Annotated in this window: 46 protein-coding genes, 1 tRNA gene and 1 other RNA gene; 23 read left to right on the top strand and 25 right to left on the bottom strand. The window is 67.8% G+C overall.

Annotation, left to right across the window (positions count from 1 at the left end; genetic code table 11):
• A partial coding sequence (locus tag FVP33_RS16045; protein WP_147784687.1) for a DUF222 domain-containing protein occupies positions 1-670 on the bottom strand: 670 nt, incomplete at its 3' end.
• 239 nt (positions 671-909) lie between these two features.
• Positions 910-1305, bottom strand: an RNA gene (gene rnpB / locus FVP33_RS16040) — RNase P RNA component class A.
• A 53-nt stretch (positions 1306-1358) separates the two neighbouring features.
• On the opposite strand from rnpB, the gene FVP33_RS16035 reads away from it, so the two are divergent.
• From FVP33_RS16035 to FVP33_RS16015, 5 genes are all read left to right on the top strand, one after another.
• Positions 1359-2042, top strand: a complete 684-nt coding sequence (locus FVP33_RS16035; protein ID WP_246142380.1) for a response regulator transcription factor — start codon at positions 1359-1361, stop codon at positions 2040-2042.
• Positions 2039-3397: a sensor histidine kinase gene (locus FVP33_RS16030; RefSeq protein ID WP_246142379.1), complete on the top strand. Its 1359-nt coding sequence runs from the start codon at positions 2039-2041 to the stop codon at positions 3395-3397. Before FVP33_RS16035 ends, FVP33_RS16030 begins: the two co-directional genes overlap by 4 nt.
• Positions 3398-3501: 104 nt before the next feature.
• Positions 3502-4929, top strand: coding sequence for a ferredoxin reductase family protein (locus tag FVP33_RS16025; protein ID WP_147784685.1), 1428 nt, complete (start codon positions 3502-3504; stop codon positions 4927-4929).
• The gene (locus FVP33_RS16020; RefSeq protein ID WP_187270762.1) at positions 4926-5417 is read left to right on the top strand and encodes an FMN-binding protein; all 492 of its coding nucleotides are present in this window, start codon (positions 4926-4928) and stop codon (positions 5415-5417) included. The genes FVP33_RS16025 and FVP33_RS16020 overlap by 4 nt, the downstream gene beginning before the upstream one ends.
• A 7-nt stretch (positions 5418-5424) precedes the next feature.
• The gene (locus FVP33_RS16015; protein WP_246142378.1) at positions 5425-6195 is read left to right on the top strand and encodes an FAD:protein FMN transferase; all 771 of its coding nucleotides are present in this window, start codon (positions 5425-5427) and stop codon (positions 6193-6195) included.
• Here FVP33_RS16015 and FVP33_RS16010 read toward each other — a convergent pair.
• The 6 genes from FVP33_RS16010 to ku form a co-directional block, all read right to left on the bottom strand.
• Positions 6192-6932, bottom strand: a complete 741-nt coding sequence (locus FVP33_RS16010; RefSeq protein WP_246142377.1) for a zinc ribbon domain-containing protein — start codon at positions 6930-6932, stop codon at positions 6192-6194. The genes FVP33_RS16015 and FVP33_RS16010 overlap by 4 nt on opposite strands.
• Positions 6933-6950: 18 nt before the next feature.
• Entirely contained in the window at positions 6951-7769 is an 819-nt protein-coding gene (locus FVP33_RS16005; protein ID WP_147784684.1) for a Nif3-like dinuclear metal center hexameric protein, read from the bottom strand.
• A 51-nt stretch (positions 7770-7820) separates the two neighbouring features.
• On the bottom strand, positions 7821-10361 hold the full coding sequence (locus FVP33_RS16000; RefSeq protein ID WP_147784683.1) for a purine-cytosine permease family protein: 2541 nt from the start codon (positions 10359-10361) through the stop codon (positions 7821-7823).
• Positions 10362-10379: 18 nt separating this feature from the next.
• The gene (locus FVP33_RS15995; RefSeq protein ID WP_147784682.1) at positions 10380-11276 is read right to left on the bottom strand and encodes a DMT family transporter; all 897 of its coding nucleotides are present in this window, start codon (positions 11274-11276) and stop codon (positions 10380-10382) included.
• 150 nt (positions 11277-11426) lie between these two features.
• The gene (locus tag FVP33_RS19590; RefSeq protein ID WP_187270761.1) at positions 11427-11591 is read right to left on the bottom strand and encodes a hypothetical protein; all 165 of its coding nucleotides are present in this window, start codon (positions 11589-11591) and stop codon (positions 11427-11429) included.
• 131 nt (positions 11592-11722) lie between these two features.
• A complete protein-coding gene (ku, locus tag FVP33_RS15990; RefSeq protein ID WP_147784681.1) occupies positions 11723-12589 on the bottom strand; it encodes a non-homologous end joining protein Ku in 867 nt (288 codons plus the stop codon).
• Positions 12590-12695: 106 nt separating this feature from the next.
• On the opposite strand from ku, the gene FVP33_RS15985 reads away from it, so the two are divergent.
• Positions 12696-15164 (top strand): ATP-dependent DNA ligase, encoded by a 2469-nt coding sequence (locus FVP33_RS15985; RefSeq protein ID WP_147784680.1) that lies wholly within the window; start codon positions 12696-12698, stop codon positions 15162-15164.
• A 152-nt stretch (positions 15165-15316) separates the two neighbouring features.
• On the opposite strand, the gene FVP33_RS15980 is transcribed toward FVP33_RS15985, so the two are convergent.
• Both FVP33_RS15980 and FVP33_RS15975 read right to left on the bottom strand, forming a co-directional pair.
• Positions 15317-16276: a sigma-70 family RNA polymerase sigma factor gene (locus FVP33_RS15980; protein ID WP_147784679.1), complete on the bottom strand. Its 960-nt coding sequence runs from the start codon at positions 16274-16276 to the stop codon at positions 15317-15319.
• Positions 16277-16386: 110 nt separating this feature from the next.
• Complete coding sequence (locus tag FVP33_RS15975) at positions 16387-16641, bottom strand: hypothetical protein (protein ID WP_147784678.1); 255 nt, start codon at positions 16639-16641, stop codon at positions 16387-16389.
• A gap of 233 nt (positions 16642-16874) precedes the next feature.
• On the opposite strand from FVP33_RS15975, the gene FVP33_RS15970 reads away from it, so the two are divergent.
• Positions 16875-17729: a DUF427 domain-containing protein gene (locus FVP33_RS15970; protein ID WP_147784677.1), complete on the top strand. Its 855-nt coding sequence runs from the start codon at positions 16875-16877 to the stop codon at positions 17727-17729.
• A 546-nt stretch (positions 17730-18275) separates the two neighbouring features.
• Here the strand turns inward: FVP33_RS15970 and FVP33_RS15965 are convergent.
• Together FVP33_RS15965 and FVP33_RS15960 are read right to left on the bottom strand one after the other, a co-directional pair.
• Positions 18276-19565 carry an LCP family protein gene (locus FVP33_RS15965; protein ID WP_147784676.1) on the bottom strand — a complete coding sequence of 430 codons (1290 nt, stop codon included), beginning with the start codon at positions 19563-19565 and terminating at the stop codon, positions 18276-18278.
• A gap of 94 nt (positions 19566-19659) precedes the next feature.
• On the bottom strand, positions 19660-20139 hold the full coding sequence (locus FVP33_RS15960; protein WP_147784675.1) for a YbaK/EbsC family protein: 480 nt from the start codon (positions 20137-20139) through the stop codon (positions 19660-19662).
• A 101-nt stretch (positions 20140-20240) separates the two neighbouring features.
• Between FVP33_RS15960 and FVP33_RS15955 the strand changes: the two genes are divergently transcribed.
• Positions 20241-20924 (top strand): hypothetical protein, encoded by a 684-nt coding sequence (locus tag FVP33_RS15955; protein ID WP_147784674.1) that lies wholly within the window; start codon positions 20241-20243, stop codon positions 20922-20924.
• Between the two features lie 20 nt (positions 20925-20944).
• On the opposite strand, the gene FVP33_RS15950 is transcribed toward FVP33_RS15955, so the two are convergent.
• Positions 20945-21547, bottom strand: coding sequence for a TetR/AcrR family transcriptional regulator (locus FVP33_RS15950; RefSeq protein ID WP_147784673.1), 603 nt, complete (start codon positions 21545-21547; stop codon positions 20945-20947).
• A 206-nt stretch (positions 21548-21753) separates the two neighbouring features.
• Between FVP33_RS15950 and FVP33_RS15945 the strand changes: the two genes are divergently transcribed.
• From FVP33_RS15945 to FVP33_RS15915, 7 genes are all read left to right on the top strand, one after another.
• Positions 21754-22350 (top strand): DUF6230 family protein, encoded by a 597-nt coding sequence (locus tag FVP33_RS15945; protein ID WP_147784672.1) that lies wholly within the window; start codon positions 21754-21756, stop codon positions 22348-22350.
• A complete protein-coding gene (locus tag FVP33_RS15940; protein ID WP_222706762.1) occupies positions 22341-22817 on the top strand; it encodes a DUF6114 domain-containing protein in 477 nt (158 codons plus the stop codon). Before FVP33_RS15945 ends, FVP33_RS15940 begins: the two co-directional genes overlap by 10 nt.
• On the top strand, positions 22814-23473 hold the full coding sequence (locus FVP33_RS15935; protein WP_246142376.1) for a hypothetical protein: 660 nt from the start codon (positions 22814-22816) through the stop codon (positions 23471-23473). The genes FVP33_RS15940 and FVP33_RS15935 overlap by 4 nt, the downstream gene beginning before the upstream one ends.
• A 94-nt stretch (positions 23474-23567) precedes the next feature.
• Positions 23568-24497 carry a 5'-3' exonuclease gene (locus FVP33_RS15930; protein WP_147784702.1) on the top strand — a complete coding sequence of 310 codons (930 nt, stop codon included), beginning with the start codon at positions 23568-23570 and terminating at the stop codon, positions 24495-24497.
• Positions 24498-24908: 411 nt separating this feature from the next.
• A complete protein-coding gene (locus FVP33_RS15925) occupies positions 24909-26126 on the top strand; it encodes an epoxide hydrolase family protein (protein WP_147784670.1) in 1218 nt (405 codons plus the stop codon).
• Positions 26123-27070, top strand: a complete 948-nt coding sequence (locus FVP33_RS15920) for an alpha/beta hydrolase (protein WP_246142375.1) — start codon at positions 26123-26125, stop codon at positions 27068-27070. Before FVP33_RS15925 ends, FVP33_RS15920 begins: the two co-directional genes overlap by 4 nt.
• Positions 27060-28088, top strand: coding sequence for a thioredoxin family protein (locus FVP33_RS15915; RefSeq protein ID WP_147784669.1), 1029 nt, complete (start codon positions 27060-27062; stop codon positions 28086-28088). The genes FVP33_RS15920 and FVP33_RS15915 overlap by 11 nt, the downstream gene beginning before the upstream one ends.
• Here FVP33_RS15915 and FVP33_RS15910 read toward each other — a convergent pair.
• The 4 genes from FVP33_RS15910 to FVP33_RS15895 form a co-directional block, all read right to left on the bottom strand.
• Positions 28085-29041, bottom strand: a complete 957-nt coding sequence (locus FVP33_RS15910) for a helix-turn-helix transcriptional regulator (protein WP_147784668.1) — start codon at positions 29039-29041, stop codon at positions 28085-28087. The two genes, FVP33_RS15915 and FVP33_RS15910, sit on opposite strands and share 4 nt — an antisense overlap.
• Before the next feature lie 20 nt (positions 29042-29061).
• A complete protein-coding gene (locus FVP33_RS15905) occupies positions 29062-29691 on the bottom strand; it encodes an MEDS domain-containing protein (RefSeq protein ID WP_147784667.1) in 630 nt (209 codons plus the stop codon).
• Between the two features lie 244 nt (positions 29692-29935).
• Entirely contained in the window at positions 29936-30331 is a 396-nt protein-coding gene (locus FVP33_RS15900) for a PNPOx family protein (protein ID WP_147784666.1), read from the bottom strand.
• 63 nt (positions 30332-30394) lie between these two features.
• Entirely contained in the window at positions 30395-30928 is a 534-nt protein-coding gene (locus FVP33_RS15895) for a zeta toxin family protein (protein WP_187270760.1), read from the bottom strand.
• 132 nt (positions 30929-31060) lie between these two features.
• On the opposite strand from FVP33_RS15895, the gene FVP33_RS15890 reads away from it, so the two are divergent.
• Positions 31061-31432: a hypothetical protein gene (locus FVP33_RS15890; RefSeq protein WP_147784664.1), complete on the top strand. Its 372-nt coding sequence runs from the start codon at positions 31061-31063 to the stop codon at positions 31430-31432.
• 211 nt (positions 31433-31643) lie between these two features.
• On the opposite strand, the gene FVP33_RS20245 is transcribed toward FVP33_RS15890, so the two are convergent.
• Positions 31644-31781, bottom strand: coding sequence for a tyrosine-protein phosphatase (locus tag FVP33_RS20245; RefSeq protein ID WP_425460954.1), 138 nt, complete (start codon positions 31779-31781; stop codon positions 31644-31646).
• Positions 31782-31914: 133 nt separating this feature from the next.
• On the opposite strand from FVP33_RS20245, the gene FVP33_RS15880 reads away from it, so the two are divergent.
• The 4 genes from FVP33_RS15880 to arsA all read left to right on the top strand — a co-directional run bounded on the left by FVP33_RS15880 (position 31915) and on the right by arsA (position 35526).
• Entirely contained in the window at positions 31915-32763 is an 849-nt protein-coding gene (locus FVP33_RS15880) for an alpha/beta fold hydrolase (protein WP_147784663.1), read from the top strand.
• Positions 32764-32962: 199 nt separating this feature from the next.
• The gene (locus FVP33_RS15875) at positions 32963-33352 is read left to right on the top strand and encodes an ArsR/SmtB family transcription factor (RefSeq protein WP_147784662.1); all 390 of its coding nucleotides are present in this window, start codon (positions 32963-32965) and stop codon (positions 33350-33352) included.
• 16 nt (positions 33353-33368) lie between these two features.
• On the top strand, positions 33369-33761 hold the full coding sequence (gene arsD, locus FVP33_RS15870; protein ID WP_147784661.1) for an arsenite efflux transporter metallochaperone ArsD: 393 nt from the start codon (positions 33369-33371) through the stop codon (positions 33759-33761).
• Between the two features lie 7 nt (positions 33762-33768).
• The gene (arsA, locus tag FVP33_RS15865; RefSeq protein WP_147784660.1) at positions 33769-35526 is read left to right on the top strand and encodes an arsenical pump-driving ATPase; all 1758 of its coding nucleotides are present in this window, start codon (positions 33769-33771) and stop codon (positions 35524-35526) included.
• Here arsA and FVP33_RS15860 read toward each other — a convergent pair.
• From FVP33_RS15860 to FVP33_RS15850, 3 genes are all read right to left on the bottom strand, one after another.
• Positions 35455-36102, bottom strand: coding sequence for a signal peptidase I (locus FVP33_RS15860; protein WP_147784659.1), 648 nt, complete (start codon positions 36100-36102; stop codon positions 35455-35457). The two genes, arsA and FVP33_RS15860, sit on opposite strands and share 72 nt — an antisense overlap.
• A gap of 77 nt (positions 36103-36179) precedes the next feature.
• Positions 36180-36854: a hypothetical protein gene (locus FVP33_RS15855; protein WP_222706761.1), complete on the bottom strand. Its 675-nt coding sequence runs from the start codon at positions 36852-36854 to the stop codon at positions 36180-36182.
• A 788-nt stretch (positions 36855-37642) separates the two neighbouring features.
• Positions 37643-37718: transfer RNA gene (locus tag FVP33_RS15850), tRNA-Val, on the bottom strand.
• A gap of 103 nt (positions 37719-37821) precedes the next feature.
• On the opposite strand from FVP33_RS15850, the gene FVP33_RS15845 reads away from it, so the two are divergent.
• On the top strand, positions 37822-38316 hold the full coding sequence (locus FVP33_RS15845; protein ID WP_246142374.1) for a DUF1003 domain-containing protein: 495 nt from the start codon (positions 37822-37824) through the stop codon (positions 38314-38316).
• Here FVP33_RS15845 and FVP33_RS15840 read toward each other — a convergent pair.
• Entirely contained in the window at positions 38313-38786 is a 474-nt protein-coding gene (locus FVP33_RS15840) for a peroxiredoxin (RefSeq protein ID WP_147784657.1), read from the bottom strand. The two genes, FVP33_RS15845 and FVP33_RS15840, sit on opposite strands and share 4 nt — an antisense overlap.
• A gap of 85 nt (positions 38787-38871) precedes the next feature.
• A complete protein-coding gene (locus FVP33_RS15835; protein WP_147784656.1) occupies positions 38872-39741 on the bottom strand; it encodes an aldose 1-epimerase family protein in 870 nt (289 codons plus the stop codon).
• Between the two features lie 158 nt (positions 39742-39899).
• Here FVP33_RS15835 and aceE point away from each other — a divergent pair, with 158 nt between their 5' ends.
• On the top strand, positions 39900-42644 hold the full coding sequence (aceE, locus tag FVP33_RS15830) for a pyruvate dehydrogenase (acetyl-transferring), homodimeric type (RefSeq protein ID WP_147784655.1): 2745 nt from the start codon (positions 39900-39902) through the stop codon (positions 42642-42644).
• Between the two features lie 20 nt (positions 42645-42664).
• Positions 42665-43864 carry a PucR family transcriptional regulator gene (locus FVP33_RS15825; protein ID WP_147784654.1) on the top strand — a complete coding sequence of 400 codons (1200 nt, stop codon included), beginning with the start codon at positions 42665-42667 and terminating at the stop codon, positions 43862-43864.
• Here the strand turns inward: FVP33_RS15825 and FVP33_RS15820 are convergent.
• Positions 43861-44322, bottom strand: coding sequence for a MarR family winged helix-turn-helix transcriptional regulator (locus FVP33_RS15820; RefSeq protein WP_147784653.1), 462 nt, complete (start codon positions 44320-44322; stop codon positions 43861-43863). The genes FVP33_RS15825 and FVP33_RS15820 overlap by 4 nt on opposite strands.
• Positions 44319-45185, bottom strand: coding sequence for an N-acyl homoserine lactonase family protein (locus tag FVP33_RS15815; RefSeq protein WP_147784652.1), 867 nt, complete (start codon positions 45183-45185; stop codon positions 44319-44321). The genes FVP33_RS15820 and FVP33_RS15815 overlap by 4 nt, the downstream gene beginning before the upstream one ends.
• Positions 45186-45675 lie beyond the last annotated feature (490 nt).

Below are 45675 nucleotides of genomic sequence, written 5' to 3'. Positions count from 1 at the left end.
GCGGGTCGAGGTCGAGCCGGTATCGTTTCAGCCCGTTCGCGAGAATGCTGCGTCGCAGCGATCGGGACGCGACCAGTTCCGCCTCCCGCGGTTCGATCCCGTCGACGTCGAGGGCGTCCCGCCACCGGGCAGCGAGCCGCCGGACCAGATCGGCGGGATACTCCCCCGCGAAGCCCACCAGAGCCTGTTCGGCCGCGACCACATTCTCCTGGTCGGCGCGGGGTGAGACCTCGGTCAGGGCCGTCACGATCAGGCTCGCGGAATCCACTGGGATGATCGCGGCCCGCACCGCAGCCGCGAGGAGCGGGAACACTGGCGGCAACATCTCCCCGAGGAGACCGACCCGGTCGGTGGTGGCGTCGCCGACCCGGCAGAACCGGTGACTTTCGGCCAGGGTGATCCGCCCCACCTCCGCCAACAGGGCGGCGGCGCTCGTGGCACCGAACCGGGACGCGAGACCCTCCGGCCCGAGACTCGACCTCGACCGGTGCACCACCTCCCCGGCCAGACCCACCAGTCGGGCATCCGCCGCACGCCGCAACTCGAAACCCCGCCCCAACACGGCAAGCAACGACGCGTCATCCAGCAACGACGCGTCGCCGGTCAACGAGGCGTCGTCGATCAACCCGTCGACAGTGCCCTCGAGCCGGGCCGCAGTACCGTCTTCCATGACCCAAGCCTGCCAGCCACCACCGACATTCCCGCCGACAATACCCACCCTGACCAGCACTTCCTGTGGACGACGCAGGCAAAAGACAGCCTGTGGAGGAGTGGAGACACACCAACCAGGAGGAGGACGCAGCCACGAGGAGGCGCGCCACGAGGAGGCGCGCCACAGGAAGGGGTAACGGGTACCAGGAGCCGGCCCCACGCGAACCGCGCCCGAGGTGCCGCCCCAGCAGAGACTGGTGAATGGGCCGGCTAGTACGCCGGGTTCTGTCCCGGTGCGCCCCCTTGCGGGAACGACACCATCGACGGCCATCTATCTACGATGTACGTTGCCGCACACCTCTAGCGGTCTACCCGGAAGCTAGGCGAGCAGCCCGTAACGCTTCCTGTCTGACCTTGCTCCTGGCGAGGTTTACCTAGCCGACCCGATCACGCGGGCCGCTGGTGGTCTCTTACACCACCGTTTCACCCTTACCCCGAACCGAAGTCCGTGGCGGTCTGCTTTCTGTTGCACTTTCTCGCGGGTTACCCCGGGTGGGTGTTACCCACCGCCCTGCTCTGCGGAGCCCGGACGTTCCTCGGCGCTTTCCGCGCCCTCTCGGGCCCGGAATGCGACGCGACCGTCTTGCCGACCCATTCGATAGGAAAGCCTACGGCACGTCCAGACTCCCGCCGGTAGGGTGTTGATGGTGACGAGAATCCTGGTCGTGGAAGACGACGCGGCCATGGGCGCGCTCGTGGAGCGTGGGCTGCGAGATGAAGGCTACGACGTGACGCTCGTGGGCAACGGCATCGATGCCCTCATCGCCGCGGCGAACGAAGAGTTCGGCGCGGCCGCGATCGACGTGATGCTGCCCGAGATGACCGGATTCGAGATCTGCCGTCACCTGCGCAACCACGGCAACACACTGCCGATCCTGCTCCTCACCGCCCGTGACGCCGTGGAAGACCGCGTGTTCGGGCTCGACTCCGGAGCGGACGACTACCTCACCAAGCCGTTCGCCTTCGTCGAATTCAGCGCCCGGATCCGTGCCCTGGTGCGCCGCGAGGCCTCCACCTCGAGACCCGTCGTGCGGGTCGGCCGGGTGTCGCTGGACGCCGAGACGGTGCGCGCGACGATCGACGGCACGGCGTTCCCGCTCAGTACCAAGGAATTCACCCTGCTGAGGCTGCTTGCCACCCGCAAGGACACGACGCTCTCCCGCACTGAGATCCTCAGCGAGGTGTGGGGCACGACCAAGCACATCGACCCGACGATCGTCGACCAGTACGTGCGGTACCTTCGCCGCAAGCTCGAGCCGGTCGATGCCGGCTTCACGATCACCACCGTGCGCGGCGTCGGCTACACCCTGCAGGTAGACGACGAGGTGTGAGGGTGCTCTCGCGGCTGTCGATCCGGGCACGGATCACCCTTGGCAGCATCCTCGTCGCGGTCGTGATCTTCTCCATCGCCCTCGTCGCCGTGCGCGTGCAGGTCGCGACGATTCTCACCACTGCCGACTCCACCCTCGCTCGCGGGGATCTCAACTCCTTCGCCGACGAGATCATCGCGAACCCGGCCAACACCCTCGACGACCCGGGAACCGGGGTGCTGCTGTTCGTTCGCGCGCCGGACGGCACGGTGCAGGTCGACACCATGCCCCACATCATCCGCGAGCACCTCGAGCATCGCGATGGAGCGAACGAGCAGCTGACGCAAGACGTCGAGGGGATGGACTTCGTGGTGGTGGGCCGCGTCGTCCACACCAGCGCGGGCACCTGGTCGCTCTGGGCCGCGCGCAGCACCGGATCGAGCACCCTCGCCCTGCAGGGTCTCGACTCCACCCTCATCATCGGTGCCCTGGTGCTGCTCGCGGGGTTCGGCGTCGCGTCGTGGGTGCTCGCCTCCGCCGCACTCCGACCGGTCGAACGGATGCGCCGGAAGGCCGAGCTGTTGGGCGCCGACCCCGGCGAGGGCGGTCTTCCGGTGGGTCCGGCCCGGGACGAGATCGCGGAACTGGCTTCGACGCTCAACGCCCTTCTCGACCGCATCCGCCAATCGACTGAACGCGAGAAGCAAATGGTGTCGGATGCCGCCCACGAGCTGCGCACGCCGCTGTCCGTTCTCAAGACCCAGCTCGAACTCGCCCACGACGACTTCGGCGACGCCGAGGCGCTCGCCCGCCAACTCGTTGCCGCCGAGGTCTCTGTCGACCGGCTCTCCGCGCTGGCGACCAACATGCTTGAGCTGTCGAAGCTCGAGTCCGCCGGCACCCCCACGACGCCGAGCAGCACCGAACAACTGGTGACCGAACTGATGGGAAGCGTCGATCGAGCCCGCATGCTCGCGATCGCCAAGGACGTCGAGGTGGCGTTCTCGGTGAACGTCACCGGAGAGGATGCCGCATTCGCCATTGGCCAGCACAGCTTCGGCCGAGTCGTCGACAACCTGCTCTCCAACGCGATCGCCGCGGTACATGAGGAGGGGGTGGTCACGGCGTCGCTCAGCACGGAGCCGGGCGGCCTCGTTCTGGAGATCCGGGACGACGGGCCCGGGATGCCGGAGAGTTTTCTCCCGCACGCCTTCGACCGCTTCTCACGGCCCGACGACTCACGCACCTCGAGCACCGGGGGCAGCGGGCTCGGGCTCGCGGTCGTCGGGGCCATCATCGACTCGTCCGGCGGCAGCGTTTCTCTGCACAACGGCGGCCCCGGGCTCGTCGTGACCGTGCGATTACCCCAGATGTGAGAACTCTCACGGCGCCCATGCCTGCTTCACGGTGCCTGCATAGCTTCTGAGCTAATGCTGAACTAGTCGTCGAAATCCGGCGGCCGCGATTCAGTCAGGATGCCATGCCCTCCCAGACGCAGACCCGGCAGTCGGCCCAGCCGATGCCTCGCCGCGCCGGATCGCCGCGCCCGGACCGCCGCCGCCAATATCGACGCCGTGCGCGCGCAGCGGATCTCCTCGTCGCCGCCCTCTGGTCGTCCGGCGCGGTCGCGATCGCCCTCTTCCTCGCCACCGGCGGCATGTCCAAGTTCGCCACGGTCGCCGGCGCTGTGACCTCCTTCGGCATCATCGCCGGCCTGGTCGGCACCGACTTCATCCTCGTGATGCTCGTGCTGGCGGCCCGCGTGCCGATCATCGACAGCACGATCGGCCACGACCGGGCCATGGCCGTGCACCGATCCCTCGGCAAGCCAGCGCTCTACCTGCTGCTCGCGCACGCCGCGCTGCTCCTCGTGGGCTACGGGATGACCGAGGGCGTCAACCCCGTCGCCGAGGTTTTCAGTCTGCTCGCCGTCCCGGACATGCCGCTCGCCTTCGTGGGCCTCGGCCTGCTGATCGTGGTGGTCGTGACCTCCTTCGTGGCGGTGCGCAAGCGCTTCAGCTACGAGGGCTGGCACCTCGTTCACCTGCTCAGCTATGCCGCGGTGATCGCGGCGGTCCCGCACCAGTTGAGCGTGGGCGGAATCCTCGCCCAGGGCAGCCTAGAGCGCGCCTACTGGATCTCGCTCTACGTGCTCGCGCTCGGCGCGATCATCACCTATCGCTTCGTCGAGCCCGTGGTGTCGAGCCTCCGGCACCGCATCCGGGTGCAGAAGGTGGAGACCGTTGCCCCCGGCGTCGTCTCCATCCACATGACCGGGCACGACCTGCGCGAGCTCGGCTCCTCTGGCGGACAGTTCTTCATCTGGCGGTTCTGGACGGGCAGGACCTGGTGGCACTCGCACCCGATCTCCCTGTCGGCGATGCCGACCGACCGGGCGGCGCGAATCACGGTTCGCGACCTCGGCGGTGGGTCGGGCAGCATCAGCCAGATCCCGCCGGGAACCCGCGTCTCGCTCGAGGGCCCGTACGGCCTGTTCACCGATCGGGCACGCTCCGCTCCGCGCCTGGCGATCGTCGTCGCCGGCATCGGCATCACGCCGGTGCGGGCGCTGCTCGAACAGTCCCCTCTGGCACCGGGAGAGGCCACCATCCTGCTTCGGGCATCCGACGAGCAGGAGACCTACCTCTGGAACGAGATCATCTCCCTCGCCAAGAAGAAGGGCGCCACCGTCTACACGATGATCGGGCGCCGCGCGAGAACCGGACGCACCTGGATGCCCGCGGCCGACGCGCAGCGCGGCGTGAGCCTTCGCAGCGTGTTTCCCGACCTCGCGAAATCCGACCTCTACATCTGCGGCCCCACCGCCTGGCTCGACCTCGTCGAAGCCGAGGCCCGCGCGAGCGGACTGCCGCAACACCAACTTCACACGGAAAGGTTCGACTGGTGAGAACACGCGCAACATTGACCGGTATCTTCGCCTCGGTAAGCGTCCTGGTGATCGGCTGGCAGTTTGGAGCCGCCGCCATCAGCACGGCGACCTCCGCCTCGCAAGGCACGAGCACGACGGGCGCCTCGAGCGGTGCGGCCCCGGCCGCCACGCCGACGGCCGGAGCGTCGGCGGGAGCCACCACCGCAACCACTGCGGCGGCCGGCCCGAAGGACGGCTCATACACCGGCACGAGCGAGAACACGCCATTCGGCAACGTTCAGGTCAAGGTCGTCGTCGCGGGCGGCAAGATCACCAGCGTGGTGGCCCTCCAGCTCACCGACAACGGTGGTCGGTCCGTTCAGATCAGCAACTACGCCGCCCCCATCCTGAGGTCGGAAGTGATCAAGGCGCAGTCCGCCAAGGTATCCAACGTGAGCGGGGCGACCTACACAACCGATGGCTACCTGAGCTCGGCTCAGTCGGCCCTCGACCAGGCCGGATTCTGAGGTTTCGATGCGCCACGTCTTCTTCACCATGGGCACGGCGGTCTCCGTCGAGCTGCCGGGTGTCGACTCGGCGGGTCGTGCCCTGGAGAGGGTCGAGGAGATCTTCGCGGAGGCAGACCACCGATTCAGCCTGTACCGCGCCGACTCTGAACTGAGCAGGGTCGCCTCCGGCTCCCTCGCCCTCATGGCGTCGAGCCCCGAGCTGAGGAGGTCGTACGCCGAGGCACTGCTGTGGCGCAACGAGACCGGAGGCGCGTTCACCCCGCACCGTCCGGACGGAATCATCGACCTGAACGGAATCGTCAAGGCGGAGACAATCGAGCGGGCGGCCTCCGTGCTGGATGACGCCGGGTTCGTCGACTGGAGCATCAACGCCGGCGGCGACATCCTGTGCCGCGGGTCGCAATCGCCAGGCCAGCCGTGGACGCTGGGCATTGCGGACCCGGCCGACCGGCTCGCCCTGCTGTGCTCGGTGACCCTCGTCGGCGACCGCCGGGCGATCGCCACCTCGGGCAGCGCCGAGCGGGGCGATCACATCTGGCGCAAGGGAAGCCTCGAACCGACGGAATTCGTTCAGGCCACCGTCGTCGCGAGCAGCATCGTCACGGCCGACGTGCTCGCCACGGCGATCGTCTCCGGGGGCGGGACGAGCCTCGACCAGTTCACCGCACGCTGGTCGATCGATGCACTCACCGTTGATCGTGCGGGCAATCTCCGGGCGACCCCCGGCTTTCGCAGCGCGCTCGCCACGCCGCGGGTGAGCCCGCTTCTCGCCTAGAGCCCCGACTCGGCCGTGCGCACCAGAATCGCGCTGCTGTCCGGGCAGAGCAGGACCTCGTCGGGGTCGGCTGACCGGATCGCGGCCATGTCGTTCTCGTTGAGCTTCACGCCGCTCGCGCTCGACACTCCGCCGCGCAGCAACGACGCCCCGAACCCATAGCGCGCCCGCTGGCGCTCATAGAGGGCGAGGAGGTCCTCCGGCAGCGTGCCGGCGAGGCTCGACCGGCTGGCGGCCGCGTGGGCGCGCTCGCTCGTGAGCGCCTCCAGCACGGCATCCTTCTCGGCCGCCGCCGCCGCAATCCTCGCCGCGAGCTCGTCGTGCCGTCCGGTGAGTTCCGCCGCCGCCGCTTCGAGCCCGTCCACCCGCTCCATCACGCCGAGCTCGATCTCCTCGAGGTCGAGCTGGCGGCGCCGGAGGCCCGCCAGTTCGCTCTCGAATCCCGCGACGTCCTTCACGGACGACGAGCCCTGGAGGCGCTCCGTGTCCCGCTTGATCCGCGCCTCGACGACGGCGACATCCGACTCGATGCGACCGAGTTCCCGGCGCGCGTCTTCGAGCGCGCCGTTCGAGCTCGCGAGTTCGCGACGAAGCGCGTCGGCGTCGCTCGACAGGCCGGCGAGGGCGGCGATCTCGGGCAGTGTCTTGGCTCGGTGGTCGAGCTGCTGCAGGCGGATGTCGATCGCCTGCAGTTCCAGGAGTCGCGCCTGGTCGTTCGGGCTGGATTTCAGTGGCATGTGGCCCTCGCTTGCTGGTTATTGGACAATCGTAAAATCCCACGGGTCGGTGCGGATGTCGCTCACGGTCACGTCGACTCCCGGAAGCGCGGCGCGCAGCTCCGCGGCCGCGGTGTCGAGCCACAGCCATTCGCTCGCCCAGTGCGACACGTCGATGAGGGCGGGGCCGCCGCCGACGCGGGAGTTCTCCCGCGATTCGGACGCGGGATGATGCCGCAGGTCCGACGTGATGTAGACGTCCGCCGCGAGGACCGCCGGCTCGGAGAGCAGCGAATCGCCCGCTCCGCCGCACAGCGCCACCGTGCTGACGGGGCGGTCGTACTCCCCGGACACCCGGATGCCCGAGGCGGTCGCCGGGAGGATCTCGGCCAGCAGACGCGCGAGTCGGCCGACCGTCGAGGGCTCGGCGAGCCTGCCCACCCGGCCGATTCCGCGGGTCGGCGTCTCGGCGCTCGTGATCGGCAGTGGGTCGACGAGTCCGAGCGCGGCGGCGAGCACGGCCGACGTGCCGGTCTCGACGACGTCGGCGTTGGTGTGGGCGGCAATCAGGGCGCAGTTCGCCCGGATCAGCCGCGCGAGCACGGCCCCCTTGTAGCGGTCCTCGGCGATCGAGGTCACTCCGCGCAGCAGCAGCGGGTGGTGAACCAGCAGAAGGTCGGCCCCGGCGGCCGCCGCCTCATCCGCCACATCGAGCACGGCGTCGACCGCGAGATGGATGGTCGTGACGGGGGCGGCCGGGTCGCCCGAGAGCACCCCTGGCGCGTCCCAGGCCTCGGCGCCGCTCATGGGCCACAGTCGCTCGACGACCGCGTTGACGTCGACGACGGTGTGAGGCATGAGGCCATTCTAGTTTCAGAGCACCCACGACCGATTGCCGCGGGGGTACGGTCAGGCTCGCGCCCGCTCCTGCCGGCGCACCGTGGGCACACCCGAGACGAGCGGAGTGAGCACGCCGAGAGCGAGGGCAATCAGCACGCCGATGTCGGTGCCGCCCAGCTCACTCGTCAACGGCACCCCGGTGGCTCCGAACAGGTAGCCTTCCCAGCCGAGCCAGCCGACCGTCGCGCTCGTGAATCCCAGCCCGATGGCGGTCGCGACCACGAGCATCGACAGGTTCACCCAGTTGACCGCTGGGTACACCCCGCCGCGGGCGAGGAGCGAGCCGGTGTCGAACCGACGACGGCGGATCAGCATCTCCGCCGCGAAGATGCCGGCCCAGGCGGCGACCGGCACGGCGAGTGTCGTGGCGACATCCCGGAAGAGCGGGGCGACATCCGTCACCGTGTAGCTGAGCAGCATCGCGATGGCGAACAGGAGGGCCCCGACGATCACGGTCGCCCACGGCCGAAGCACCCTCAGCCCCGTCGCCTGCACCGCGAATCCGCCGGAGTAGATGCTCAGGATCACGCCGGAGAGCAGGCTCAGCGTCGTGGCGGCGAGGAGCGGTATGGGATACCAGGCCGGGAGGAGGGCCACGATCGTGTCGATCGGCGTCCGGGCGAGACCGGATGCCGTGGTCGGGTTGGACGCCGCCAGTACCGCCCCGTAGGCGATGAGCAGGAACGGCGCGAGAGTCGTGCCGAACGGCGCGAGAAGCATGGACGCGGCACCGGAGGTTCCCGGGCGCTGGTAACGCGCGAGATCGGCGCTGCTGTTCGCCCAGATGAGGCCGACGAAGCTGAAGACGAGAACGACGCCCGTCACGACCAGGATCCACGGGCCGTCGCCGATGGTGAGGGCCTTGGTGATGTCCACCGAGGTCCAGGTGAGGGCGACCAGGCCCGCGATGAGCAGGGCCGACACGATGCTGAGACCCAGCTGGATGCGCGCGAAGAGCCCGTAGCCGAAGTAGGCGACCACCAGCGCGATGAGGAACCCCAGGGCCATCGCGAGCAGCGCGACCTGACGCTCGCTGAACGGCCCGCCCAGCCCGGCGCCCACCAGGATGCGCGCCGTCGATGCGGCGAGGAGCCAGAGCAGCACCGCTCCCCAGAAGAGACGGGTGATCACCGCGAGAACCGCGGGCAGGACGTTGCCCACGTGCCCGAACGTCGCCCGGGAGGCGACCATGGTCGGCTGACCGCTCCATTTGCCGGCGAGGGTGCCGAGGCCCAGCGGCAGAAAGGAGATGGCGACTCCGACGAAGGCCGCGACGATCGCCTGGCGAAGGCTCACCCCGAGCGAGATCAGGATACCGCCGAAGGCGAGGCTGAGCACCGAGGAGTTCGCCGAGAACCACAGCCAGAACAGCCGGGCCGCCCGCCCGACGCGCTGGTCGACGGCGGTGGGCTCCACCCCGAAGGGCTCGACGGCGAAGGCCCGAGGTGCCTGCCGCTCCTCGTGGGGTATGACGGTCTCGGCCGGGGAGGTACGCGGGGTCTCGAGGGGAGTGATCGGCCCCACGGCGGCGCCGGGTTGGGCGATCGCGACGCCCGACAGCGTCACCGCGAACGGGCCGGTCGCATCCGACGGCACCCGGTCGGTCTCATCGACGTCGTCCTCGGGTTCGACGTCGTAGAGGGGGCCGGAGACCGGCTGGGAGTCCGTGCCCAGCGGCCCGAGTGCCGAATCGAGCAGCGGAACCTCGGTGGACTTCGTCTCGGCGGGATGCGGGTAGTCGGCGGCGGACGGCACGATCGAGGACCAGGTGGGCGCGGCGGCGACGACCTCCATCGGTGCGCGGCCGGTCGGTGACGGTTCGACCAGGTCGTAGGGTCCGGACGTCGGCGCGGCATCCACAGGCTGGTCCGAGCCTTTCGCCGCCTCGAGGAACTCGAGGAAACCCTCGTCCGGGGTGAGGACACCGGCGAATCCCGGGCGCGCGGCCTCGACGGAGCGGATCGCCTCCGGGGTGCCGATGGCCAGCATCCGCGACTCCCAGTCGCGATAGGCGCTCGCCTCATCGGCGCGGAGCCTCAGCTGCTGCTCAAGCGTCTTCATCGCGTTCGCCGTGCTGCCCTCGGCCACCGCCTGGCCGTCGAATCCGCGCACGAGCTCGGCGTCGGGGAGCGACTCCCGGTGCGGGGGCGGCGGGAGCACGACCGGCGGGGCGACGGCGAACTCGGTCGGCGGCGGAATGGGTGGCAACGCCACGGGAGGACCGGTGGGCGCCGGAAGGTCGGCGAGCGGGATCTGACTGGTCGGCGCCGGCTCGGGTGGACGCACCGGCTCGGGTGGACGCGGCGCCGGGGCGGAGGTCATCGACCCCGAGAGACCCGCCGGCTGCTGAGGCTCCGGGCGCGGATCGGGCCTGATGATCGAGATGGGACCGGAGTACCCCAGGCGCACCGATTCCTCGGAGAGCGCCGCGGCCAGGGCGTCGTCGTCGTAGACCTCCGCATCCTCCGTCGAGGGCGGCTCCTCGGGGGTGCGCGTCGGTTGCGCCGGTCCGGCAACACCGCTCGTTTGCGCGTCGTCGTCGAATCCCATGCCCAAGATAATACGGGTTCAGCCGATCTTCCCCGGGAGACGGGCCGCAACGAGCACGCAGACCGCCCCCAGGATCACGGCCAGACCGGCCCATCCGGTCGCGCTGAGCCGCTCCCCCACGACCAGCACGGCCAACACCGTGGCCACCACCGGCTCGATCAGGGTGATGGTGGTGGCCATGCTGCTCCGGATGGTCCTCAGGCCGATGCCGAAGAGCAGGTACGCGACGAACATCGGCCCCAGGGCGAGGTAGGCGGTGATGCCGATGGTCGTCGGCGACTGCAGGAGGGGCCCTCCCGTCGCCAGCAGCACGGGCAGAAGTGCCACGGCCCCGACGCCGAACATGGACCCCACCACCGCTCGGCTGTTCGCGCGGCCGTGCATGGCCCTCGACGAGGCGTAGGTGTAGAACGCGTACGACAGGCCGGCGAGGAGGCCGAGCAGTACCCCGACCGTCACCGAACCGTGGCCGGGCGAACCCTCGACGCCCGCTCGACCGGTGAACGCGAGCAGGGCGACGCCGACAATGGCCGCGGCTGCGCAACCCAGCCAGAGCCGTGTCGGTTGTCGGCGCTCCACCACCCACTCCAGCAGCGCCGCGAAGACGGGGCCGGAGCCCAGCGACACGACATTGCCGATGGCAACGCCGGCGAGGTTCATGGACGAATAGAAGGCGAGTGGATAGCTGAACACCCCGACGGCACCCGCGAGGATCCACCCGCGCGACCCCGGCTCCCGCAGCACCGACAGCACCCCGCGGAACGAGGTCGCGGCGAGGAGGAGGCCGCCGATGGTCATCGTCGCCGCCCCGACGGCTACCGGACTCACCGAGGCCGGCATCCCGGTCGCGGCGGTGCCGGTGGTTCCCCACAACACCGAGGCGAGAACGAGGGCGACGACTCCGGTCTTCCTCATGGCGCTCGGCGTCGGCCGGCGATCTCGACACCCACGAGCACCGACTCTATCTGGCCGCCTCAATCGGGCCGACCCCACCGAGCTTCCTTCACAAAAAAGGGGCGGCGCGGCCGAAGAATCGATCGCACCGCCCGCACAGTGTGTGCTGGCTCAGACGCCGCGGCGCCCCGTGATCACGCGCGCCAGGAAGATGATGACCGCGATGATCGCCAGCACGATCCCCACCCAAATCAGGAAGTTCAGCGACTGGACGAATCCGCCGGTCACGAGCAGGACGACGGCGATGACCGCCACGATGATGAGAAGGAGGTTCACGACAAGGAGCCTTTCTGTGGTTTCGCGAGGACGGTGTGCCGCCTTCGCCTCAGCAAGCCTAGGAAGATCGGCCGCCCGTGAACAGGGGCTTGATTCTCTCTCGCTGTCGGGGTATGGGCACCGCCGTGAGCTCAGCCGGCTGACTTCCGTGCCGACGACTTCTGTGCCGACGACTTCGGCGCCCTGGGCTTCTTGCCGGTCTCCGCCGCACCGCGATTCTTCTCGATGCTCTTGCGCAGCGCATCCATCAGGTCCAGCACCTCGCCGCCTCCACGGTCCGGCTCCTCCTGCTCACCGAAGGTTTCCGCCGTGCTGATCGCGTCGCCGTGGGCGAGCTTCGCTTCGATGAGGGTGCGGAGCTCCTCCTGGTATTCGTCGCTGAACTTGCCCGGGTCGAAGTCGGAGGCGAAGCTGTCGACGAGCGACGACGACATCTCCAGTTCCTTCTCGGTGACCCTGGTCGGTTCGGTGAGCGCGGGGAACTCGGCGTGGCGCACCTCGTCGTCCCACAGCAGTGACTGCAGCATCAGCACGTCGCCGTGCACCCGCAGCGCGCCGAGCCGCGTCTTCTGCCGCAGGGCGAAGTGCACGATGGCGGTGCGATCGGTCTGCTCGAGCGTCTGCCGAAGGAGTACATAGGCCTTGGGCGACTTGGAGTCCGGTTCGAGAAAGTAGCTGCGGTCGAACATGATCGGATCGAGCTGGTCGCTCGGCACGAATTCGACAACCTCGATCTCCCGGCTGCGCTCCGCCGGCAGACCGGCGAGATCCTCACTCGTGAGCACCACCGTCTTTTCGCCGTCGTCATAGGCCTTATCGATGTGGTCGAAGCTCACGATCTTGCCGCAGACCTCGCACCGCCTCTGGTACCGGATGCGGCCGCCGTCCTCGTCGTGAACCTGATGCAGCGAGATGTCGTGATCCTCGGTCGCGCTGTAGACCTTCACGGGCACGTTGACGAGCCCGAAGGTGATGGCGCCGGTCCAGATCGCTCGCATTCCTCAATTCGACCACACGCGGCCTCACCGGACGAGAGTTGACCTGAAGACATTTGCGAGTACATTCGGTCTCGAACGACCTCCGACCCTGGGCGAACGAGGACCGATGGCATCCGACGATTCCGAGAGAGTAACCGTCGACGGCCACCGCCTGACCCTGACCAACCTCGACAAGGTGCTCTACCCGTCCACCGGAACCACCAAGCGCGACGTGCTGGCCTACTACGCGGAGATCGCGGACGTGCTCGTGCCGCACGCGGCGAACCGACCGGCCACGCGAAAGCGCTGGGTCCACGGAGTAGGCACGCCCGAGCATCCGGGGCAGTCCTTCTTTCAGAAGAACCTCGAAGACTCCGCGCCGAGCTGGGTGAAGCGGAGAACGATCCAGCACAGCGACCACACCAACGTCTACCCGCTCGTGAACGACCGCGCGACCCTGGTCTGGCTCGGCCAGCTCGCCGCCCTCGAGATCCACGTTCCGCAGTGGCAGTTCGGCCGGACGGGAGTGGTGCGCAACCCCGACCGCCTCGTGCTCGACCTCGACCCGGGCGAGGGAGTGGGGCTCGCCGAGTGCGCCGAGGTGGCGCGATACATCCGGGCGATCCTCGGCGGGATGGGGCTCGACCCGATGCCGGTGACGAGCGGAAGCAAGGGCATCCACCTCTACGCGGCGATCGACGGCGCCCAGACCTCAGACCAGGTGTCCGCGGTCGCGCACGAGCTGGCACGATCCCTCGAGGCCGATCATCCGGACCTTGTGGTAAGCGACATGAAGAAGGCTCTCCGTGGCGGCAAGGTGCTTGTCGACTGGAGCCAGAATAGCGCCGCGAAGACCACCATCACTCCGTACTCGCTGCGGGGTCGCGCGCACCCCATGGTCGCCGCACCCCGCACCTGGCGGGAGCTCGCCTCGCCGGATCTCGCCCAGCTCGACTATCGGGAGGTGCTGCGCCGGGTGAAGAGGCGCGGCGACCCGCTCGCGGGGGTCGTCTCGGGCCACCTCGAGTCGCTCGAGCCGACGGCGGCGAGGATGCGGGGGTTCGAGGCGGCGCCCGACCGACTCGACACCTACCGCGGCATGCGGAACGCCGGCAGGACGCCGGAGCCGGTGCCCTCGCACGCCCCCGCGCCCTCGGACGGCCAGTCGTTCGTGATCCAGGAACATCACGCGCGCCGCCTGCACTTCGACTTCCGGCTCGAGCACGACGGCGTTCTGGTGAGCTGGGCACTGCCGAAGGGCGTGCCGACCGACCCGCAGCACAACCACCTCGCCGTGCAGACCGAGGACCACCCCCTCGAGTACGGCGAGTTCGAGGGGACCATTCCTCGCGGAGAATATGGCGCCGGTGCGGTCTCCATCTGGGATGCCGGCCGCTACGACCTCGAGAAATGGCGGGAGGGCGAGGAGGTCATCGTGACTCTGCACGGGCGCGAGAACGGCGGGCTCGGCGCGCCCCGGCGAGTCGCACTCATCCACACCGGCCGCGACGAGAAGACGGCCCAGAACTGGCTCATCCACCTGATGAAGGATGCCGGCGCCGCATCCGCCACTCCCCCCTCGACCGTTGCCCCACCGAAAGCCGCAACGCCGAGCGCCACGCGGCCGGTCTCCCCGACCACCATCGCCCCGATGCTCGCGACCCTCGGCAGCGTGCGCGATGTGAGCGACGACGACGACTGGGCCTTCGAGATGAAATGGGACGGCATCCGCGCCATCGCCTCCGTCGAGAACGGCTCAGTGCGGCTGACCAGCCGCAACGGCAAGGACCTCACTGCGAGCTACCCGGAACTCGGCCAACTCGGCAGCGTCGTCTCGGCGGCGACAGCGACCATCGACGGCGAGATCGTCGCTCTCGACTCTCGCGGCCGCCCCGACTTCGGCCTGCTGCAGACTCGGATGAACCTCACCAAGGCGAGCGACGTCGAGCGCTCCGCCCGATCGACACCCGTCCACTTCATGGCGTTCGATCTGCTCGCGGTCGACGGCCGGAGTCTGCTCGCGGCGCCGTACGACGAACGTCGGGCCTGCCTCGAGGCCGTGCTCGTGCCCGGCGCGTCCAGCGGCATCCAGGTTCCGCCCTCCCTCACGGGGAGCGTCGACTCGGCCGTGGCGGTGAGCCGCGAGCTCGGGCTCGAGGGTGTTGTCGCGAAGAGACGGACCGAACCCTACCGACCGGGGGTACGGTCGCGATCATGGATCAAGATCAAGCACCACATGACCCAGGAGGTAGTGATCGGCGGGTGGAGGCCGGGCAACGGTCGTCGGGCGTCGAGCATCGGCTCACTGCTCGTCGGCGTGCCGGAGGGCGAGACGCTGCGGTACGTCGGTCGGGTGGGCACGGGTTTCACCGACCGTCAACTCGATGACATTGCGCGCATTCTCCAGCCCCTTGCCCGCGAGGCCCCCTCGCTCGAGGGCGTTCCTTCGGCCGATGGTGCCGACGCGCACTGGGTCTCCCCCACCCTCGTGGGCGAGGTGGAGTTCGCCGAATGGACGTCGAGCGGGCGGCTGCGCCAGCCATCGTGGCGCGGCTGGAGACCAGACAAGTCTCCGGCCGAGGTGCGGATCGAGTGACCGGGTTCACCCGTCGCGACCGGGAACTCACCGATGAGGTCGGCGCGCTCGGCAGGACCTCGGAGGAGCAACGACCGGGGAGACGACGATGAGAGGAGGGGCGTCCGTGGAGCAGGGAGAGCACCCGGCCCAGTCGCTGTAGCGGCTGGCTGCTAGCCGAGGTAGGAGTGCAGGTCAGCGCTGCGCAGGCGCTTGAGGCTGCGAATCTCGAGCTGGCGCACCCGCTCGCGAGTGATTCCGTAGATCTCGCCGACCTCGTCCAGGGTGAGCGCCGGCCGGCCCTCGAGACCGAATCTGAGTCGGAGCACTGTCGCATCCCGCGCCGGCAGGGCGTCCAGGCGGCGTCGGATGTCGTTGGAGCGCAAGTCCCTTTCGACGGCGTCGAAGGGTGTCGGGGTGTCCGTGTCCTCGATCAGGTCGCCGAGCTCGGTGGCTCCGTCGTCGCCGATCGGCAGCCCGAGGGAGACGATGTCGTGTTCGGTGGCCTCGAGCTTCACCACCTCGGCTTCGGTGAGCTGGGCCGAGTCGGCGAGTTCCTCCACGGTGGGGGTTCGGCCGATGACCGCCCCGAGGTCGCGACGCAGCCGGTTGAGCTTCTCGATCTTCTCGACCGTGTGTACGGGAATGCGGATGATGCGGCTCGAGTCGGCGATTCCGCGCTGTATCGACTGCCGAATCCACCAGGTGGCGTAGGTGGAGAACTTGTTGCCGATCGTGTAGTCGAACTTCTCGACCGCGCGCACGAGACCGAGGTTGCCCTCCTGGATCACATCCATCATCGGCAGGCCACGTCCGGCGTAGCGCTTGGCGATGCTCACCACCAGGCGCAGGTTTGCGCAGACGAAGTCCTCGAAGGCACGCTCGCCGTCCCGGGAGAGCCAGGCGAGTTCCCGCTTCAGCTTGGGCGAGAGTCCGGGCCGTTGGGCGAGGCGCTCCGCGGCCAGGACGCCCGCTTCGATGCGTCTGGCAAGGTCCACCTCCTGCTCCGCGGTCAGCAGCGCGGCCCGACCGATCCCCTGCAGGTAGTCGCGGAGCGGGTCACTCGAGACCTGCGCTGCAGCGCGGGGCGCCGCGTGCCCAGTATGAGCCGTGTTGTTCGGCTGAAGAGTCATCTGTCCCCCAAATTGGTCACATTAACCGTATCGACGACAGACACTCACCGCGAGGGATTGACAGCCGCACCCAGCCATGCACACCGCCGGGTTGCTACTCGTCCCGGTCGTTAGGCATCGCCGGGCAGGCCCGACGGACGCGCGCGCACACGAGCGACGTCGGACGTGCCCACGAAATAGTGAACCGCAGCCTCCCAGCTGTCGAAGCTCACATCCCGGCGCGGGGCATCCATCGCCATCACCTCGAACACCGATCCCCGCCGCTGAATGAGGCCCAGGATCTTCTCCGGCGATTGCTCCTCCACTCGGCCGTCGCCGACTCGCCACTCGTTTTCGGATATGCGGCGAACCTCTATGTCCGCCACCGGACAACTCCTGCGAGTCGCTTTCACATCAAACCCCCTGCTCGGAGCATCGCTGCGCGTGCTCCCCGTTGCCGGGACCGAACCGTCTCGTCTGCCTTGCGGAATCAAGGCTAGGTCAGTTCTCCGCTCAAACAAGGGATTGACATTTCCGGGTCGCGATGGGTATTCCGGGAGGGAAGGATTCGGTCCCCGGCCCGTGGGCCGAGGGTGACGTCGCGGAGAAGGAGGTTTCCATGAGCGCTCGGATGCGTGAGGTGCTTGGTCGCACGCTGGTCGAACTTCGGCACGAGCCGACAGCGAAGCGGGTGAGGGGATTCCTCGACGACACTCTCGTCGTCGACACCGATCGCGCCGTTCTGGTGTGGGAGCCCCGACGGGTTGTCCCCACCTACGCCGTACCGCTGGCGGATCTGGGCGGCGAGGTCCTGGATGCCGGGCAGGGCCGCGACGGCGAAGACGACATCGGATTCCCACTGCCCGACCTCGGCTCCCGGCCGGTGCTGGACCCGCGCGTCCCGTTCGCGGTCCACAGCACGGAGGGACGCCCGGTGACCGTCACATTCCCGGGAGGATCCCGCGCGGTGGCGGGCTTCCTGCCGGCCGATCCCGACCTTGCGGGCCTCGTCATCCTCGACTTCGCGGGCGTCGACCTGTGGCTCGAAGACGCCGACCGGGTCGTGAGCCACCCGCACGACCCGTACAGCCGGATCGACATCCGCACGTCGTCTCGGCGGGTGCAGGTGGCCGTCGACGGTCGGATTCTCGCGGACTCGACTCGGGCCATGCTGCTCTACGAGACGCTGTTGCCGGTGCGGTTCTACTTTCCGCCCGACGACGTGCTCGTCGAGCTCGAACCCAGCGACACGCGCTCCTGGTGTGCGTACAAGGGCGAGGCCTCCTACTCATCGGTGCGGATGCCCGATCGCCTCGAGCGAGACATCGCGTGGCGCTACGAGTCCCCGCTCGACGACGCCCTTCGCGTCAGCGGCCAGGTCGCATTCTTCGACGAACGGGTCGACATCGTGGTGGACGGCGCGGCCAGGGCGCGCCCCATCACCCCGTGGTCGCAGCGCGCGACTGACCGCTAGTTGTATTGCCCAGGCAGGTTGGTTGATTGGGTGTGGCGACTCGCGCCGGAAGCTGGACCTTCTCGGCCCTCTGGCGGTGCCGCCCGCGTCGGTCGGGCCGCGTTCTGCAGGACGGGCCCCGGTGGTGTGGGTGCCTACCCTCACAGACTCCAGTTGTGCAGGACAGCTTGTGCAGGACAGCTTGTGCAGGACAGCCTGTGCAAGGCTGTCTGTGCGGGACAGGGTAAGGGGTCGAGCGACCCGAAGGGTCTCGGTCTGCAGGACGCTCCAGTCGGTTCTGCACCTATCGTCCTCGCTACCTGCCCGAGGCGTCCTGCACAACCCGTCCTGCACAACTGGAGTCTGCACGGGGGGGCATTCGTGGACGCCCGAGCCGTCCTGCACAACTGGAGTCCGTGGGGCGGGCACCCGTGGACGCCGAGCCGTCCTGCACAACGCGTGCCAGGCCAAGGGAGTGCCGCACAGCGGCGGGGACAGGCGGGCCCCACTCCGCGATCGGAGCCCGCTACCCATCAGCTGGTCAACCAACGTCCCTGGGAAGTGCAGCTAGTGGTTGCCCTTCGTACAGGTCTGCTGCGACGCGGACTGTCCGGACACGTCTGAGGGCAGGGCAACGGCCGTCGACGCGGGATCCGGCGTTGCCGAGCCGGTTGCCGACGGAGTCGCCGGAGCGCTGGCGCCGGGAGCCGGGGTGGCCGGGGCGGCCGGGTCGACCTCCGCGGCGCGACCGGTCTTGCCGGTGAGCGTCACGGGCTGGTCTGCGCGCAGCGCTGCGTTGAGAATGGTCGCCGAAGACTGCTGGGCGATCACCCTGGCGGGGTTCGCCGGGTCCCCGATGGTGGGGTACTGCACGAACACCATGTGCTCCAGGCCGATCCCCTTGAGGGCGAGGGCGATCGACACCAGGTTGGTCGGTCGGGTGAGTCCGTCGGAGAGCTGCATGTTCGCCACGGCCGCCTTGGCCAGCCCATACAGCGTGAGCGGGTTGCTGAGCACCCCAGCGCTCGTCACCTTGCGCATGAGCGCCGAGAGGAACACCTGCTGGTTGCTGATGCGACCGAGGTCGCTTCCGTCGCCCACGCCGTGGCGGCTGCGCACGAAGGCCAAAGCCGTTGCCCCCTCGAGGGTCTGCTGGCCGGCCGCGAGGTCGAGTCCCACGTACTTGTCCTTCACCGGGGTCGCGAGACACACGGTGACGCCGCCGACGGCGTTGGACATCGCGATGACGCCACCGAAACTGATCTCCGCGGCGTACGGGATGCTCAGCCCGGTCATCTTCTCCACGGTGAGCACGGTGCAGGACAGACCGCCGCGCGCGAGGGTCGAATTGAACATGACCCCGCTGGCCGCCGGTCGATTCCCGCACGCGGGAGCCGACACGATCATGTCCCGGGGGAAACTCACCACCGAGGCGTTGGTGTGATCGGCGGAGATGTGCAGAAGCATGGTGACGTCGTTGTTGCCCGCTCCGGAGCTGCCGGCCAGGTCGCTCTTCGTCTCGAATCCGGCCTGCCCGGTGCGGGTGTCCGTGCCCACGAGCAACAGGTTGGCCCCGCCCTCGATCGCGCCGATGTCGGGCACCGGCTTCGCCTTGGTACCCGGAAGGGTAGCCAGATGGATGCCCGGCTTGGTGTTCGACACTGTGTCGTAGATCGCGAAGGCGGCTACCGAGGCGGTGCTCACGGCGAGCACTCCCACAATGGCGGCAAGCCACTTGGCCGCGGTGGCGAACGGATGCCGCGAGCGCAACTGGCCGTGCCTGGTGGGCGCTCCCTCGTTGCGGTTTCGGTTTCGCGGGCGCAACGGAGGGGAGGCCGATGGCAGATTATCCGTCATGTCGTCACCCTTTTCCGTATCATCCAGCAAGACATCATTGAAATCTAGCCCATCAGCCCTCCACAACCCTGTGAATGGCGCCCCGGGGAGCGCGTCAGTCGCGGGCGACCAGGGCCGCGGTGCCGCCGGTCAGGCGCAACAACTCCTCGAAGGTGGTGGGGAAGACAGCGTGCGGATGCCCCGCCGACACCCACACGCGTTCGTACGCGCCGAGCGAGACATCCACGAGGGTACGAAGCCGTTCGGGATGCCCGACCGGCGACACTCCCCCGACGACCTGTCCGGTCGATCTCCTCACCATGTCCGCCGAGGCGCGCGTGACGATACCGCCGAGCCATTCGCCAAGCAAGTGGGTATCCACGCGATGAGCGCCGGAGGCGATGATCATGATGACCTCCTCGTCGAGCCTGAATACGAGGGAGTTGGCGATGGCACCCACGTCGACCCCGAGAGCGGCCGCAGCCTCGAGGGCGGTGGCGGTGGAGGCCTCGAACCAGTGGGTTCTCGGTTCGATACCGTGGGCGAGGAGCACCCCCTCGACCACCTGCACCTCCTGGGGCGTTTCTTCGATCACTCTGGGAGTCTAGAAGGCGCTCTGGTAGCCTTGAGGGCTTAGTCGCCCGACGTGCGAACAGCCCGTGCCGAACCGATCCGTCGGCGCAGGACCGCAAGCCTATGAATTTTTCTCGCCGCCTTCTCGATGCCCGCCACACTCTGGTGCCGGGCCGACGCGCCCCACGGCGCACGGGGAAGACCCTGTCGGTGTGCGCGGCCAGCGCGGCTTTCACCCTCATCGCGATCTTCCTCGTGCCTCCCGCCCCGCCCAGTGCGGCGGCGCAGCTCGACGCGTACATCGCTGCGCACTCGCAGGCGATCACCGTGAAGGAGACCGTTCAGCTGGGCGGCATCGACCGCGATTCCTACTCCGCCACGGCCGGCCAGCAGTCGTTGGCCGCCGCCGGCACGAACTACGACTGGGCGAAGCTCGTACTGGTCTCGGGCGGATGGCCGACGTCGGATTCCAACGTCACCGTCCTGGTTCGCTGGATGCGGCAGGAGAACGGTCCGCCGAGCTGGTTCAACCGCAACAACCCGCTCAACAACGGCCTCGGCTCCGGCGGAGGCGGCGGCACCGGCAGCTACCCGAATCTCGTCATCGCCGCGCAGAAGGTCGCCGAGAACCTGCACCGCAACCCGGGATTCGGCACCATCGCCGCCGCCTTTGCCGCCTCGGCGCCGACGAACATCACGGAGCAGGCCATCTGGGCGTCGCCGTGGGCGAGCAGCCACTACGCCAACGGCTCCCACTGGCACTACAGCCCGGTCCCCGTGGTCAAGGCTCCGGCCAGCGCCTGGTAACCGCGACGGCGGCAGGCGACTCAGCCGATTTCGCGCTGTTCCACCGACGCCGCGATGGCCGTCACCGTTCGCTCGAGGAACAGCGCGATCTCGCCCGACGGCATCTCGGTGTTGAGGGCACTCTCGACCAACGCCTCCTCAGCGAAGGCCACCCACGATCGCAGCGCGATCCGCAATAGCTCGGAATCGGCGACTCCGAGCTCCAGGAACACGGCGATCACCCGCTCGGCCTGCGACGCTCGTGCCTGCTCGACCACCGCGCGCACCTCCGCGTTGCCGCTGGCGGCGCCGCGCACGAGTGAGAAGAATGTCTCCCGATGGTCGCGCACGAACTGCACGATCCTGGTCAACGTGTCCCTCAGCCGATCCAGCGGCGGCAGGTCCTGGGACGGCTCGGTCGCATGCAGCATGCTGTCTCGGGCGGTGCGCACCACCTCGCGGTGAAGGCCGTGTTTCGAGCCGAAGTAGTAGAAGAGGAGTCCGCGCGAAACCCCCGCCTGCTCCGACAGGTATTCGATGGTGAGCGCCTCGAGCGGCCGGTCCACCAGCGCCGCAACGCCGAGCGACACGAGCTGGGCACGACGCTGCTCGGGGGTCAGCCGGGTGCGACGATCCGCTTCCATTCTGCGAGCCTATCGGCAGCACCCCCTATTGACATCTCGTCAATAGGCTGTAGCGTCGCTGCTGCACAACATCGGCGCCGGAGGGCAACTTTCGCTACGGATGGCACGATTCGACTCGTGATGGGTCGCTCTAGCAACGAAGCTCGGCTCGAACGACGAGGCGCTGCGCCCCCGCGCAGTGCTCGGCCTGGATCAAGGAGGATCTCATGAAGTTCCGAACTCTCACGAAAACCCATGCCGGCAGGATAATTCTCGCGGCGGTTCCGGTGGCCGTCGTGTCCACCGTGCTGATGGCCGGCGTGGCCAACGGAGCGGTTCCCGTGTCGTTCGCGGTGTCCGGCAGCCAGTTCCAGATCAGCGCGACCCAGCTCGACGGCACCGGGTTCTCCCAGTACGCGGGTGTCACCAACGACACGGCGGGAAAGCCGCACCAGGTCGCCATCGCCAACATCGCCTCGGCGAACCTCGCCGACCTCTGCCAGTCCGTCGTAACGGACACCCCGCTCGGCAAGGTCGGCCTCGTCATCACCGCTGGGGGCGGCGGCAAACCCGCCACCGCCACCGACCTCCAGATCGGCATGACCGACCTCAAGGGCGACTCCACCTTCAACAACATCCGCATCGGTGTCGACGCGTCGACGGTGAAGACCAGTCACAAGGGCGCGGCAGGCGACTTCGCCCAGGACGCCGACACGGTGAAGATCGCCCACCTGGAGCAGACGGCGTGGTCGACCCAGGCGTCGGTGTTCACTCTCACCGGCATGCACCTGAAGCTCACCGATGGAACCAAGGGGTGCTTCTAGTGAATGCCTCGGCCCACGCCGAGATCGGCCCCGCCGCCCCGAGCAGGCGGTCCGCCTTCCGTGCCTGGTCCCGGCGCAGGCCGTTCCTCGGCGGAACACTGACCGCCCTCGCCGGCGTGGAGATGTTCTTCTCCGGGCAACTCGACATCGGCAAGATCCACGTGCAAGTGGGCATCGAGGGGCTTCAGGCCACGATCATCCCCGTGCTCCTCGTGCTCCTCGGCGTTCTGGCCGTGGCGATGCCGGTGCACCGCATCTTCTATGGCGTGCTCGCCCTGGCCGTGTCGGTGTACTCCCTGATCGGGGTCAACCTCGGCGGATTCTTCCTCGGGATGCTCCTGAGCACCGTCGGGGGTGTGCTGGTGGTCTCGTGGATGCCGAAGCCGACCGACGACGCCACCGCCGAGAAGCGCGACTCCGCGCTCTTTGACGAGTCGTCGCCCCCGCTGGCATCGAGTCGATCGTGACCGGCATCGCTGCGAGGGCTGCGGTCGCCACCTGCCTCGTAGTTGCCTTGGCCGGCATCGGCGCCGCACGGGTCCCGGCCGCCGAGGCGGCCGTGTGCATCCCGCTCGTGACACAGTGCGGGCCGGCGACGCCCTCCCCGGCACCTGCCCCCGGGCCGGCGCCGACCCCGATTGTTCCGCTTCCCGGCCCCGGCGGGGCGCCGGACACCGCGCCCCCGGTGGCGGCGCTGGCCGACCCGGACGCCCCGACCTTCACGGTGCCCGCCGCGCAACTCGGCGGTTCCTCGATCACCATCGAGGGACTCCACTCGGTCACCGCGGTGACGGTGCCGCTCGCGAACGGCACCCGCACGCCGGTGCTCAAGATCGTGGCCGACGACGTCGTCGTCGACGATTTCATGCTCGATGTGCGCAAGGCCACCGGGCCGTCGCTGGTGACCAGCGCCACGCGCATGCACCTGCACGGCAACGTGCGCATCTACCTCGACTCGATCACCGGATCCCTGCTCGACGGCACCGCGCTCACCCTCGGGGCGACGACTCCCCCACCGGGCAACGAGCTGCCTCCGACACTGCTGCGGGTGAACCTCGGCCTCGTCGGGGTGACCGCCGCGTCAATCGTCTTCACATCGCCGCACCAGTCGCTGAAGGGATAGCCCCACCGTGGCCAGCCGCGAGGGGACCCGATCCGCCGGGCTTCCCCGAACGGTCCCGGCACGCCACACTGGACGGGTGAACGATGGCCGACTGATGCTGCTGGATACGGCTGCGCTGTACTTCCGCGCGTTCCATGGCATCCCCGACACCGTGAGGGCGCCGGACGGGAGTCCGGTGAACGCCGTGCGCGGGCTGTTGGACATGATCGCCCGCCTGGTCACGGACTTCCAGCCGACGGGCCTGGTCGCGTGCTGGGACGACGACTGGCGGCCGCAGTGGCGCGTCGACCTCATTCCCGGCTACAAGGCGCACCGGGTCGCTGAACTCGTGCCGGGCGGGCCCGACGTCGAAGTGGTGCCCGACCTGCTCGTGACGCAGGTGCCGATCATCGCCGAGGTGCTCACCGCCCTCGGGATCGCCGTCGTCGGCCTTCCCGAATACGAGGCGGACGACATCATCGGCACGCTCGCCGCGACGGCTGCCGGCCCGGTGGATGTCGTCACCGGGGATCGCGACCTGTTCCAGGTGGTCGACGACTCTCGCGGGGTGCGCGTGATCTATACCGCCCGGGGAATGAGCAATCTCGAGATCATCACCGACGGTGTGCTCCGTTCGAAGTACGGGGTCACGGCCGCGCAATACGCCGACTTCGCCGCCCTCCGTGGCGATGCCTCCGATGGCCTGCCCGGCGTCGCGGGCATCGGCGAAAAGACCGCGGCCTCGCTGCTCGCCGAATTCGGAACGCTCGACGGCCTCATCCAGGCGGCGGCGGATTCGCACACCGCGCTGTCCGCGCGGGCGAGGGAGAAGATCCGCGCGGCCGACGACTACCTCGCCCGCGCCCGCGTGGTGGTCGCCGTCGCGCGCGACCTGGAGCTGCCGGCCTTCGACGCGGGCATCCGAATTCCGGATGCGGGTCGCGACGAGATCGAGCGACTCAGGGCCCGCTGGGGACTCGGGGACTCGCTCGGCCGAGCCGTCACAGCGCTCGACCGTGCCGCGCAGGCGCCGTCCCCGAATTGACCGGCGGCATAGCCCACCCCTCCGCTGAGTAGTCCGGTGAGGCAGGTGTGGCACACGCCAGGCCGGTTCCCGCCCGATCTCGGGCTGCACCCCCGCCTCCCCGGCGTCAGCTGCGTCGAGCACCTCCCACTATCGCGAACGCCATCGGTCGCGGTAGTCATCTGGGCGGCATCCCTCCGTCAAATTTCTCGGCTGCGATTATGGCGCGCCCGGCTCGGCGCCGACAGCACTCGACTCGTCGCCTTTGCCCCGTCGCCCATCGGCGATTGGGGGGTTCTCGCCACAGTCTGGTGCCGTCGGCCTCAGGTTGAGGGGTGACCCGGATGCCGGCGCACTCCTCCCCGGACAGGCTGGATGAAGACGCGACGTGACGCGACGTCGCCCCACCCGCCGAATGCAGAGGACGCGATCATGACCATCACCAAGCCCCGTTCCGACCTGGCGCAGCACGATGACGCCGCCATCCGCCCGTTCACCGTGTCGACGCCACAGGCCGATCTCGACGATCTGCATCGGCGGGTGCGCGAGGCTCGCCTGCCCGAGAGGGAGCTCGTGGCCGACGCCTCGCAGGGCGTGCAGTCGCAGGTGATCCAGAACCTCGCCCAGTACTGGGTGGAGAGACACGACTGGCGGGCGGCGGAGTCGCGCCTGAACGACCTTCCACAGTTCGTCACGGAGATCGACGGACTCGACATCCACTTCATTCATGTGCGGTCGCCGCACGAGGATGCGCTTCCGATGATCGTCACCCACGGCTGGCCGGGTTCGATCATCGAACAGCTGAAGATCATCGGCCCACTCACGGACCCCACCGCTCACGGGGCGAGCGCCTCCGACGCCTTTCACCTCGTCATCCCCTCGCTGCCCGGGCACGGCTTCTCGGCCAAGCCCGACGAGACCGGGTGGGATCCCCAGCGGATCGCGCGCGCCTGGACCGAACTCATGCGCCGACTCGGCTACGACCGCTACGTCGCCCAGGGCGGCGACTGGGGCAACGCGGTGACCGAGCAGATGGCCCTCCAGACACCGCCAGGGCTGGCCGGCATCCACACGAACATGCCGGCGACGGTCCCCGACAACATCCAGCAGGCGCTGGGGAACGGCGATCCGCCGCCCGCAGATCTCTCGGCCGAGGAGCGCGGTGCGTGGGATCAGCTGGCGACCTTCTACGCACATGGGCTGGGCTACGCCCAGGAGATGGCGAACCGGCCGCAGACCCTCTACGGGCTCGCGGACTCGCCGGTGGGCCTGGCCGCCTGGATGCTCGACCACGATGCGCGCAGCTACGAGTTGATCGCGAGGGTCTTCGCCGGCACCCCCGAGGGACTGACGATGGACGACATTCTCGACAACGTCACGCTGTACTGGCTCACCAACACGGCGGTGTCGTCTGCGCGGTTGTACTGGGAGAGCAAGCTCGCGTTCTTCGCCCCGAAGGGGGTGACTCTCCCCGTGGCCGTCAGCGTCTTCCCGGACGAAATCTACGCCGCCCCGAGGAGCTGGGCCAGCCAGGCGTACCCGAACCTCATCCACTTCAACCGGCTCGATCGCGGCGGTCACTTCGCTGCGTGGGAGCAGCCCGCGCTCTTTTCGCAGGAGATGCGCGCCGCCTTCCGGTCCCTGCGGTGAGCGAGGCATTGGGCCCGATGGTCCAGGTGACCGCGGGCGACCTGGACGTCGGGCTCGCCGACATCGGGCCCTCGGACGCCCAGGCGGTGCTCCTGCTTCACGGCTGGCCGTACGACATCAACAGCTATGCGGAGGTCGCTCCGATGCTGGCTGACGCGGGGTTCCGGGTGCTCGTCCCCCACCTTCGCGGGTACGGCACAACGCGGTTCCGGTCGGAGGAGGGAATGCGCAACGGCCAGCAGTCGGTGTTCGCGTTCGACGCGATAGCCCTTCTGGATTCGCTGGGCATCTCACGCGCGATCGTCGCCGGCTTCGACTGGGGCGCCCGAACGGCAAGCATCCTGGCGGCCCTCTGGCCCGAGCGATGCTGCGGGCATGTCGCCGTCAGCGGCTACCTCATCGGCAGCCAGGCGGCGAACGCCGCACCCCTTATTCCTGCGGCAGAACTCGCCTGGTGGTACCAGTTCTACTTCTCCACCGAGCGGGGTCGCCTCGGCTATGACCGCTACCGCAAGGAGTTCGCCCGGCTCATCTGGCAGACCGCGTCACCGCTGTGGAACTTCGATGACGCGACGTTCGACCGGACCACCGCATCGTTTGACAATCCGGACCACGTCGACATCGTCATCCACAACTACCGCTGGCGGCTCGGGCTCGCCGATGGCGAGGCGAAGTACGACGACGTGGAGCGGCGATTGGCGCAACGACCCACGATCGCGGTGCCCACCGTCACGCTCGAAGGCGACTCCAACGGCGCCCCCCATCCGGACGCGAGCGCCTATCGCCCGCTCTTTGTCGGCGCCTACGAGCATCGGATAATCACCGGCGGAATCGGACACAATCTGCCCCAGGAGGCCCCTCGGGCGTTCGCCGATGCGGTGATCGGCGTGGACCGCGCCGCAATCAAGGCGGGGTGGCACGCGGAGGTGCCCAGTGTCCGGTGAAAGCCCGTTCCGTTCCATCGCCCATCGGTTGAAGAGCGACAGCCGCACCCTTCCCGACGAGGGGCGCCTGCCCTCGTTCGACCGCGCGACGGGGTGGCTCAACTCCGGGCCGCTTGGTCCTGCCGACCTTCGCGGACGAGTGGTGCTGGTCGACTTCTGGACCTACACCTGCGTCAACTGGCTTCGGACCCTCCCGTACCTGCGGGCCTGGAGCGCGAAGTACGGGCCGTCCGGGCTCACGGTGGTGGGCGTCCACACTCCCGAGTTCGGCTTCGAGCGGGACCTCCGGAACGTCACGGACCACGCGCGCGGGCTCGGGATCGAGTACCCGGTCGCCGTGGACACCGACTACGGGGTCTGGGAGGACTTCGCGAACCACTACTGGCCGGCAATCTATCTCGCGGACTCGGCAGGACGCCTCCGATACCACCACTTCGGTGAGGGGGAATATGCCATCACCGAGATGGCCATCCAGCAACTCCTCCTCGAGGCCGGGATGCCGCCGGTCGATCTCGATCTCGCGTCGGTCGAGCCCGTGGGACTGGAGGTGGCCGCCGACTGGGCCTCGCTGCGGTCGCCAGAGACCTACCTCGGCTATGGGCAGAGCAACGGCTTCGCGTCCGCCGATCCGCAGTTCTACGACCGCGCCCACGTCTACGGGGGCAGCGGCACCCTTCCGCTCAACTCCTGGGACCTCACCGGTGACTGGACCGTTGCGCTGCACGCGGCGGTGCTGAACGAGGCGGGCGGGCGGATCTCCTTCGCCTTCCACGCGAGGGACGTCAACCTGGTCATGGCTCCCGGAGTAGCCGGCACGCGCATTCCCTTCCAGATGACCCTCGACGGGAGCCCAGTGGGCAGCGCTCACGGGAGCGACCTGCACGGCGACGGACGCGGAGTAGTCGACAACCCCAACACCTACCAGCTGCTCCGTCAGAACGGACCGATCGCCGACCGGGTCGTCGAGATCGAGTTCCTCGAGCCAGGAGTCGAGGCCTACTGCTTCACGTTCGGCTAGTCCGGGCCCAGCTTGACGACCCCGTGGCGGAGGGCGAAGGCGGTCGCTTCGCTTCGGCGAGCCACCCCGATCTTGCGGTAGACGCTGGTGATGTGCCTCTCGACGGTTCGGTCGCTCAGCCACATCAGGCCCGCGATCTCCCTGTTGCTGAGTCCCTGGGCGAGCAGCCCGAGCACCTCCACCTCACGGCGCGTCAAGGGCAGCGCCGTGGCGCGCGCGGCACGGGGCTGCGTGGAGCCTGCGAGTTCCACGGGTTCGACGGATTCGCGTACCCGCGGTCGGTTGTTGTAGGTCGTGTCCACTTCGGCCACGAGATGCGACGCCTCGTGGACGCGTCGCGAAATCGACGCGAGCGACGGTTCGACGTCGTCGGCGAGCAGCCGCAGGATCTCGTTCTGCCGGAGCAGGACATCCTCCGCCGCGGCGCGGGCGAGGTGTTCACGGACGAGACGTCGCGCGGTGTGGACGGCGATCGCACCCTGGCTGACCGCGACGCGCAGCAGGTGTGTCTCAACCCCGGTCGGGAAACTGCTCCGCTCGGCCGATACCAGCACCAATCCGGTCTCCCACGGCAGCGCGAGCGGAAGGCTCGTGACGCGCATGAGCCCCGCTCCACGCCCCTCGACGACGCTCGTCGTCATGCCGGACCCTGGCGGGGGGTCAGTCTGGAGCGCGAGCACCAGTTCAGGGGGCGCCGTCGGCCCCGAAGGGCGCCACGTCTCCAGCGGCGGCCCGCCGCCAGGATCGTTAAACCGCGCGTATGCGCCATCCAGACGGAGCATGCCGAAGAGCACACTCAGCAGGCCGGTGGCGATCTCCGGCGGTTCGTGGTCGACCCAGAGTGCAGGCAGTGCGAGCAGCGCGCTCATGTCCCGCAGCGACCGCCGGGTGTCCGCCTCCGATGCGCCCTCGAGCTCCCGGTCAGCAGAGCCGTCGCGCGACGCATCGTCCATGGTGGCCTCGACCGTGCGCTTCAGCGGTCCGGCTGAGGCTCGCGATCCCGCAGGAACTCGGACGGCGGGACGAAGAACGGATTCTCCTGCAACACCCCTCCGACCAGAACGATCGGGTGCGTGCGCAGGATGTCGATGATGAAGGCGCCGTCGAACTTCGCGGCATCGTAGGAACAGATCACGACGTGCTCGTGTCGGGCGTGGAGGAAATTCGCCCTCGCCTCGAACTCGATCAGGTGCTCGGCTGCATCGCGCCGGTCGACCGCCCAGCCCATCTTCGCGACCAGGCGGATGCGGGGGGACTCCGGATCGAGCAGCATCGTGTCCAGAAGATCGAGCATCGCCGCCTGGTCGAACCGGCCGCCTCGGAGGTAGGTGTCCGTCCACGTCCGCACCTCGAAACGATGGTCTTCGAGCAGTCTCCCCGCGTCATAGCCCAGGTGTCGGAGCCGGTTGACGGGAGCTGCGGATTCCGCGGGGTCGACCAGGTACAGCATCCGGTCGCCGCCATCGAGCCCCTGCCGCACGAATGGATCGAGGACGGCGTCCTCCTCCTCCGGGTCGTTCACGAAGGCGCAGACGTGGCGGTAGCGGTCGAGCACTCCGCCCGCGAATGTGACGGGGCCGAATTCGCGCCTGTCAACAGCCATGTGCCATCTCGATTCACCGTTCGGGTGATCCCGGGCATCTGATGCGCTCATGACCTGAGGGTGAAGTCCGAGAGCCACAGATTAGCTCAGGGCGGTTGCGCCGCACAATGATGCTGACCATCACGAGTGCGACTACCGATGAGACAAGGGCTCGCACGTTAATCGAGGGCGTCCAGGGAATTCCCAGAACTGCAACACCGCGGCGGCGCGCGAGTCATTTGTCAGAGGTCCGGCACCTGGATTCTTAGGCAGCAATGAGCTTCACGAAATGGGTGCGTTTGAGCATCCTGAGCACACGCCGTTGGAACGGGGTGAACGCGGCTATACCCTCGGCGGTCGTCATTGGTTCCAGCCCGACGATCTTGGTGGTCACGCCGTTGTGCACTATCTCGCCGCCATTGGCCGCGACCAGATTCCGATACCAGTTGACCTCGGGACCGTAGGTGAGCTCGCAGACGAAGCCACCCTCAATCGGCCGCACGATGATCGGTGTCTCGAAAGTCTTGCCACTCTTGCGGCCCACAGTGCGCACAATCGAGAAGTGCTCGCTGCCTTGGCGGGCCCAGCGGCCGGTAAGTCGGTTCAGGCTGTGGTTGATCGTGTACAGCCAGCCGATGCGGAGCTTCGATCCGAGACCCATACGAGAACCCTGTCACACCTTCAGCATGCCTGACATGGAACTCCTGCGGATCATATGAGAAGGCTAGCGACCGGTTGCTCGCGCAGCCGCAATATCAGCCGCAATTCGATCGATCGCCTCGTTCTCGGTCCAGGACGAATCGATACGCACTTCAGAGACAAAGGCTAACGGCTGCCAGCCGTGATACCACTCCCCCATCTCCGCACTGCCAAACGAGACTGACTTCGCCCGGGTGACATGTCGACGCGAGGTCTCTGCGAGGCTGAGATCGTAGGCGTAGAAAAGGCTCGCTCGCGGAGTCTTCGCACTGAGTCGATGAAGCATCGATTCGTACCGCGCAGCGTTCAGAATGCCCTCGACGATGACGACCAGGCCCCGCTCAAGGCAGGTCGACGCGGCCTGCTCCATGAGGTCGATGTTGAGCGCGCCCACGACATCCCGCTCACGCAACACCGCTCGACGGAAGTGATCCTGTTCAATCAGCGCGCAATCGCCGGAGGTGAACCTGCCTTGGACGCCCCGAGCAACCGTGGATTTACCCGACGCGGAGTTGCCGCGAAGAACGACAAGCACAGGACGTAACGGTGGATTGGTCACCACACAACGCTAGCGGCGATCTGCACTTGGCCAGCCCGCGATCAGGGAGCCCGCAAACTATCTATATTCGCACCGTCGCCCCCGTCAGGCCAAGGGGATCAAGTCATTAGAGGGGTCCATGCCAAGAAACAATTGCCCAAGCTCGCCGCCATGAGCATTATTCTTGTTGCCATGACCGATGCTCGGCCCGGCGTGACCCCTCGTTTGTTCTCGTGGGCCGCCCTCCTTGTGCGGTGGGGTGTGCTCCTGGTGACAGCCGGCCTACTCGGAGGGCTGGTCGCGAAGCAATTCGCCGACCGCGCTTCCTACGCCGCGTCCCAAGCAACACGGCTCATTGGCGTCGACGCCTCAAAGCCGCTCGTATTGACCTTTGACCCGTCGTCTGCCCACTACGTGCCGCCCGACTACACCGTTTTCTGGATGGGCATGCTGGTCGTTGCGCTCGGCCTGATCGTGGTGGCGGCGGGAATAGGCGTCGCGTTGGCGAAGCGTCGCGCGGACTGACGCAAGAGTGGCGAGCAAGGGACTCACCAGCCGCCTTCGAGTTCTCTAGCGGAACGGCAAGCGCGGCAGATCTCGGCCCGCTCGATCCAATGGAGCAGTCTGCCGATCATGTTTCTGAGGAGAAGCGCTACGCGAAATGCGAGGCCGTTGCTCCAGAATTCCTTCCAGAATTCGGCATTGTCGAGACCGTCCAGATCGACGCTTAAGGTTGTCAACCAGCGGGGGCGCGGCTGGCCGTCCTGCGTCCGCCTTCTTGGCGGAGGTCGACGACGGTGCGGATGCCTGCATCGTGCGTCTGGTCCCACCCCAACGGGGTAACCCGGTCGACGTTCTCGGAACGGAAGAACACGCCTCTGGGTGTCAGCGTTCCATCGTTCGGGAAGGGTAGCCCGACACTCCTGAGGCCAATCCGCCCGCGGCCTGGTGGGCGAAGGCCGTCTCGCCGGGGAGCAATTTCGCGCTGCTGAAGCTACAGTCAAGCCATGCGCATCGCCACGGATCTCGGTTGGCTCGACGCCCGGGTCGTCCCAGGGCCGTCCCGGGTGGCCGTCCTGTGGCACAGCATGTTCACCGATTCGCGCAGCTGGGACCGTGTGGTGGACGATCTGCGGAAGCAACGCACCCTGGTGCTGGTCGACGGTTGGTCCTTCGGAGCGAGCGACGACCTCGACGAGCTGGTGGACGACTTCATCGAGCGCTGCGCGCAGGGCGCCATCGCGGTCGTCTCCCAGATCCAACAGGAGTTGACCCCGGGGCCTGTTGACTGGGTGGGCAGCGCGTGGGGAGGCCACGTCGGCTTGCAGCTGGCCGCGGTCCGGCCCGACCTGGTGCGCAGCCTGATCACGGTCAGCACTCCGGTCCAGGCAGCGAGTGCGGCGATGCGAAGGCAGGTGGGAATGCTGCTCCCCGTCTTCCGCGCCATCGGGATGCGCGGGCCGGTGCGCCATGGGTTGCTTGACGGGATGTTCACCGATCTCACCCGCCGGACTGATCCGGAGGCTGTCGACGCGCTCGTTGCCCCGATGTCCCGAAGCAACCGAGCGGCCATCAGCCGGACCGTCCATTCCGGTGTTCTCAACAGGACGGACCTGGCCTGGGCCGCGGCACGCGTCACATGCCCGACCCTCATGATCGCCACCGACGACCGGGGCGAGTGGAGTCCCGCCGAATGCGCCAAGACCACGGCAGCGATGAAGGATTCCCGCACAGCCGTCCTCACCGGAACCCGCGCCCTCCCCTCCCTCGAATGCCCCACCGAACTCGCCGCCCTCGTTACCGACTTCTGGGCCGGGCAAGTAGCCGACGAGACCGCCACCCTCAACCCGGCGTAGGCATGACCAGGCGTGCCGATGCCGTGTCACTTGGGAACGGTTTGCGGGGCAACCGGATGGCCACTCTTAGCGCGCTAAGCCCAAGCCATCCTTCGTCTGCGATCAATCCCATCGCAATCTTTCGATTGTGAGGCCGGCCAAACCGCCAGGACCGCGCAGACCTATTTGATATATGTCGAATATCTGCGACACTGAAATCATGCCGAAAACCCTCCCGGTCCTGGATGACGTGTCGCCGATCTGCTGTGCGCCGCTGTCGTCGACCGCGGACTTTCCCATGGATGACGCGGTGCGTCTCGCTGTGCGCCTGAAGGCGTTGGCTGATCCTGCGCGTCTCCGGCTCATCGCGTTCATGCTGAGCCGGCCCAATCAGGAGGCCTGCACCTGCGACCTGGCACCGGCCGTCGGGCTGTCGGAGCCGACGGTGAGCCATCACCTGAAGACGCTGGAGAAGGCCGGACTCGTCTCCAAGGAGCGCCGCGGCATGAATGTGCATTACGCGGTCGAGTCCACGGCGATCCGCGCCCTCGGCGTCGCCATCCATCTGGATGCCCCCGCCACGCTCGAAACCCAGCCCTGTTCAGCCTGACAAGAAAGAGAACACCATGCCCACGATCCGCATCTACGAACCCGCCCTCTGCTGCGACACCGGCGTCTGCGGCGTCGACCTCGACCAGTCGCTCGTGACCGTCACCGCCGACATTCGCAGCCTCCAGGAACTGGGTGCCGACATCACGCGCCACAACCTGGCCAGTGACCCGACCGCGTTCACGAGCGACGAAACGGTGCGCGCCTTCATGCACACCGTCGGGTCCAAAGGACTGCCGCTGACCGTCGTCGACGGTGTCACCGTCTCCATCGGTGCCTATCCGACGAAAGAGGCCCTGCTGAAGTTCGCGGGCCTGCGCGCCCCTGACGCCGCTCCCACGCAGCGACTCGAACTCGGGCTGACAGAGAAGGCGACCGGGGGGTGCTGCGGCGGCACCGGATGCTGCTGAGACGACCATGAGATTCCTCGAAGACCCACCCCGGTTCCTCTTCTTCACCGGCAAGGGAGGCGTCGGCAAGACCTCGGTCGCCTGCGCCACCGCACTCGAGCTCGCCGGCCGCGGCAAGCGAGTGCTGCTGGTGAGCACGGACCCGGCGTCCAACATCGGGCAGGTCTTCGACATCACGATCGGCAACACGATCACGGAGATACCCGGAGTTCCCGGACTGTCGGCCCTGGAGATCGATCCGGAGCAGGCCGCCGAGGCCTACCGGGAACGGATCATCGCACCCGTGCGAGGCCTGTTGCCCGACAGCGAGATCGCCGGCATCACAGAGAGCCTCTCCGGCTCGTGCACCACCGAGATCGCGTCGTTCGATGAATTCACGAACCTCCTCACCGACACCGTCGCCTACGGCCACTACGACCACATCGTCTTCGACACAGCCCCGACCGGGCACACCATCCGGCTGCTGCAGCTGCCCGGGTCGTGGACGGAATTCCTATCCACTGGCAAGGGCGACGCCTCCTGCCTCGGACCGATGGCGGGACTGGAGAAGCACAGGACGGTCTACGCGAACGCCGTCAGAGAACTCACCGACCCGAATCGCACCCGGCTGGTGCTCGTCAGCCGCGCCCAGACATCCTCGCTCATCGAGATAGACCGCACCTTTGCCGAGCTGACCGAGATCGGGATCCGCGGCGGCTACGTCGTGATCAACGGGGTACTGCCCGTGACCGCCGGCGACGAGGCGATCGCCACCGCCGTGCGGAATCGAGAGAGCGCCGCACTCTCCACCATCCCGACCTCTATCGCGACCCTGCCACGGGACACCCTGGAACTGAAGACCGGCAACATGGTCGGCATCGCCGCGCTCCGCACCCTGTTCACGACCGGTTCACCGGTGCCAACGGACGATGCGATCACCGAAGAGACCGCCGACGCGCCCCTGGCCGCCCTCATCGATGAGTTGGAGAAGGACGACCACGGTCTCATCCTGTGCATGGGCAAGGGTGGTGTCGGCAAGACCACCATCGCCGCGGCGGTCGCCGTCGCCCTCGCCGAACGCGGACACGAGGTACACCTCACCACCACCGACCCCGCGGCCCACCTCACCGAGACTCTTCACGGAATTGTTCCCGGCCTCACCGTATCCCGCATCGACCCGGAGGATGCGACCCGGCTTTACCGTGACCACGTCATGGCCACAAAGGGCAAGGGCCTGGACGACAACGGCCGAGCCGCCCTCGCCGAGGACCTCCTGTCCCCGTGCACCGAAGAGGTCGCGGTCTTTCAGCAGTTCTCCCACGCGGTACACGAATCGAGGCACCGGTTCGTGGTGATCGACACCGCACCCACCGGCCACACCCTCCTGCTTCTGGACGCCACCGGGTCGTACCACCGCGAGGTCGCGCGTCAGATCGGCGACAACCTGCCATTCGTCACGCCGCTGATGCGGCTACAGGATCCCGAGCAGACGAAGGTGATCCTCGTCACCCTGGCCGAGACGACCCCGGTGCTCGAAGCCGAAGGGCTGCAGCAGGACCTGGACCGGGCGGGCATCCGTCCCTGGGCGTGGGTGGTCAACAACTCGATCGCTGCCGCTCACCCGGACTCGCCATTCTTGCGCCAGCGCGCGGCGAATGAGGTCGAGCAGATCGCCCGAGTGCGAGCACTTACTTCGCGAGTGGCTATCGTGCCACTACTCCCCGAGGAACCGATCGGTGAGACGAAGCTTGCAGCATTGACCGTGGGAGCTCACCAATCGGTGTAGGCCGGGTGCCTCACGAACTCGCCGACTCGTGCGCCAGGCTTCCGTCTCGGTACTGTCCGCCGCGGCATGCTCACTGACCGAAGATCGGCGCCAGAAGCGACGTTTCGCTGGAGTGTCGTCCGGGGCGTACTCGTGCTCGCCGAGGGAGAGCAGCTGCCAGCAGACGACCACGCAGAGCAGGATGGACATCAGCCCGAACGGGTTCTTCAGGTACACGAGCCAGTAGCCGAGCTCGGGAGGGGCGGCGACGACACCGCCGATGATCGAACTGGTCTTGATCGTCCACGGGTCCGCGGTCGTGTTCGCGTCCCCCTTGGTAACCGCTGTCCCGTCGGAGTTCACCCGGGCGAGACGGTGGGTGACCACACCGCCCTGCTCGTAGAAGGAGATCGGCTGACCGACCCGGTAGACGTGCCGTTGGACGATGACCGCGCTTCGTGAGGAGATGGTAGGTTCCATCGATCCGGTATGGACGATGAACACTCGGTACGGCAGAATCCCGGACACGACGACGAGGAACGCTGTGAGGACGACAGCTGCGCCGACGATTAGCGCGATGATCTTTCGTCGCGTCATATCGATACCTTCCCTGTGTCGTGGAGAAGCGGATGCCGCGGCAGGTAACCAGCTCGCCGCGGCATCCGCAAGTTCGATCAGTTGCCGGGGGTGATGCCGTGCTGGGTGGCAACGATCTGGTACGGGAGGCCCGAGCCGGTGCCGTCAGCGGGGTTGACGACGGCCTGGCCATCCGCTGCCGGGTAGGTGTTCCATGCTGCGGCGGGGGCACCGGCCGGAGCCTGGCCCTTCAGCTTGCCGGCGTAGTTGAAGCTGAACGAGACGTCACCGGTCGCTCCGGCGGGGAGGTTGCTGGTGAGGAGGTACTGCGCCTTCAACGGCCAGCAGCCGGTCGGGCTGAATGCCCCGCAACTACCGGCGGTGTCCTTGAGGTTCGCGGAGTCGAAGAGCGCGACGCCGTTAGCGGACAGGTGCGCCTCGCCGTAGTGCCCGAGGTCGTTCAGTGCGCCGAGCGCGGTCGCATTGTTGAACACGATGTAAACATCCTGCGGGTCGGATCCGGTGTTCGTGTAGTTCAGCTTGACCGTCTGCGCCACCCCGGGGAGCAGGTTCGAGAACGCGAGGTCGGTGCCGTTCGCACCGCCACCACCGAACGGGGTGACGTGGATGTTGCCGACGGTGCCGGAGATGTTTCCGGAGTGGGTGTCGCTGAAGTAGGCACCGGTCGCGCCGGAGGCGAGGAACGCGGTGCCGCCGAGGAGGGCGACGGAGGCAGCAATGGAGAGGGCTTTGACCTTGAAGTTCTTGGGCATCATTTTCTTTCTGTGTCGGAGCGCGCGACATCACCCGGGCGGGCAGCATCGCTCATTTCGGGGTTGCCAAAGAGACCTGCGAGAGGTTTTCGAGGGCGCGACGATTACCGGTGTGATCGTCAGGGTTTTGCGGAGCGGAAATCGGGTGACATCACTCTGCTTCTTGCGCAGCCGCACCCTGGCGGGAACGGCTGTTGGGCTGCGCGTCGAGGCGATCGGGGTAAGGAGAAAACTCGATAGCGCAGTGACCGTCAGCGACGACGGTCTTCCACTCGGGCTGAACCGGATGCGGGTAAGCGACGGAACAGCGACTTCGATCGCGGAATGCGACCATAGCTCGTAATCCAATCAGCCGGGGACTAAATGTGCAATAGGTGAAATATTTTCTAGTCTCGGAGGGTGGCAACTTCCAACGTTTGCGACGGTCGGCCTCATCCTCAGCTGCGCAAGGCATCGTCGTTCTCGCCGCAAAACGGCAGGACCTCCCCGGATTCGAACGGGACGGAACTCAGCGGACCGCCTCATCCCGGCGGTAGCCGAACCTGAGCAGGATCATCTCAGAAACGCAGGTGCGCGACGAGATGATAGGAAACGAGCGAAGCGGGGACCTCTACACCAGTGGCGTGGGAGCACGCAGTGGAAGGCACAACGCTAGGGCTGCCGAGAAGAACCTCGAAGCGGGCATCGCCGAGTAGGCCAGTTCACGAACTTCAGGCAGGGAGCTTCCCCGCGGTGCGGACCCGCACCGCGTCAATACGTGAGAATCGCTACCTGACCAGCACTTTACGTGGTGGGCCCTACCGGGCTCGAACCGATGACATCCACGGTGTAAACGTGGCGCTCTACCAACTGAGCTAAAGGCCCGCAATCGGCGCGCCTCGCGGCTGCCGGTTACGACGAAGTTTTATCGTACAGTCTTCGCGGACTGTCCGCGGAAGATGCACGACCCGAGACGTACACTCGCACCATGCCCAGCACATCCAGCACGAGGAACACGCCCACCGCCCCCAGACAGGCCGCCACTGAGGGACTCACGACCACTCCGAGCCCGCTTCGGGATTGGCACGCCGATCACAAGTCGCACCTGACCCGCGGCGAACGCGCGGCGGACCTCATGCGCAATGGCATGGGCAGCTGGGCCTTCGTGGGCGGATTCGTCGCCTTCATGATCGTGTGGGCGATCATCAACACGGTGACGAAGGGCTGGGACCCGTACCCGTTCATCCTCCTGAATCTGTTCCTGAGCATGCTCGCGGGGCTCCAGGGCGCGATCCTGCTGATCGCAGCCAAGAGGCAGGACGCCATCGCGGCCGCGCTCTCCAAGCACGACTACAACACGAACGTCGCGGCCAAGAAGGACATTGAGGCGGTGCTCGAGATCAACAAACGCCAGCTTCTGATGATCGCCGACCTTCAGGAGATCCTGGGCAGACTCGACCCGGCGGGGACGAAAAAGAGCTAGGCGGTCACCGGCGCGAGTTCGGCGAGCGCTGCGCGATAGTCGGCGATCGAGCGTGGCTGGCCGGGGGCGGTGATGAAGCTCGCGCGGATGATGCCGTTCGTGTCGATCAGGAAGCTCGCCCGGTTGGCGAAGCCCTTCTGCTCCAGGAACACGCCATACTCCTTGGCCACCGAGCCGTGCGGCCAGAAGTCGGCAAGCAGGTTGAACTCGTAGCCCTCCTTCTCGGCGAACGCTCTCAGGGTGGCCTTGGAATCCACGGAGATGCCGATCAACTCGATGCTCTTGTCCGCGAAGAGGGCGAGGTTGTCGCGAAGCTCGCAGAGTTCGCTCGTGCAGGTGCTCGAGAAGGCGAGGGGGAAGAAGACGAGGGCCACCGGCTTCTTGTGGCGGAAGTCGCTGAGCCTGATGTGCTCCCCGAACTGGTTGGGGAGTTCGAAATCGGGTGCCTGGGTGTCGTTTTCCAGAGCCATGTTCTTAGTCCTTATCCCCGGCCGAAGTGAACGGCCGGTAAACACGGTTCGCAATCCTACGCCTGTGCGCTGCGCCGACCAACCGCTAGGAGTTCTGCACCGTCACGCTGTAAGTGAACGACCGGGATTCGCCCGGCAACAGAACGAACTGGCCCGGCTTCTGCGCGTACTCCCCGGCGAAGTCCCGGGGAGCGGTCATGCCGTACCACGGCTCGATGCAGAGGAACGCTCCCGGCGCCTTCGACCACAGTCCCAGCAGCGGGAAGTCGTCGAAACGCACGGTGAGCGCCGGCGCGCCGGGCGCCGAATAGCGCACAGAGCGGCTGCGCAGGCCGTCGAAGATGATCGCGTCGGCCGCGAAGAGCGACTCGTCGAGGGCGAGGGTGGACCCGCGCACCGGCGTCTCCACGGCATCCGGAAGCAGCAGCCCGTCCGCGAGGCGGCGGATCGGGGCCGGCTCGTCCTGGGCGAACTCGAGCACGTGGCTCTCGGGTGCCAGCCCCTCCACGAGCGGCCAGGCGAACGCCGGATGACCGCCGATCGACGCCGAGAACGTCTCGCTCCCCGGGTTGTCCACGGTGTGCCGAATCGACAGGGTCTCCCCCTCCACCGAGAACCGCACCGCGAGCCGGAAGGCGAACGGAAACTGGCGCCGGGTCTCGGCGGAGTCCGCGAGGGTGAACTCCGCCGAGGTTTCGGTGTTCTGCCCGAGCTCGAACGGCAGATCACGCGCGAACCCGTGCTGGCCGATCGGATGGGCGACGCCGTTGTGGACGAGCCGGTCACCCGGCATCCGCCCGACGAGGGGAAACAGGATGGGCGCGCGCCGGTGCCAGGGCTCGCCGCCCTGCCAGAGAAGCTCCCCGCCGCCGCGATGCCGAAGGCTCGACAGCTCGGCCCCGAAGGGGTTGATCGCCACACGAAGGATGCCGTTGTCCAATTGCAGGAAGCCCATGACGTCGACGCTACTCCGCCCACTCGGGCCTCCGGCGCACGACCATGCCCGGCGCGCGAACTAGAATCGTTGAGGCCCTGCACGTCTGGCCGGTGGTCGCAATCCGATCGCCGGTTGTGCTTGGCGCCCTTTGTCCGCGAACAAGAGCGAGGTCAACGTTGACGGTGAACGACCAGGACCCATATTCGGTGCACCACATCGACAAGGACCCTGAGGAGACTGCCGAATGGCAGGAATCCCTCGATGGTCTGGTGGCCTCACAGGGCCACGAACGAGCACGCGAGATCATCCTCAGCCTGCTGAAGCGCTCCAAGGAGCTGCACCTCGGCGTGCCCATGGTGCCGACCACGGACTACCTCAACACGATCGCCCCCGAGAACGAGCCGGAGTTCCCCGGCGACGAGGACCTCGAGCGCCGCTACCGCGCCTGGCTCCGCTGGAACGCCGCGATCACGGTGCACCGGGCTCAGCGCCCCGGCATCTCGGTCGGTGGGCACATCTCGACCTACGCGGGATCCGCCACCCTCTACGAGGTCGGCAGCAACCACTTCTTCCGGGGGCACGACCACCCGGGCGGCGGCGACCAGGTCTTCTACCAGGGCCACGCCTCCCCCGGCATGTACGCGAGGGCCTTCCTCGAGGGCAGGCTCTCCACCGACCAGCTCGACGGCTTCCGCCAGGAGAAGTCGCACCCGGGCGGCGGACTGTCGTCGTACCCGCATCCGCGTCTCATGCCCGACTTCTGGCAGTTCCCCACCGTGTCGATGGGCCTCGGCCCGATCAACGCGATCTACCAGGCCCAGTCGAACAAGTACCTCACCAACCGAGGAATCATCGACGCCTCCGACCAGCAGGTCTGGGCCTTCCTCGGCGACGGCGAGATGGATGAGGTGGAGAGCCGCGGCGCCCTCCAGCTGGCCGCGAACGACGGCCTCGACAACCTCAACTTCGTGATCAACTGCAACCTGCAGCGCCTCGACGGACCGGTGCGCGGAAACGGCAAGATCATCCAGGAGCTCGAGAGCTTCTTCCGTGGTGCCGGCTGGAACGTGATCAAGGTCGTCTGGGGCCGCGAGTGGGACGCCCTGCTCGCCCGCGACACGGAGGGCGCCCTGCGCGACCTGATGAACCGCACCCCCGACGGCGACTATCAGACCTACAAGGCGGAGAACGGCGCCTACGTGCGCGAGAACTTCTTCGGTCGGGACCCGCGCACCCTCGAAATGGTCAAGGATTACACGGACGACCAGATCTGGGGCCTCAAGCGCGGTGGGCACGACTACCGCAAGGTGTACGCGGCCTTCAAGGCGGCGCAGGAGCACAAGGGCCAGCCCACCGTGATCCTCACCAAGACGGTGAAGGGCTATGGCCTCGGCCCGTCATTCGAGGGACGCAACGCGACCCACCAGATGAAGAAGCTCACCCTCGACAACCTCAAGCAGTTCCGCGACGCGATGCGCATCCCGATCACGGATGCCGTGCTGGAGGAGAACCCGTACCTTCCGCCGTACTACCACCCGGGCGAGAACGACGAGGCGATCCAGTACATGCAGGAGCGCCGTCGTGCGCTCGGCGGCTACCTGCCGGAGCGCCGAAGCAACCACGTGGCGCTGACCCTTCCCGACGATTCGGCCTATGCGATCGCCAAGAAGAGTTCCGGCAAGCAGGAGATCGCCACCACCATGGCCTTCGCCCGCCTGCTCAAGGACCTCCTCAAGGCCAAGGACTTCGGCCACCGCATCGTGCCGATCATCCCGGACGAGGCGCGCACCTTCGGCATGGACGCGTACTTCCCCACCTCCAAGATCTACAACCCCAACGGCCAGCAGTACACCTCCGTGGACCGCGAGCAACTGCTCGCCTACAAGGAGAGCCCGCAGGGCGCGATCGTGCACGTCGGCATCAACGAGGCCGGCGGTTTCGCCGCCTTCACGGCCGCCGGCACGTCCTACGCCACGCACGGCCAGCCGCTGATCCCCGTCTACGTCTTCTACTCGATGTTCGGGTTCCAGCGCACCGGCGACGCGATGTGGGCGGCGGGCGACCAGATGGCCCGCGGATTCATCGTCGGCGCCACTGCCGGTCGCACCACGCTCACCGGCGAGGGTCTCCAGCACGCCGACGGCCACTCCATCCTGCTCGCGTCGACGAACCCGGCCGTCGTGTCCTACGACCCCGCGTACGGCTACGAACTGGGCCGGATCGTGCGGGACGGACTCGAGCGCATGTACGGCGGGACGCATCCGAATCCCAACGTCATGTACTACCTGACGGTGTACAACGAGCCGATCGTTCAGCCGGCCGAACCGGAGAACCTGGATGTGGACGGCCTGCTCAGGGGCATCTACAAGCTGCGCGAGGCGACGCCTCGAGACGCGCAGGGACCCACCGGCCCCAAGGCGCAGCTGCTGGCCTCCGGAGTGGCCGTGCCGTGGGCCCTCGAGGCCCAGCAGTTGCTGGCCGACGACTGGAATGTCTCGGCCGACGTCTGGTCCGTCACCTCGTGGACCGAGCTGCGCCGGGATGGCGTGGCGGCCGAGCACGAGAACTTCCTCAACCCGAACGCGCCTAAGCGGGTGCCGTACGTCACGCAGAAGCTCGCGGGGGCGGCCGGACCGTTCGTGGCGGTGACCGACTTCATGCACGCCGTGCCCGACCAGATCCGCCAGTTCGTGCCTGGAGAGTACGCCACTCTCGGCGCCGACGACTTCGGTTTCTCGGACACCCGTGCCGCCGCCCGGCGATTCTTCAAGATCGACAGCCCGTCGATGGTCGTTCGCGCGCTCGAGCTTCTCGTGGCGCGTGGCGAACTCGACCCGAGCATCCCGCAGCAGGCGATCGACCGCTACCAGCTGCACGATGTGACGGCCGGCACCACGGGCACGGCCGGCGGCGAGAGCTAGGGCGCCCGGCTCGACTTCAGATGACACCGGTGGCGAAGACTAAGGAGCAGACGCTCGCGTGGCTCCGCGCTATCTCCGGCGAGCTCGCCACCGCGACGCTTAAGCGACTCGACGACACGCTGCCCTGGTATGGCGAGATGCCACCGGGGCGGCGGTCGGCGGTCGGTCTCGTCGCGCAGGCGGGCATCACGTCGTTCATCCACTGGTACGACGAACCGACCTCCACGCCGTGGATCGCCGCCGACGTGTTCGGGGCGGCACCGCGGGAGCTGCTCCGCTCGGTGAGCCTCACCCAGACGCTGCAGCTGATCAAGGCGACGGTGGAGGTCGTGGAGGACCGCGTGAAGGGCTCGGACGAGTCCGTGCGCGAGGCGATCCTGCTCTACTCCCGCGAGATCGCCTTCGCCGCGGCGGATGTCTACGCCCGAGCCGCCGAGGCGCGCGGGCTGTGGGACGCCCGCCTCGAGGCCCTCGTGGTCGATTCGATCCTCAGCGGCGAGTACGACGACGAGCTTCCCAGCCGCATCGCGGCCCTCGGCTGGCACGGTCACGGCGAGGTGTCGGTGCTCGTGGGCACCGCGCCGAAGATGCTCGACGTGGACATGCTGCGGCGCACCGCCCGCCACCTCGATGCAGACGTGCTGATCGGCGTGCAGGGAAGCCGGCTCGTGCTCGTGATCGGCCGCGCGCATCCGACCCCCTCGGACGACGAGCCCGCCGGCGCCACCCTCACCCCCTTCCTCGACATCGCCACGGCCCTCGAGCCGGGATTCGGTGACGGGCACCTCGTGCTCGGGCACGAGGTCGCGAGCCTCGTCGAAGCCTCCCGCAGCGCCAAGGCCGCCCTCGCCGGGTTCGCCGTCGCCCGGTCGTGGCGCAACGCCCCGCGGCCGACCCTCGCCGACGACCTGCTGCCGGAGCGTGCCCTCGCCGGGGACGCGCTGGCCCGCTCGACGCTCATCAACCGCATCTACAAGCCGCTCCAGGCGCACTCCACCGAGCTGCTGGCCACGCTCTGGTGCTACCTCGACAACGGTCGATCCCTCGAGGCCACCGCCCGAGAGCTCTTCGTGCACCCCAACACCGTGCGTTACCGCCTCAAGCGAGTCACCGAGGTCATCGGCTGGGACGCGACCGGGGCGAGGGAGTCCCTCATCCTGCAGTCCGCCCTCATCCTCGGGTCGATCGCCGAGCCCGACGGCCCGCTGCGCCGCCGCTAACCCGCGAGGCGCACCCGCCGATCGAAGGCGTCCCCGGCCGGCTGGCCGGCGATTGCCCGCGCCAGCAGCTCGAGCGTCGGTCCGAGGTCGAGTCCCGCGCTTGCGGCATCCAGATCCGCGTAGAGGCGCTGCTCGATCTCGCGCACCCCCGCCTCGGCCGTGCGCCCGGCCGCGGTGAGCGTCAGCGTCACCTGCCGGCGGTCGTCGACCGCGGTGGCGCGCTCCACGAGCCCCGCCCCGACGAGTCGGTCGACAAGGCGGCTGGGGTTCGTGCCGCTCTCGCAGATGAGCAGTTCGCCGAGGCCGGTGAGCGTGAGCGGCTCATGATCGCCCAGGATGCGCAGAACCTCGGACTGCGACGGGGTGAGCCCGAGATCCCGCAGGTCCTGCGTGAGGCGACGGTTGCCCTCCCTCTGGGCCGCGAGCACCAGGTAGCGCAGCATTTCGGCCTGCCTCACCGGGAACCGCTCCGATCGAGCGCCCGCTGAAGGAGGCCGGCCGCCGCCGGGTCGTGCGCCGCGAGGATCACCAGGTCGGGAAGGCGCTCCTTGAGGGCGAGCACCTGGCGCGTCGACTTCAGGAGGCCCGAGCGCCTGCCCACGCCGGGCACGCGCTCGGCGGCGAGGCGCTCCACGTCGTAGCTGAGGTCGCCGACGAAGAGCAGCGGCGGCATCCCCTCCTGCCGAAGCAAGAGCGAGAGCGATCCCGGGGTGTGGCCGGGAGTCGGCAGCAGGACGAGGCTGCCGTCGCCGAAGAGGTCGTGCGACTCGGTGAACGGCGCGATCGACGGGTCGTCGACCGGGGCGGGTGTCACGGGCTCCCAGCGCAGCCCCGGGAGCCGGATGTGCCGCTCGAGCAGACCGTCGACCTCGGCGAACCGGCCGTCGAGTTGTGCCCACTCGCTCCCGCTGACGACGATCCGCGCGTCGCTGAGCTCCGGGAGGCCGCCGATGTGGTCCTGGTGCAGGTGGGACAGCACCACCGTGTGCACGTCCTCCGGCGCGTGGCCGAGCGCACGCAGCCGGGCGGTCAGAGTCTCGTCGATCCCGATCGAGAATTGCGCGAGCCGCGCGTACAGCCGCCCGACGATGCCGCGGGGAAAGTAGCCGGGATCGGTCACCGAGTGCCGGTCCTGGCCCGTGTCGAAGAGCACCAGACCGCGTTCGTGCTCGATGAGGTAGACGTTGATCGGCCGCGCATCCGTCCACCGCCGCGACGTGAGCAGCCACCACAGCATCGGCGATCCCGTCGACTCGACGTGCTGGGGCCTGATCCGCACGCTGCCCGTGCTCAGCATCGAGACCCTCGCGATCGGCTTCATCGTTCCTCCCATTTACATGTCACATCATACAATGTTGTGTCATGTATACCACCGCCCCCTTCCGAAATCCATGCATTCCTGCCGACAGGCCGACTCCAAGACACAGTTGAGCGGCGAGTTGAGCACGATTGCATGGATTTCGGAAGTCGGCGGGGGTCCCGTCGGTGCCCCACGTCGCCCGACGCGAGTCGCCCCGCCCACCTGCCCGAGTGCTCGACACGCCGTGCGTCCCTCTCGACCGTGAATAAGTGCTGGCTGGGACGCGCCAGGGAGCAGTTGGTGACGGCTGAGTGACTCCGCCGGCAAGCACGTCGGGCCGGCATGCCCCTTCCGAAATCCATGCATTCCTGCCGACAGGCCGACTCCAAGACACAGTTGAGCGGCGAGTTGAGCACGATTGCATGGATTTCGGAAGGCGGCGAAGGAGGCGGCGAGGAGAGGCGGGGATAGCGGGGCGGTGTGGATGGTCGCCAAAGGTTCGCCGGGTTCT

This window comes from Lacisediminihabitans profunda (assembly GCF_008040105.1).
Classification (GTDB): domain Bacteria; phylum Actinomycetota; class Actinomycetes; order Actinomycetales; family Microbacteriaceae; genus Lacisediminihabitans; species Lacisediminihabitans profunda.
Note: the sequence above shows the minus strand (reverse complement) of the source record. Positions and strands in the feature narration are given on the sequence as shown.

Excerpts from the sequence above, each read along its gene's own strand:
- arsD (WP_147784661.1), top strand. The coding sequence starts at position 33,369 with ATGCCCACGATCCGCATCTACGAACCCGCCCTCTGCTGCGACACCGGC.
- FVP33_RS15995 (WP_147784682.1), bottom strand. The coding sequence starts at position 11,276 with ATGAGGAAGACCGGAGTCGTCGCCCTCGTTCTCGCCTCGGTGTTGTGG.
- FVP33_RS15965 (WP_147784676.1), bottom strand. The coding sequence starts at position 19,565 with ATGACGGATAATCTGCCATCGGCCTCCCCTCCGTTGCGCCCGCGAAAC.
- FVP33_RS15910 (WP_147784668.1), bottom strand. The coding sequence starts at position 29,041 with ATGGACGATGCGTCGCGCGACGGCTCTGCTGACCGGGAGCTCGAGGGC.
- FVP33_RS16010 (WP_246142377.1), bottom strand. The coding sequence starts at position 6,932 with ATGCCACTGAAATCCAGCCCGAACGACCAGGCGCGACTCCTGGAACTG.
- arsA (WP_147784660.1), top strand. The coding sequence starts at position 33,769 with ATGAGATTCCTCGAAGACCCACCCCGGTTCCTCTTCTTCACCGGCAAG.
- FVP33_RS15880 (WP_147784663.1), top strand. The coding sequence starts at position 31,915 with ATGCGCATCGCCACGGATCTCGGTTGGCTCGACGCCCGGGTCGTCCCA.
- FVP33_RS15835 (WP_147784656.1), bottom strand. The coding sequence starts at position 39,741 with ATGGGCTTCCTGCAATTGGACAACGGCATCCTTCGTGTGGCGATCAAC.
- FVP33_RS16015 (WP_246142378.1), top strand. The coding sequence starts at position 5,425 with ATGCGCCACGTCTTCTTCACCATGGGCACGGCGGTCTCCGTCGAGCTG.
- FVP33_RS16005 (WP_147784684.1), bottom strand. The coding sequence starts at position 7,769 with ATGCCTCACACCGTCGTCGACGTCAACGCGGTCGTCGAGCGACTGTGG.
- FVP33_RS15980 (WP_147784679.1), bottom strand. The coding sequence starts at position 16,276 with ATGACTCTTCAGCCGAACAACACGGCTCATACTGGGCACGCGGCGCCC.
- FVP33_RS15905 (WP_147784667.1), bottom strand. The coding sequence starts at position 29,691 with ATGGCTGTTGACAGGCGCGAATTCGGCCCCGTCACATTCGCGGGCGGA.
- FVP33_RS16025 (WP_147784685.1), top strand. The coding sequence starts at position 3,502 with ATGCCCTCCCAGACGCAGACCCGGCAGTCGGCCCAGCCGATGCCTCGC.
- FVP33_RS15855 (WP_222706761.1), bottom strand. The coding sequence starts at position 36,854 with ATGCCCAAGAACTTCAAGGTCAAAGCCCTCTCCATTGCTGCCTCCGTC.
- FVP33_RS15985 (WP_147784680.1), top strand. The coding sequence starts at position 12,696 with ATGGCATCCGACGATTCCGAGAGAGTAACCGTCGACGGCCACCGCCTG.
- FVP33_RS15950 (WP_147784673.1), bottom strand. The coding sequence starts at position 21,547 with ATGGAAGCGGATCGTCGCACCCGGCTGACCCCCGAGCAGCGTCGTGCC.
- FVP33_RS15825 (WP_147784654.1), top strand. The coding sequence starts at position 42,665 with ATGACACCGGTGGCGAAGACTAAGGAGCAGACGCTCGCGTGGCTCCGC.
- FVP33_RS15900 (WP_147784666.1), bottom strand. The coding sequence starts at position 30,331 with ATGGGTCTCGGATCGAAGCTCCGCATCGGCTGGCTGTACACGATCAAC.
- FVP33_RS15860 (WP_147784659.1), bottom strand. The coding sequence starts at position 36,102 with ATGACGCGACGAAAGATCATCGCGCTAATCGTCGGCGCAGCTGTCGTC.
- FVP33_RS15815 (WP_147784652.1), bottom strand. The coding sequence starts at position 45,185 with ATGAAGCCGATCGCGAGGGTCTCGATGCTGAGCACGGGCAGCGTGCGG.
- FVP33_RS16000 (WP_147784683.1), bottom strand. The coding sequence starts at position 10,361 with ATGGGATTCGACGACGACGCGCAAACGAGCGGTGTTGCCGGACCGGCG.
- ku (WP_147784681.1), bottom strand. The coding sequence starts at position 12,589 with ATGCGAGCGATCTGGACCGGCGCCATCACCTTCGGGCTCGTCAACGTG.
- FVP33_RS15845 (WP_246142374.1), top strand. The coding sequence starts at position 37,822 with ATGCCCAGCACATCCAGCACGAGGAACACGCCCACCGCCCCCAGACAG.
- FVP33_RS15840 (WP_147784657.1), bottom strand. The coding sequence starts at position 38,786 with ATGGCTCTGGAAAACGACACCCAGGCACCCGATTTCGAACTCCCCAAC.
- FVP33_RS15925 (WP_147784670.1), top strand. The coding sequence starts at position 24,909 with ATGACCATCACCAAGCCCCGTTCCGACCTGGCGCAGCACGATGACGCC.
- FVP33_RS15970 (WP_147784677.1), top strand. The coding sequence starts at position 16,875 with ATGAGCGCTCGGATGCGTGAGGTGCTTGGTCGCACGCTGGTCGAACTT.
- FVP33_RS15930 (WP_147784702.1), top strand. The coding sequence starts at position 23,568 with ATGCTGCTGGATACGGCTGCGCTGTACTTCCGCGCGTTCCATGGCATC.
- FVP33_RS15875 (WP_147784662.1), top strand. The coding sequence starts at position 32,963 with ATGCCGAAAACCCTCCCGGTCCTGGATGACGTGTCGCCGATCTGCTGT.
- FVP33_RS15955 (WP_147784674.1), top strand. The coding sequence starts at position 20,241 with ATGAATTTTTCTCGCCGCCTTCTCGATGCCCGCCACACTCTGGTGCCG.
- FVP33_RS15945 (WP_147784672.1), top strand. The coding sequence starts at position 21,754 with ATGAAGTTCCGAACTCTCACGAAAACCCATGCCGGCAGGATAATTCTC.